This window comes from Actinomadura sp. KC06, from assembly GCF_004348735.1.
Taxonomy (GTDB): domain Bacteria; phylum Actinomycetota; class Actinomycetes; order Streptosporangiales; family Streptosporangiaceae; genus Spirillospora.
The window spans coordinates 55,635-113,305 of record NZ_SMKT01000003.1 but is presented as its reverse complement, the minus strand read 5'-3'; the positions used below and the strand labels follow the sequence as shown (position 1 = coordinate 113,305).

At 69.5% G+C, this 57,671-nt stretch carries 37 protein-coding genes (2 of these 37 cut by a window edge); 23 read left to right on the top strand and 14 right to left on the bottom strand.

Annotation, left to right across the window (positions count from 1 at the left end):
• The 5 genes in view from gcvPA to E1287_RS02115 are tightly spaced (at most 40 nt apart) and all read left to right on the top strand, a layout consistent with a single transcriptional unit that may run on beyond the window.
• Nucleotides 1-1,166, top strand: the 3' portion of a protein-coding gene (gcvPA, locus tag E1287_RS02135) for an aminomethyl-transferring glycine dehydrogenase subunit GcvPA (RefSeq protein WP_131962990.1). Its footprint begins 199 nt before the window's first position; the window shows 1,166 of its 1,365 coding nt (coding positions 200-1,365); its start codon lies beyond the left edge, outside the window; the stop codon is at nucleotides 1,164-1,166.
• Complete coding sequence (gene gcvPB / locus E1287_RS02130) at nucleotides 1,163-2,737, top strand: aminomethyl-transferring glycine dehydrogenase subunit GcvPB (RefSeq protein WP_131962988.1); 1,575 nt, start codon at nucleotides 1,163-1,165, stop codon at nucleotides 2,735-2,737. Before gcvPA ends, gcvPB begins: the two co-directional genes overlap by 4 nt.
• A gap of 19 nt (nucleotides 2,738-2,756) precedes the next feature.
• On the top strand, nucleotides 2,757-3,875 hold the full coding sequence (locus E1287_RS02125; protein WP_131962986.1) for an NAD(+)/NADH kinase: 1,119 nt from the start codon (nucleotides 2,757-2,759) through the stop codon (nucleotides 3,873-3,875).
• Between the two features lie 30 nt (nucleotides 3,876-3,905).
• A complete protein-coding gene (locus E1287_RS02120; RefSeq protein ID WP_131962984.1) occupies nucleotides 3,906-4,664 on the top strand; it encodes an SDR family NAD(P)-dependent oxidoreductase in 759 nt (252 codons plus the stop codon).
• Nucleotides 4,665-4,704: 40 nt separating this feature from the next.
• A complete protein-coding gene (locus tag E1287_RS02115; protein WP_131962982.1) occupies nucleotides 4,705-5,346 on the top strand; it encodes a GntR family transcriptional regulator in 642 nt (213 codons plus the stop codon).
• 70 nt (nucleotides 5,347-5,416) lie between these two features.
• Here E1287_RS02115 and galK read toward each other — a convergent pair whose 3' ends face one another.
• Nucleotides 5,417-6,556: a galactokinase gene (galK, locus tag E1287_RS02110; RefSeq protein WP_243718511.1), complete on the bottom strand. Its 1,140-nt coding sequence runs from the start codon at nucleotides 6,554-6,556 to the stop codon at nucleotides 5,417-5,419.
• A gap of 149 nt (nucleotides 6,557-6,705) precedes the next feature.
• On the opposite strand from galK, the gene E1287_RS02105 reads away from it, so the two are divergent.
• From E1287_RS02105 to E1287_RS02095, 3 genes are all read left to right on the top strand, one after another.
• Nucleotides 6,706-7,473, top strand: coding sequence for a DeoR/GlpR family DNA-binding transcription regulator (locus E1287_RS02105; protein ID WP_131963062.1), 768 nt, complete (start codon nucleotides 6,706-6,708; stop codon nucleotides 7,471-7,473).
• A 177-nt stretch (nucleotides 7,474-7,650) separates the two neighbouring features.
• Nucleotides 7,651-8,679, top strand: coding sequence for a galactose-1-phosphate uridylyltransferase (gene galT, locus E1287_RS02100; RefSeq protein ID WP_131963060.1), 1,029 nt, complete (start codon nucleotides 7,651-7,653; stop codon nucleotides 8,677-8,679).
• 893 nt (nucleotides 8,680-9,572) lie between these two features.
• Nucleotides 9,573-10,952: an acyltransferase gene (locus E1287_RS02095; RefSeq protein ID WP_131962980.1), complete on the top strand. Its 1,380-nt coding sequence runs from the start codon at nucleotides 9,573-9,575 to the stop codon at nucleotides 10,950-10,952.
• Nucleotides 10,953-11,805: 853 nt separating this feature from the next.
• On the opposite strand, the gene E1287_RS02090 is transcribed toward E1287_RS02095, so the two are convergent.
• The 3 genes from E1287_RS02090 to E1287_RS02080 all read right to left on the bottom strand — a co-directional run bounded on the left by E1287_RS02090 (nucleotide 11,806) and on the right by E1287_RS02080 (nucleotide 20,378).
• Entirely contained in the window at nucleotides 11,806-15,798 is a 3,993-nt protein-coding gene (locus tag E1287_RS02090; protein WP_165968853.1) for an endonuclease/exonuclease/phosphatase family protein, read from the bottom strand.
• A 2-nt stretch (nucleotides 15,799-15,800) separates the two neighbouring features.
• Nucleotides 15,801-18,746, bottom strand: a complete 2,946-nt coding sequence (locus E1287_RS02085; protein ID WP_131962976.1) for a hypothetical protein — start codon at nucleotides 18,744-18,746, stop codon at nucleotides 15,801-15,803.
• Between the two features lie 1,335 nt (nucleotides 18,747-20,081).
• Nucleotides 20,082-20,378, bottom strand: coding sequence for a hypothetical protein (locus E1287_RS02080; protein ID WP_207933969.1), 297 nt, complete (start codon nucleotides 20,376-20,378; stop codon nucleotides 20,082-20,084).
• 1,213 nt (nucleotides 20,379-21,591) lie between these two features.
• On the opposite strand from E1287_RS02080, the gene E1287_RS02075 reads away from it, so the two are divergent.
• Complete coding sequence (locus E1287_RS02075; protein WP_131962972.1) at nucleotides 21,592-22,500, top strand: hypothetical protein; 909 nt, start codon at nucleotides 21,592-21,594, stop codon at nucleotides 22,498-22,500.
• A 353-nt stretch (nucleotides 22,501-22,853) separates the two neighbouring features.
• Here the strand turns inward: E1287_RS02075 and E1287_RS02070 are convergent, their stop codons facing one another.
• Both E1287_RS02070 and E1287_RS02065 read right to left on the bottom strand, forming a co-directional pair.
• On the bottom strand, nucleotides 22,854-23,291 hold the full coding sequence (locus tag E1287_RS02070) for a hypothetical protein (RefSeq protein ID WP_131962970.1): 438 nt from the start codon (nucleotides 23,289-23,291) through the stop codon (nucleotides 22,854-22,856).
• Nucleotides 23,288-23,569: a hypothetical protein gene (locus E1287_RS02065; RefSeq protein WP_131962968.1), complete on the bottom strand. Its 282-nt coding sequence runs from the start codon at nucleotides 23,567-23,569 to the stop codon at nucleotides 23,288-23,290. The genes E1287_RS02070 and E1287_RS02065 overlap by 4 nt, the downstream gene beginning before the upstream one ends.
• 431 nt (nucleotides 23,570-24,000) lie before the next feature.
• On the opposite strand from E1287_RS02065, the gene E1287_RS02060 reads away from it, so the two are divergent.
• Nucleotides 24,001-24,741, top strand: coding sequence for a class I SAM-dependent methyltransferase (locus tag E1287_RS02060; protein ID WP_207933968.1), 741 nt, complete (start codon nucleotides 24,001-24,003; stop codon nucleotides 24,739-24,741).
• Between the two features lie 343 nt (nucleotides 24,742-25,084).
• Here E1287_RS02060 and E1287_RS02050 read toward each other — a convergent pair whose 3' ends face one another.
• The gene (locus tag E1287_RS02050; RefSeq protein ID WP_131962966.1) at nucleotides 25,085-25,465 is read right to left on the bottom strand and encodes a phosphotransferase; all 381 of its coding nucleotides are present in this window, start codon (nucleotides 25,463-25,465) and stop codon (nucleotides 25,085-25,087) included.
• Between the two features lie 304 nt (nucleotides 25,466-25,769).
• Between E1287_RS02050 and E1287_RS02045 the strand changes: the two genes are divergently transcribed.
• Entirely contained in the window at nucleotides 25,770-26,114 is a 345-nt protein-coding gene (locus tag E1287_RS02045; RefSeq protein WP_131962964.1) for a hypothetical protein, read from the top strand.
• Here E1287_RS02045 and cutA read toward each other — a convergent pair.
• Nucleotides 26,092-27,471, bottom strand: a complete 1,380-nt coding sequence (gene cutA / locus E1287_RS44565) for a divalent cation tolerance protein CutA (protein ID WP_207933967.1) — start codon at nucleotides 27,469-27,471, stop codon at nucleotides 26,092-26,094. The genes E1287_RS02045 and cutA overlap by 23 nt on opposite strands.
• A 491-nt stretch (nucleotides 27,472-27,962) precedes the next feature.
• Here cutA and E1287_RS02030 point away from each other — a divergent pair, with 491 nt between their 5' ends.
• From E1287_RS02030 to E1287_RS02005, 6 genes are read left to right on the top strand one after another with little or no spacing between them, the layout of a single operon-like run.
• On the top strand, nucleotides 27,963-29,909 hold the full coding sequence (locus tag E1287_RS02030) for a S8 family serine peptidase (protein ID WP_165968851.1): 1,947 nt from the start codon (nucleotides 27,963-27,965) through the stop codon (nucleotides 29,907-29,909).
• Nucleotides 29,906-34,522, top strand: coding sequence for a kelch repeat-containing protein (locus tag E1287_RS02025; protein ID WP_131962960.1), 4,617 nt, complete (start codon nucleotides 29,906-29,908; stop codon nucleotides 34,520-34,522). Before E1287_RS02030 ends, E1287_RS02025 begins: the two co-directional genes overlap by 4 nt.
• Before the next feature lie 27 nt (nucleotides 34,523-34,549).
• Complete coding sequence (locus tag E1287_RS02020; RefSeq protein WP_131962958.1) at nucleotides 34,550-35,698, top strand: kelch repeat-containing protein; 1,149 nt, start codon at nucleotides 34,550-34,552, stop codon at nucleotides 35,696-35,698.
• Nucleotides 35,695-38,937: a hypothetical protein gene (locus E1287_RS02015; RefSeq protein WP_131962956.1), complete on the top strand. Its 3,243-nt coding sequence runs from the start codon at nucleotides 35,695-35,697 to the stop codon at nucleotides 38,935-38,937. Before E1287_RS02020 ends, E1287_RS02015 begins: the two co-directional genes overlap by 4 nt.
• Nucleotides 38,918-44,173, top strand: coding sequence for a hypothetical protein (locus E1287_RS02010; protein WP_131962954.1), 5,256 nt, complete (start codon nucleotides 38,918-38,920; stop codon nucleotides 44,171-44,173). Before E1287_RS02015 ends, E1287_RS02010 begins: the two co-directional genes overlap by 20 nt.
• Nucleotides 44,166-46,043, top strand: coding sequence for a hypothetical protein (locus tag E1287_RS02005; RefSeq protein WP_131962952.1), 1,878 nt, complete (start codon nucleotides 44,166-44,168; stop codon nucleotides 46,041-46,043). Before E1287_RS02010 ends, E1287_RS02005 begins: the two co-directional genes overlap by 8 nt.
• Before the next feature lie 17 nt (nucleotides 46,044-46,060).
• Here E1287_RS02005 and E1287_RS43490 read toward each other — a convergent pair whose 3' ends face one another.
• Together E1287_RS43490 and E1287_RS02000 are read right to left on the bottom strand one after the other, a co-directional pair.
• Nucleotides 46,061-46,219 carry a hypothetical protein gene (locus E1287_RS43490; protein WP_165968850.1) on the bottom strand — a complete coding sequence of 53 codons (159 nt, stop codon included), beginning with the start codon at nucleotides 46,217-46,219 and terminating at the stop codon, nucleotides 46,061-46,063.
• 16 nt (nucleotides 46,220-46,235) lie between these two features.
• Nucleotides 46,236-46,991, bottom strand: coding sequence for an STAS domain-containing protein (locus E1287_RS02000; RefSeq protein WP_131962950.1), 756 nt, complete (start codon nucleotides 46,989-46,991; stop codon nucleotides 46,236-46,238).
• 33 nt (nucleotides 46,992-47,024) lie between these two features.
• Between E1287_RS02000 and E1287_RS01995 the strand changes: the two genes are divergently transcribed.
• From E1287_RS01995 to E1287_RS01970, 6 genes are all read left to right on the top strand, one after another.
• Nucleotides 47,025-47,204 carry a ribbon-helix-helix domain-containing protein gene (locus E1287_RS01995; RefSeq protein WP_131962948.1) on the top strand — a complete coding sequence of 60 codons (180 nt, stop codon included), beginning with the start codon at nucleotides 47,025-47,027 and terminating at the stop codon, nucleotides 47,202-47,204.
• Nucleotide 47,205: 1 nt separating this feature from the next.
• Nucleotides 47,206-47,550 (top strand): VOC family protein, encoded by a 345-nt coding sequence (locus E1287_RS01990; protein ID WP_131962946.1) that lies wholly within the window; start codon nucleotides 47,206-47,208, stop codon nucleotides 47,548-47,550.
• 27 nt (nucleotides 47,551-47,577) lie between these two features.
• On the top strand, nucleotides 47,578-48,873 hold the full coding sequence (locus tag E1287_RS01985) for an FAD-binding oxidoreductase (protein WP_131962944.1): 1,296 nt from the start codon (nucleotides 47,578-47,580) through the stop codon (nucleotides 48,871-48,873).
• A 745-nt stretch (nucleotides 48,874-49,618) separates the two neighbouring features.
• Nucleotides 49,619-49,843 (top strand): hypothetical protein, encoded by a 225-nt coding sequence (locus E1287_RS46565; RefSeq protein ID WP_347813943.1) that lies wholly within the window; start codon nucleotides 49,619-49,621, stop codon nucleotides 49,841-49,843.
• A 153-nt stretch (nucleotides 49,844-49,996) separates the two neighbouring features.
• Nucleotides 49,997-50,767 (top strand): BTAD domain-containing putative transcriptional regulator, encoded by a 771-nt coding sequence (locus tag E1287_RS01975; RefSeq protein ID WP_131962942.1) that lies wholly within the window; start codon nucleotides 49,997-49,999, stop codon nucleotides 50,765-50,767.
• Nucleotides 50,768-50,879: 112 nt separating this feature from the next.
• Entirely contained in the window at nucleotides 50,880-52,631 is a 1,752-nt protein-coding gene (locus tag E1287_RS01970; RefSeq protein WP_165968849.1) for an alpha/beta fold hydrolase, read from the top strand.
• A 174-nt stretch (nucleotides 52,632-52,805) separates the two neighbouring features.
• Here E1287_RS01970 and E1287_RS01965 read toward each other — a convergent pair whose 3' ends face one another.
• The 4 genes in view from E1287_RS01965 to E1287_RS01955 are tightly spaced (each overlapping or abutting the next) and all read right to left on the bottom strand, a layout consistent with a single transcriptional unit that may run on beyond the window.
• Nucleotides 52,806-54,542, bottom strand: coding sequence for an ABC transporter ATP-binding protein (locus E1287_RS01965; RefSeq protein ID WP_243718508.1), 1,737 nt, complete (start codon nucleotides 54,540-54,542; stop codon nucleotides 52,806-52,808).
• Complete coding sequence (locus tag E1287_RS43485) at nucleotides 54,539-55,846, bottom strand: lanthionine synthetase LanC family protein (RefSeq protein ID WP_165968848.1); 1,308 nt, start codon at nucleotides 55,844-55,846, stop codon at nucleotides 54,539-54,541. Before E1287_RS43485 ends, E1287_RS01965 begins: the two co-directional genes overlap by 4 nt.
• Entirely contained in the window at nucleotides 55,843-56,829 is a 987-nt protein-coding gene (locus tag E1287_RS43480; protein WP_165968847.1) for a T3SS effector HopA1 family protein, read from the bottom strand. The genes E1287_RS43485 and E1287_RS43480 overlap by 4 nt, the downstream gene beginning before the upstream one ends.
• On the bottom strand, nucleotides 56,822-57,671 hold the 3' portion of the coding sequence (locus E1287_RS01955; protein ID WP_131962936.1) for a phosphotransferase. The gene runs 296 nt beyond the window's last position; only the last 850 of its 1,146 coding nucleotides appear in the window; its start codon lies off the right edge, out of view; the stop codon is at nucleotides 56,822-56,824. Before E1287_RS01955 ends, E1287_RS43480 begins: the two co-directional genes overlap by 8 nt.

Here is a 57,671-nt window from a genome sequence, read left to right as displayed (position 1 = left end):
ACACCAGCACCCGGGACGCGCTGAGCTTCCTGGGCACCGGCTGCTACCGGCACCATGTTCCGGCCGTGGTCGACGAGGTCGTCAACCGCAGCGAGTTCCTCACCGCGTACGCGGGCGAGCCGTACGAGGACCACGGCCGCTTCCAGGCGCTCTGGGAGTACCAGTCGCTGATGGGCGAGCTGCTGGAGATGGACGTCGTGAACGTCCCCGTCTATGACGGCCACCAGGCGTCCGGCACCGCGCTGCGCATGGCCGGGCGGATCACCGGCGCCCGCCGGCTGCTCCTCGCCACCGCCGTCGATCCGGACAAGCTCTCCAAGATCGAGGACTACGTCCGGCCCGTCCACGACGTGACGGTCGTGCCGGTGGACCCGCGCACCGGGCTGGCGGACGTCGCGGCGGTGCGCGCGGAACTGACGTCCGGCGACGTCGCGGCCGTGTTCGCGGAGGCGCCCTCGGCCTCCGGCATCATCGACCCGGCGCTCCCGGACCTGGCCGGGCTCGCGCACGACGCGGGCGCGCTGTACGTCGTCGGCTGCAACCCGATCTCGCTCGGCGTCGTGGCGCCGCCGTCGGCCTACGGCGCCGACATCGTGTGCGGCGACATCCAGCCGCTCGGCCTGCACATGAGCTACGGCGGGCTCAACGGCGGCTTCATCGCCACCCGCGACGAGGAGCGGTTCGTCGCGGAGTTCCCGTCACGGCTGTTCGGGCTCGCGCCCACCACCGTCGAAGGCGAGTACGGCTTCGGGGACGTGGCCTTCGAGCGCACCTCCTTCGCCGTCCGCGAGGAAGGCCGGGAGTGGGTCGGCACCGCCGCCGCGCTGAACGGCATCACCGCCGGCGTGTATCTCGCCCTGATGGGCCCCCAGGGCATGCGGGAGATCGGCGAGACGATCATGGCGAACACCCGGTACGCGCTGCGCCGGCTCGCCGAGGTGCCCGGCGTCGAGGCCCCGTACGCGGACGCGCCGCACTTCGCCGACTTCACGCTCGCCTTCACCGGCTCCCGCGCCGCCGCCGAGGTCAACGACGCGTTGCTGGAACGCGGCATCTTCGGCGGCAAGGTCCTGTCGCGGACCGAGGCCCTCTACTGCGTCACCGAAGTGCACGCCAAGGACGACATCGACCGGCTGGCCGGCGCCCTGGAGGAGATCGCCAAGTGAAGACCGACCGCGCTCCCGTCACCCCCGCCGACGCGAAGATCGGCCCGAAGCCGCCGCTGCGCCGGTTCCACCAGGCGCGCTGGGACGAGCCGCTGCTGTTCGAGCTGAGCAGCCCCGGTGAACGCGGCGTGCTGGTGCCCGCCCCCGACGTCCCCCTCGACGACACCCTCCCGGACGCGCTGCGCCGCGCCGCCCCGCCCGCGCTGCCGGAGATGTCGCAGCCGCACGTGCTCCGGCACTACCTGCGGCTGTCGCAGGAGAACCTCGGCGTCGACCTCAACATCGACGTCGGCCAGGGCACGTGCACCATGAAGTACAGCCCCAAGGTCAATGACCAGTTCGCCCGCGACCCGAAGGTGGCGGAGCTGCATCCGCTGCAGGACGAGCGGACCGTGCAGGGCGTCCTGGAGATCATGCACCGGCTGGAGGGGCTGCTGCGGGAGATCTCGGGCATGGACCGCTTCTCGCTGCAGCCCGGCGCCGGCTCGGCGGCGATCTACGCCAACGTGTCGATGATCCGCGCCTACTTCGCCGCCCGCGGCGAGGCGGAGCAGCGCGACGAGATCATCACCACGATCTTCTCGCACCCGTCCAACGCGGCCTGCGCCAAGACGGCCGGGTACAAGGTCATCACCCTGTACCCGGACGCCGACGGCTACCCCGACATCGAGGCGCTCAAGCGGGCCGTCGGCCCGCGCACCGCGGCGCTGCTCATCACCAACCCCGAGGACACCGGGCTCTTCAACCCGCGGATCGAGGAGTTCGTCCGGATCGTCCACGACGCGGGCGGGCTATGCGGCTACGACCAGGCCAACGCCAACGGCATCCTCGGCATCACCCGCGCCCGCGACGCCGGGTTCGACCTGTGCCACTTCAACCTGCACAAGACGTTCTCGACCCCGCACGCGTGCGGCGGCCCCGCGGCGGGAGCGTGCGGCGTGACCGACGAGCTCGCCCCGTACCTGCCGACGCCGACCGTCGAGTTCGACGGCGAACGCTACCGCCTGGACGACGACCGGCCCGAGTCCATCGGGAAGATCCGCCCGTTCTACGGCGTGGTGCCGAACCTGGTGCGCGCCTACGCCTGGATCATGTCGCTGGGCGGCGCGGGGCTCCGCGAGGCCGCCGAGGTCGCGGTGCTGAACAACAACTATCTGATGAAGAAGATCCTGGAGATCCGGGGCGCGTCCGCGCCGTACGCGCCGGGCAGGCGGCGGATCGAGCAGGTCCGCTACAGCTGGGAGCGGCTCGCCGAGGAGACCGGCGTGCACAGCGAGGACCTCGGCCTTCGGGCGGCCGACTTCGGCACCCACTATTGGACGAGCCATCATCCGTTCATCGTCCCGGAGCCGATGACGCTGGAGCCGACCGAGTCCTACTCCAAGGCCGACCTGGACGAGTACGCCGCGATCCTCACCGAGGTGGCGCGCGAGGCGTACGAGGATCCGGAGACCGTGCGGACCGCGCCGCACCGCTCGACCGTGCACCGCACCCGCGAGGACGTCCTGGAGGATCCGGCCACCTGGGCGGTCACCTGGCGCGCCTACCGCCGCAAGGTCCTCGGCGAATGAGCGCGGCCTCGGAGCGTCGATGAGGTTCGGGCTGGTGGTGAACCCGGTCGCCGGGCTCGGCGGCCGGGTCGGCCTCAAGGGCAGCGACGGCGCGGACGTCCAGGCCAGGGCGCGCGCCCTCGGCGCGACGCCCCGGGCGGGGGAGCGCGCCGAGCTCGCGCTGGCCGAGCTGCGCTCCCGGCTCGACGGCGGCATCACCGTGCGGACGGCGGCCGGGTCCATGGGCGCGGACGCCGTCGCCTCCGCCGGGCTGACGCCCGAGATCTGCTACGAGCCCGGTTCCCCGACCAGGGCGTCCGACACCGTGCGCGCCGCCGCCGCGCTCGCGCCGCTGGTCGACCTGCTGCTGTTCGCGGGCGGTGACGGGACCGCACGCGACGTCCTGGACGCGGTCGCGCTCTCGGTTCCCGTGCTCGGCGTGCCGACCGGTGTGAAGATGCACTCGGCGGTGTTCGGCGTGGGCCCGCGCGCCGCGGGGGAGGCGGCGGCGCTGATGGCGGCCGGTGGCGTGCTGCTCCGTGAGGCCGAGGTGATGGACCTGGACGAGGACGCCGTCCGCGACGGCCGGGCCTCCGCCCGGCTGTACGGCCACCTTCGGGTGCCGGACATCCCGGTGCGCGTGCAGCAGCGGAAGATGGGCGGCACCGTCACCAGCCCCGCGTCGGTCTCCGGAATCGCCGCCGACCTCGCCAGGCGTCTCGGCGGCGGGGGCCCGGGCCCGTCCGGTCTGCTGGTCCTCGGGCCCGGCGGCACCACCCGCGCGATCGCCGCCGCGCTCGGCGCCGACGTCCCCGTCATGGGCGTCAACGTGCTGGCCGGCGGCCGGGTCCTCGCCGCGGACGTGTCGGCCGCCGAGCTGGAGGCGCTGGTCAAAGCGTCGCCGGCGTGGATCGCCGTGACACCGATCGGCGGGCAGGGCTTCCTGCTCGGCCGGGGCAACCAGCAGATCTCCCCGGACGTGCTGCGCGCGGCGGGCCGCGACCGGCTGGTTGTCGTGGCGACGGAGGCCAAGCTCGCCTCGCTCGGCGGACGCCCGCTGCTGGTCGACACCGGCGACGAGGAACTCGACGACGAACTGCGCGGCCACCTGCCCGTGCTGACCGGCCACGGCCGTACGGCCATGTATCCCGTCCGATGACGCGGATCCGATGCTAGGAAGGACATGATCGTGAACTCACTGGAGGGCAAGACCGCCGTCGTCACCGGGGCGGCGTCCGGCATCGGGCGGGCCACCGCCGAGCTGATGGCCGACCTGGGCGCCGCGGTCGTGCTGGCCGACGTGGACGAGGCGGGCGGGCATGCCGCGAAGGACATCGAGACCGCCGGCGGGCGCGCGGTGTTCGTGCGCGGTGACGTGTCCAGCGCGGCCGACTGCGCGCGGTTCGCCGCCGCCGCGCAGGAGACCTACGGCGGCCTCGACGTCCTGTTCAACAACGCCGGCCTCATCCGCCGCTCCACCGTCTGCGAGATCAGCGAGGAGGACTGGGACCTGGTGATGGCCGTCAACGTCAAATCGATCATGCTGATGAGCCGGGCGGCGATCCCGCTGATGGCGGCCGCCGGGGGCGGCAGCATCATCAACGCGGGCTCGGGCTGGGGCATCCGGGGCGGCGGGCGGGCCGTGTCGTACTGCGCGTCCAAAGGCGCGGTGGTGAACATGACGCGGGCGATGGCGATCGACCACGGGCCGCAGAACATCCGGGTCAACTGCGTGTGCCCGGGCGACACGGCCACCGGCATGCTGGCCGAGGAGGCCCGCCAGCTCGGCGGATCCCTTGAGGCGTTCTACGCGGACGCGGCGGACCGGCCGCTCGGCCGGGTCGGCAAGCCCGCCGAGATCGCGCACATGGTGGCGTTCCTGGCCGGTGACGCGTCCTCCTTCGTGAGCGGAGCGGTCATCCCCGTCGACGGCGCCGGGACGGCGTGATCGGCGGACGTGGCACGAGCCCCCAGGAGAGGATGACAGGATGCCGATCGACCGCCGCCCGCTACGCGAACAGATCAAGGACGAGATCCTCGACCGGCTGAGCAAGGGCGACTTCGCGCCCGATCAGCCGATCAACGAGATGGTGCTGGCCGCCGAGCTGGGCGTGAGCCGCACCCCCCTCCGCGAGGCGCTCATCGGGCTGGAACGCGAGGGGATCATCGTCAGCGAGCGCGGCAAGGGGTTCCGCTTCGCTCCGATGAGCCCTCAGGAATTCGACGACCTGACGACGATCGTCGCGGCGCTGGAGTCGCTGGCGCTGGAGCTGACGGACCCCGGCTACCTGCGTTCGGTCGCGCCGCGGCTGCTGGAGGAGGCCCGCGCCTTCTCGGCGCCCGAGGCCGAGCAGGCGTTAATAGAGCGCTACGACGACGCCTGGCACGACCTGCTGCTGTCCGGCTGCCCGAACGAGCGGCTGATGGACCTGATCACCTCCCTGAAACTCACCATGCACCGGTACGAGCGCGTCGCGGTGGGCGACTCCGAAGTGCTGGAACGTTCGGCTCAGGAGCATGAACGGATCGCCGAGCGCCTGGTCTCCATGGACATCGAGGGCGCCGTGGAGGCGCTCAAGGCCAATTGGCAGAGCGGCAAGGACAGGATCATCGCCCGCCTCACCGGCTGAGCCGCGGCCCCGGAAAGCACGCGTTCGCCCGGCGGAGGCTGCGGAAAAGGGGCCGGCGCGGCCGGCGTGATCATTTCAGTCGGCGCGCACCGGGGCCCGCGATGGCGGTGAAGACCCTGGGGACGGGATGGCCGGTGGACGCCTCGGTGACGGCGCGGGTCACCCGGTCGGCGTCCTGGGTCCGGACCAGGGCGATGACCGAGCCGCCGAAGCCGCCGCCGGTCTGGCGGGCGCCGAGCGCACCGTGCCGTTCGGCCGTCGCCGCCACGAGGTCGGTTTCGGGGCAGGTGATCTGGAAGTCGTCGCGGATCGAGGCGTGGCCGTCGTGGAGGATCACGCCGACCCGTTCCCAGTCGCCGGCGTCGAGGGCCTCGACGGCCGCGAGGACGCGGGCGTTCTCGGTCACGACGTGCCGGACCAGGCGGGTCAGCCGGGGGTCGGGCAGCCGGGCCGGGGCGGTGAGGTCCCGGAGGTGCTCGACGCCGAGGAGGCGGGCCGCTTCCTCGCAGCCGGCGCGCAGCTCGCCGTAGTCCCCGTCGCGCAGGTCGTGCTTCACGTGGGTGTCGATGACGAGCAGGCGCAGCCCGGCGGCTTCGAAGTGCATCGGGACGTGCCTGGACGACAGGTCGCGGGTGTCGAGGAAGAGGCCGTGGCCGGCGCGGCAGGTGACGCTCGCCATCTGGTCGAGGATGCCGCAGGGTATCCCGGCGAACTCGTTCTCGGCGCGGCGCGCGATCCGGGCCAGCTCGGCCGGCGCCAGGCCGAGGTCGTACAGGTCGTTCAACGCGATGGCGACGGCGCATTCCAGGGAGGCCGAGGAGGAGAGGCCGGCGCCGACCGGGACGTCGCCGTCGATGTACAGGTCCGCGCCGCTGACGGGGTGGCCTTCGAGACGCAGTGCCCAGGCGACCCCGGCGGGGTAGGCGCTCCAGCCGTGCGCTGCGGCGGGGACCAGATCCGGGAGGCCGAGGTCGAGCAACCGGTCCTCGCTGTGTGTCGCGGAGAAGACGCGCAGTCGGCCGTCGGTTCGTGCCCGGGCGGCGACGAGGGTGGTGTGGGGAAGCGCGAAGGGGAGAACGTATCCGGCGTTGTAGTCGGTGTGCTCGCCGATCAGGTTCACCCTGCCGGGGGCGGCCCAGATGCCGTGAGGGTTCTGGCGAAAGATATTGTTGAAACCTGTTTGTATATCTAGCAGACGGTCCCCGGTCACGTTCGTTCTCCTCTGGACGAGATCCATCATGTGAGCATTGACGGAGAGTTCCACCTCCTTCGCCGTGCGGTCAAGAGTTCTCGATCACCGAACGTGTCGAGGTATGTTGGACTATGTTCTGTTCGGTGGGGACAGTGCAGGAGGAACGGATGCTCGCGCCGCAGCGCAGGCAAGAGATCGTCAACCTGGTCGACGAGCACGGCTCGGTACGCGTCGCGGACCTGGTCGGCCGGTTCGGGGTGTCCGACATGACGATCCGCCGCGACCTTGAGACGCTGGCCGAACAGTCGCTGGTGGTGAAGGTGCACGGCGGCGCGACCCGGCCCGGCCCGCCCTCGGCGGAGGAACCCGGCTTCGAGGCCAAGCTGACCGTAGGCCAGGCCGAAAAGGAGGCGATCGCCGCCCACGCCGTCTCGCTGGTCCGGCCCGGCGCGACGATCGCGATCTCCGCGGGCACGACCACCTGGACGCTGGCTCATCAGCTCATCGGGGTTCCTCAGCTGACCGTGGTCACCAACTCGATGAGGGTGGCCGACGTGTTCCACGACAAGGGCAGGCCCGACCAGACGGTGGTCCTGACGGGCGGCATTCGCACCCCGTCCGACGCGCTCGTCGGGCCCATCGCGGTGGCCGCCGTCAAGTCCCTCAACGTGGATCTGCTGATGCTGGGCGTGCACGGGATGAGCCTGCACGCCGGATTCACGACTCCGAACCTGATGGAGGCCGAGACCGACCGCGCGCTGGTCGCGGCCGCCCGCCGCCGGATCGTGCTCGCGGACCACACGAAGTGGGAGGTCGTGGGCATCAGCACGATCGCCGATCTGAGTGATGCGGACGTCCTCGTCACCGACAGCGGCTTGAGCGAGGACGCACAGGAAGACCTCGCCGCCCATGTGGGCAGCCTCGTCGTCGTCTGACGGGCTCTGTCCGGACTTGTTGGTTCATGTTGAAAACGGTAGCGTCAAGCAAACGCGAACACTCCAAGGCATCACGACCAGGATCACGGCCACGACCTCGTCCCGCATCCGTGGGCGGACAGGGAACTCATGCTGGACAACCACGATGTCGAAACCCGATCGCTGACACGGGGCCCCCTGTACCGGACCTCTGGGACGCTCGCCGACGGGCGGGCGATCCACTACTACGACGACGGGCCGGGGCATGATCGGCGGGCCGTCGACGGGCGCGACCTCGCAGCCTTCGCACCAGCCGCTGAACTGCGGATCGACCCGCTGACAAGGCAGCCCGTCCTGATCGCGGCACACCGGCAGACCAGAACCATCGACGACTCGTCCGGCGGCCACTGCCCGCTGTGCCCGTCCCGTCCGGGTCACCTGTCGGAGATCCCCACCGGCGACTATCACGTAGCCGTGTTCGACAACCGCTTCCCCTCCCTGGGCGGCGCGGCCGGCGGACGCGCCGAGGTGGTCTGCTTCGCCGCCGGCCACGACCAGTCCGTCGCCGCGCTGCCGCGGCGACGGCTGGAGACCATCGGGCGGGCATGGGCCGACCGCACCGCGAGACTGTCGGAACTGCCCGGCGTGCAGAGCGTCTTCGTCTTCGAGAACCGCGGCAGCGAGGTCGGAGCCACCCTCTCCCACCCGCACGGCCAGATCTACGCCTACCCCTACCTTCCGCCCGTCCAGGCCGCCGTGGTGCAAGCAGCCCGCGCTCACCGCGCAGAGCACGGCGGCTGCCTGCTGTGCACGGTCATCGAACGCGAGGCCGCGGGGCCGCGTGTCGTGACAGGCACCGGCCGCTTCCTCGCCTACGTCCCCCAAGCGGCGCGCTGGCCCTATGAGGTGCACATCACGCCGCGCCGTTGCGCAGCCGACCTGACCGCCCTCACCGACGACGAACGCAACGAACTGATGGCCCTGTACGGCGACCTCCTGCGCCGATTCGACGGTCTCTTCGACGACCCCGCCCCCTATATGGCGTGCTGGCATCAGACGCCCACCCACCACCGCGACGTGCACGCCCACTTCTACGGCCAGCTGTTCACCATCCGCCGGGACGCCGACAAGCTCAAATACCTCGCCTCCAGCGAATCCGGCGCGGGAGCGTTCATCAACGACATCGTCCCCGAGGTGGCCGCGCAGCGGCTCCGCCAGGCCGGTTAGCCTCCCCGCGGACCGCACCGAGACCCCTCATCCCCGATGTCCTCGCGGTGGGCAGGGTGCCGTCCGTCAGGCGCCGTGGACGGGCGCGACGAGCCGGCCCGCCTCCCGGCACCGGTTCCGCCGCGCCGCCAGGGGCCGTCCCGGGCCAGCCGTCCCTCGCCCGCTTCCCGATCATGACGCGACGATGCGGCAGAGGCCGCCGCCCGCGGTTGGCCGACTTCGGTCGTGCCATCTCGGCGGGTATTCACGGGGTTCGCGGACTGGGATACGAGAGGGCGGACACGATCAACACCGACCTCCGGAGGTACGGGATGCCGCGCTCTCCGCTCCGGCCATGGCGTGTGACCCACGTCCTGACACCCACCGTGATTCTGGCTCCGGCGGCCGTGTTCGCCACCGTGCCGACGCGGACACCACGACGCAAGCCGCACCGCCACGGCCGCGGGGACCGATGGCGCCCGGGGAGTTCAAGGCCCTGCACGACACCTCCGGCGGCATCGGGTTGCCGGAGCGCGCGCTGGTCAGAGGCCCCGGTGAACGACGTGGTCATCGGCCCGCACGGGCTGCTGCTGATCGCCAGCGATGCCGGCGTCTATGCCGGCCCCGTCCGGCCGGTTCTGGCTCCGGCTCGGCGACCTCCCGCTCGCCGCGGTCACCGACGTCGAATTTCCAGCCGGCCTCCGGCCGCCTCATCGCCGCCACCTTCGGCCGTCCCAGGCGCCGGACGGTCTGTGCGCGGCTCCCCTGATAAGCGCGGGCGCCGGCAGATCTCGCGCTACCCCTTTAAGCGCCTTTCTCGATGACCCGGGTTTAGGGCGGTCGTGGGATTGACGCCCTCACCATGGGCAGGTTTCGCGATGTCGGGGGAAGAGGGAGAGGGTGACGTCGTCACCATGTCCTACAGCACCGAGGGCGCCTGGCCGGGGTCCCGCAGGTTGCGCCGGTTGGCCGAGGAGACACCGCCGCAGCGAGATCGTTGGGTCGATCTGCTCCGCGCGCTCGCGATCGTGCTGGTGGTGATCGGGCATTGGCTCGCCACGGTGGTCACCTATGACCAGGACGGCTTCGGCGGCCGTCACGTGCTGGAGGTCCTGCCGTGGGCGCAGGCGCTGTCCTGGCTGTTTCAGGTGATGCCGGTGTTCTTTCTTGTCGGCGGCTTCGCCAATGCCGCCTCCCTCAGGTCGTCGATGAGCCAGGGCGTCCGCTGGCAGGAGTGGCTGTTTGGCCGCGCCGACCGGCTGCTTCGCCCGACGACGGCGTTCCTGGTCATGGTCGGGGCATCGGCGATGGTAGCCCGAGCCCTGGGGGCCGGGCCAGAGTTGATCGGGAGGGCGGTCTGGCTGGCGACGATTCCGCTGTGGTTCCTCGCCGCTTACCTCCCCGTGACGGTGCTCACCCCCGCGATGCACGCGCTGCACCGGCGATGGGGCCTTGCGGTTCCTGTCGTCCTGGCCATCCTGGTCGGTGTCGGCGACGTCGCTCGCCTAGGTGTGCAGCTGCCTTACGGCAGCGCGGCCAACTTTCTGCTGATGTGGCTGGCCGTTCATCAAGTCGGGTTCGCCTGGCAGGACGGGCGGCTGCCGACGCGGTGGACGGCGGCTCTGCCGCTGGCCGCGGGAGGAGCGGGCTGCCTGGTGCTGCTCACGGCGGCGGGTCCGTACCCGGTCAGCATGGTCGCCGTTCCCGGAGCACAGGTGAAGAACACCTCTCCGCCGACGATCGCGTTGCTGTCCCTGGCGGCCGCCCAGACGGGCCTGGTGCTGCTGCTGCGCAAGTGGGGCAACCGGTGGCTGCAGCGGACCCGCCCGTGGACGGCCGTGGTCGCGGTCAACGCCGTGATCTTGACCATGTTCCTGTGGCACATGACGGCGGTGGTGGTGGTCGCCATCGCGCTGTACCCGACGCGGATCTTCCCCCAGCCACAGGTCGGGACCGCCCAGTGGCTGTTGCTGCGGCTTCCCTGGCTGGCAATTCTGGCGGCTGTGCTGGCCTTCCTGGTGATGCTGTTCGGTTGGATGGAGTGGCGTGCCAGCCCCCGATCCGGTCGCGTCCGGGCCGAGAAGGACAGGAGCCGCAGGCCGGCTGCCCGGCAGAGAGCGGACACCGCGTTGACCATCGCCGGGTTGGCCGGGGCACAGGCGGGACTTGTTGGTGTCACACTGGCGGGCCCGGAGTTTCACGCTCCCGCCGGTCTCCCCGCAGGGGCCCTGCTGGCCTACCTTGCCGGCGTCGTCGCCATGCGCCTGATCCAGTGGCGAGCGGACCGCACCTGATCGATCGGCCCCCATGCCGACCTGTGCGGCACCGGCCGGCTTGCCGCAGAAATCCCATACTCCGGGGTCAGACGAGTCGAGCGGCGGTGTCCTCGTAGTCATCCAAGGTCAGTAGCGTCATCGCTTGAGCCACCTCCGTTAGAGACGCTTTGAGTTAATTGCTCGTTCCCCGTCCGCGGTATAGGCCTTGCGGGGAGGATTGTTTTCTGGCATGGGCCGATAGTGCAACGTAGCCAGAGTCTGGCAGAGTGCACGGTGACGGCCGGGTTTGGTGCGGGCTCTAGAACCTTTCGGTACGACGCGCATGGCGCGCTCTTGCATCGTCTAAAAGGGTTTCTGGGCCGGGCCATCTGGGTCAATGGCGGGACCGTTCGGGCCCTGCTCCTGCAGAGGAGAATATGTGCGTGGGTGCACGTGACATGGGCGGTGACAATGCGTTCGATAACGTCTGCTAGCACCGTGCCGCTCTCGCGCCAACTGGAGGAACTTCGACCAGTTCACACTGCCTAGAGCTAGACATTCGCGCTGCGCCAAGCAGAGTTCACGATGCCCCTATCGCCGGAATCGATGCATCTTCAATCGTGATGGGTGTTGCCCGCAGAAGGTGCAATGGGCGGCTGCCGATGCGGCATCCGATCAACCCACAGAGAGGCCAATCATGGGGAAGTTTCTGATCATTCCTGCCACCACCGTCGCCCTGACGCTGAGCCTGAGCGCCTGCAATTCACAGCACCGACTCCTATTCTCGAGCGGCTTAGGCTCCCCCCAGGCTCGAGGAGCACGCTGTTCGACGTGCAGGCCAGGCCGTCTACGCGACATTTTCCTGTCATGCTCGTGCGCGCGATATCCCCTATCACTGAACGGTGATCGCCAGGTCTAGGACATACTCGCCCTCACCGGTGAGCAGCGGGAGTGACATAGCGGTTGAGCCCTTGCCCTGCAACGCGAGGAGCACGTCCCGCTCGAGCTCGAGCCGCGTCGCTCCAAGCGAATCGTCGACGAACGTGTCGATCTCCTTGCCGCCGCCGACCACCGCCAGGTCCTCACCGGGATCCCCGAACACAATCGGCTCCGTCTCGAACCCTCGGGCAGTCCCTGCCGCGACTTCCTTGTACCGCGGCAGTACGACGCTTCCGTGTGCGCCCGTGCTAGCGCGCGCGCTCACTCGGAATTGGACCTCGTCATCGCCGATGCCGCCGGTTGGCGTCAGGCATCGGAATCCGGTCGCCCTTACCGAAACCTGATTGATCGGCTGCTGGGCTGGCAGCAGTTGCGTGGTCGTGTCGATTGTGGCCTCGATACCGTAGTGGTCGGACATGTCGCGGCCGGACCGCCACTGTTCGAGCACCACCCGTGCCGACGCTACGTTCTGCGTATACAGTGCGCCGGCGAAGGAGAAGAGATAGTCCAGCCGCTGTGATGTCACGCTGAATCGCGCCGGATCGTCCGGTTGCCGCGCGGGGTGGTTCTTGTGAAACGAGGAGATCACGCCTTCGTCGCTCTCGCTCGTTGCGGTCAGCCGCCGGAAGCCTGAGTCCGTCGGCATTGATGGCTCGGTGTCATGCGGATATCCCAGCGCGCTTACGAGATAGTCATACAGTTCGGGATCGCTGAACCTGTCGACGTTGAAGTCGCCGAGCGCAATCGCTGGTGCCGTTAGGTCGCGGCAGCCGGCTATGAACGCGGCCAGCTGCTGAATCTGCGCCCTGACGGCCTTTCGGGCCTTGGCCCTCGAACCGCCCACCGTGGGGGCTGGCGCCTGTGCGTGGGTAAGGAACACATCGACCGCGCACGGGTGGCCCACTGACTGAACGCGCGCGTGCAGGACCCCTTTGTTGGTCGCACAGTCGTCGCCGGAACAGGCGCGGTAGACGGTCTGGTGGGACGCCACGATGGGATGCCGGCTCAGAAGGAGTAGGCCACCACCGCTCAGCACGTCCTCGTCGAGAATCGGCAGATCGGCTTCGTGAGGCCCTTCCGTCATGTACGGATAGAGGTCGCGCAACTGCTTTTGCAGGCGTTCGCGTTCTTCAGCGACCCACATTTCCGAGAGCCCGACGACATCGGGCTGGCGAGTGCGCAGCACGGAGAGCAGATGCTCGAGCACGCCGTCGCGGTCGATACCTTTGTAGAGAAGGGACGGTAGCAGCGCCATGTTCTGCCCGTAGAACAGCAATGGTGTGTCGTGTTCCAGCGCTGTCCTCGCCTTGCCCACCTTCCTGGTGCCTGCGGTGACGTCGTGTACGACGGATTCGCCGTCGTGCTGGATCGCATACCGCTGCTGCCGCCATGTGATGCGGCCGAACGGACTGCGCAGCCGCGGAAACTCGGTGTCGTTGAAAGCGAGCCCGGCGTACCGCACCTGGTTGTCGTCGTAGTGCAGCTCAAGACGGTCTGCATTCGGGATGTCGTAGTGGCAGGCAAGGTCGCCGAACCGGTTGTGTAGTCCCGAGATGTAGACGCGAGCTCGGCTCACGGCCGTGACGAATCCGTCAAACGTGCCGAACTCCTCAGCGTTGCCGATCTGCATCACGAAGATGTTGCGCGGGCCTTCGGCTCGGATCTCCTTGTCCTTCCACGGGCCGAAATCCGCCCAGTTCGCTTCGCGCGGGCACAGCAGCCCGACGTACCCGTCGCCGGCCTGCCCGAAGAACCACCGCGCCGCCTCATGGTTGCAGTTGGCCGGTGCCGGTCCTCGTACCTCGTCGAACTGGTTCTTCGGAAACCACGCATGGGTCCGTTCACCGAAAAGCAGCTTCTGTATTTTCTTGGCCTGGTACGCGATGATGGCCGCGCCGCGCCGCTGCGCCACCCTGGGCTGTACGGCATTGCCGGTCCACCAATTCGGTCCGTCGTGGTCCGCAGCGAAGATCGGCTCGTCGACGTTGATGACTGGCAGCGCGGGTAGGTCCACGTGGAATTTCAGGCGCGAACCGGCAGAGGGATACGTCGTCCAGACCATCGCGCCGTTGCCGAGCGCGGCAACGCATGGCCAATTCTGGAGGTTCAGCTGTCCGGGGCGGTAGTTCTGCACGCTGGACAGCAGTGCACCGTCGATCCGATGCTGATACACATTTGCTCGCGACAGCACTGATCCCTCGCTGATGACGGAGGCCAGGTCCGCCATGTCGGCCTCGACGATGTCCTCGGAAAACAGGCCGTACAGGCCACCGATCACTCCGCCCGCAAAGCCACCGGCCGGACCCCCGAAGGCCCATCCAATCATCGCGCCTGCGCCACTGGCGCCGAGCTGCTGTGTGGCCGCGCTCGGCGTCAGGTCACTGAACTTCTCAAAGATAGCGTCGAACGGCGGCGTCTTCAGCAGACCCGCTTCGGTCGCGGCCTTCCGGGAACCGACGATCGTCTGCTTCGTCGCGAACGCCGCCCGGCTCCACCAGAACTCCATGTCGTCCGACGTCTCGAAGCCAACGCCGTAGTCTTTGGCCTCGTGGAAGTCGATGGACACCCGGGCATGGTTGGTGAAGCGGCTTGGCGGTACCGACGCGATGCGCAGCAGTACGTCGGGCGGTCGATACACCGGCGACGTGGCGAGGAACACCGCCGGGCCGCTGCTACCCGTGAAATGGCCCTTGGCTCCAAACAGAACCTCGGCCGAGTCACGGACACTCTGCCTCCACACGCAACTCTTCTGCTCGAAGTACGCGCGACCTGCGGACCCGGCGAAAGCGCCGCCGCATGAGCTGACCGCTATGTCGTATGCGAGCAGGTCGAGCACCATCGCGGCTCGTGTCCGGATCTCCTCCTCCCCCGCGAAATCGGCGAGATTCACCAGCGGCAACAGGTCTTCCGCGTAGTAGCCGGGCGCGTTCCACTCGGCGAAGCCGAGCTCCAGCCGCTCGTTAAGCCATCGCAGGACCCGCGTGCGTGCGTGTGCCACATGCTGCTGACCAGTCATGTCGCCGTGCCGCGGCGCGGGATTCGTACGGTGCTGGCGGGCCGAGACGAACATGTCGTCCGGCCAGTACTGCCCTGCGAGATATTCCGCGGCGGCGAAAAGCAGCCGGTGGTTCTCCGACCAGTACGTCATGTCCCGACCGGGGCTCATCGCCTCGTGTGGATTGACGGCTCGAGCCTCCACATTGGCCTGACCACGGACCGCCAGCGCGTGACCAGTGAACTCGTCGCAGCGGAATGGATCGTCCCACCAGTATTTGAAACTGGTGTACTGCGACCGAAGCACCGCCTCCGCTTCCGAGGGAAAGTTCGGATCCCGGCCCATGTGTTCCGCATCCCGCCACAGCCTCGCGACATCGGTGAGGTGTGCCGGAGTCTCGCCGAGGAGGTAGAGGTGCCGGATGAGTTCGTTGGCGCCGAAATCCGCTGTTTCAAGCAGGTACTGCATATGTACGGAGGTGACCTGTTTGGTCCAGTAGTCGACCGGGCTGACGCCGACGCGCTGCCAGCCGAACAGCTCATCTGCACGGTCCGGGCAGGCGCGCACGAGAAGAGCCCGCGCCAGCGCGGTGTGGCGGTCGTCCTTTGTCATCAGCTCGGCGCGTAGCAGCCGATCCCGTTCGGGCGGCGACAGCCGACTGCGCCGTTCGATGGTCACGATCAGGCCTTCGTCCAGATGCTCAATGCCGAGCTCGGCCGCGGCGTCGCAGGCGGTCAGGTACCCGGCCTGCATGCCGCTGACCTTCTCCGGCGGATCACCGTCCGGCTTGTCGACGGGGTTCTCCGCCAGTTCCTTGGCGTCCCACCGGTCCAGCGCCTCGCCGTTGACGTACGCCCGCTTGACGATGCATTCCAGATAGCGCAGACGACGTCGGTCGTACGCCATCTGGTCCCCGGTCAGGCCGAAGGGCCTGCGGTCGAAGGGATCCATGCCTAGAACGCCGGATCCGAGCTCTCGTTCCGGACGCCGTTCGCCAGCCGCCATCGCGGCACCGAGCCGTCCTTGCGCGCCCAGATCAGGCCCGACGTGACAGGGTAGTGCCACGGTTCGCCGACGGGCGTCTCCGGCTCCTCCTGCTCCTGCAACTGGCTCGCCAGGCTCGCCCAGAGCGGGCCGCCGACGTTGAGCATCTCGTCAGTCGACGGCGTAACACCGGTGTTCATGAACTGCTCGAACGCGGGCTCGTACCCGCGCCTGATAGGAAGGACTACCCGGGCGGCACCGGAGGTGAGGAAGCCAGCGAAAGACGGGTCGGGATCATGGACCGCAAGCTTCTCCACCCAGTGCTGCTTGCGCCCCCAGAAGTAGGGGTAGAAGCCATACCCGACGTGGTTCCACTCGACGGCCTGTTCGAAGAACCGAATGTACGGCGAGAGTACGTCCGTTGCGCTCAGGCTCGGATGCGGGAACGCGAACGCGTCAGTCTCGATCGCGTTGAACCCCCCAAAGTCCTGATTCGTGAGAACCGATAGCGCGGAGCGCTTGACCTCCGTCTGTACGATTTGCCTCTTCTGCTCGGGCGTGAGGCTCTGCAACATGACACGGACTGCGGCTTCCCGATTCGCCAACCGTTCCTCGTATTCCTGGAAGCGGCGTCGGTTCGCCTCGAGGATCGCCGTGTGCGCCTTGGCCTGCCACGCTGCCAAGGCGTCCGGCGTACGCTCGCATACGATCTCGACGCCGACGGTGAACGTCCACGCTCCCGGGGCACTCCCGTCGAAGCAGGTCACATTCACGCCTACCGGAATGCTGTCCCGCTCATCGTACAGAGGGCCCGTCATGTAATCGCTCTTAACCGTGGAGGGCTGGCGCATGCCGACGGTGACCGAGATCCACGGCTTGTCGCCACTTAGGCTAGCGCGCACGCGATAGGTCTTCGCCCTGTACCCCTTGGGCAGCCTGGTGCTGCGCATCTCGGCGTGCAGCACAGTGTTGGCAATGCGGGATTCATGGTCTATGTCCTCTGCCCGCCCGAAAAACGTTTCGGTGACGACCATAAGTTTCGGGGGCGGTGGTTCGAATCCGGATACGCCGTGTCCGGCGACGAGGTAGGCCCAGTTGTGATCCTCTATCTGCTCGGGTTCACTCGTGAAGGGGGCTGGCCGCACGGGGACGGGGGCCCCGAGTCGGCCGAGGGCACGGCGGTAGAGAGCCGCTGGTTCCGGTACGACGATGTCGTACAACAGCCGTTGATCGTAACGGAATACGCGAGCTTCGTAGACTTTGTCGAGCCATTGGTAGACCCCGCGATCCACCTGGGCGCTCGTACTGTTGTCGAGCACGTGCTCCAGCGTTTCCTGGCGCTCACGCAACTGCCGCCGGGTGGCCACGCGCCTGGTCCGCGCGGACACCGTCGCCGAAACCTGGTCCGTCACCGACTGAGCGAAGGTTTTGGCAGCTGCATCACCGGCGAGTGGACCGTAGCCCGGCGCAACCGTCTGGATGGATGCGCGTCCGCTCTCGTTCTCCGCCGACGTCTGCGCCACGGCACGCAGATCACTCTGCTCCGACTCGTCGACGATCGTCCGCTCGTCGGCTTCCGTGTCACGGCGGGAGTGGGTGAGCTTGTCGTGGGCCAGCACGTTCTCTACATAGGCGACATCGCCGCGTCGGTAGTGGCTCAGATGCTGGCGCACCAACAGAAGGTCGCTGACGCCGAGCGGCTTGGCGGTGCCGTGCGTGGTCGGCAACTGTGCATCCGGGGCTTGGCTCGGCAGATCCTGCGGGTCTGGGTCGTCGACTGGCGGGAAGTGCCCAGGCGCAAAGACTGGAGCGGCCCCAACGGGCTCGAAGGGGTTGAACTTCCTCATGGCAAGGTGGTGCTCGCGCAGCTTCTGTTCGGTGATCTCAAGTTCCTTGAAGATCCTCTCGTGGATGTGCATCAGTGGCATCTGTAGTGGATCGAGATCAAGGTCCCGCAGCGTCTGCCGTGCTGAATCGGCGAGCAGGTCGACTGCCTCTCCCGAGAAAACGATATTGCGGCCGGCGCCCGCCCGCGTCATCCGCGAGGTGGCCAATGCAGCCGGAGACACGGGGAGGCGGGGAACGTCGTTGGAGGTTTCAGCGGTGACCGCATACAGATTGCTAAGCGCCTCGCGTACACCGTCGTTTCTCACGACCAGCTCGTCGGCGTCGTGGAAAGCCAGCTCGGACAGAGTAAATCGCAACGTGCCGTGCCACTCGGTCAGATCGTTGATCTCTTGTACCAAAACTTTCAATTGTTCTTCTGGTGTCGGCGATGCTGGTGCGTCGTTGGAATCTCGCAGCCCGACGAGTTCCGCGGGGATCGTGATCGGGACGGCGAGCATGCGTGAAATCCCTTCGACCGTAAGGGATCCATGTTGCGCCGCGTCACCGAGTGCGTACATCCTGACCAGAGATTCGAGGCAATCAGGCACGCCCCGGTCGGGCAGAAGGTATGCCGCAAGCAGGCTGTCGCGGGCCCGGTCACGGTCAGCAGCCCACCGCTCGCCAGCGAGTTCGACTAGCTGTCGGATGCGTACGACGTCGCTTTCTGCGGCCTCGCGACGAAGGCGGTCGCACTCGGTGATCATCCGCTCGCCAGCCGCCACGTCGCCCGGGTCACGGACGAAGTCATCGCCCACGACGTACGACGATGCCGCCGCCGCTGTGTCCGTGCGCGGCTGGTCGCCCGCTGCAGCACGTCTCAGATCATTCTGGAAGGCGGTGTCGGCATCGAGCGGCACCGCATCGGCTTTGCTTGACGGCGCATTCAACGACATGAAGGTGAACAGCGGTTCCATGGCCCGCTCGTCCCCGCCGGTCTGAGAGGCTAACACCATACCCACGAAGGTTTTCTTTGAATCACGCTGCTCGGCAGCGGTACCGCGGGATCTTGCGTCGTCGGTTGTGATCATGGCCAAGGGGGTGCCGCCGGAAGCAGGAGCCTTTTCGTCTGGTCGGGCCCTGCTTCCAAACGGCGGTGTTGTGCGGTTGTACCGGGCTCTGTGGTTTCGAGGCGGTGCCGCATGTGGATCCGCCCGGTTCTGCCAGAGCCAGGTGCGAATCGTCCTCGGCTCGACCACTCACAGTGCGGCACCGGCGCAGCACGAACACAGATGGCGGGCCGTGCCGCGAAGCGTCGCAAGCGGCTGGTTCTACGCAGCCGATGGTGGGGCTTGGCGTGGCGTCTGATCATCGGTGCCGCTGCGGTGTGCGCCCTGGGGCCGGTGGGGGCTCGTCGCATGGCGGGTGGGGCGCTGCCCGCGTGAAGATGTGGGGCTGCGTGACGGCCGCGATTCTGCGTGCGTCCTCATGCGCGGACCGCCACTGTGCCCAGACACGTTTCTTCATCTCGGTGGCCTTGCCGATCGTGTCGCCCTCGGCGAGGGTGTCGCCGTTCCAGATCAGCACGTGTGGCCCTTCTCTGGACCGGTGCGCAAGTTCGACCCACTGATGGTGTTCTCGACGTCGCTTTCCAGCGAGGTGCCGTTAGCACGGGCCGAGGATCCGGCGGATACCCCTGCCCTGCACTGACGTCCGGCCGCGCTAGAGGGTGTTGGCCAGCGCCAACCGCCGCAGGTCGAGGGCACCTTCGGGCACTAGCTGAGCTCCGCGTGGTGACCGATGCGGACAGAGGCGGTGAACAGGTCCTTGAACATCCGGACCGGGGGCAGGCTTCGCGCGCGCCGATGCGGCGGGCGCGGACCTCGAGACGGCCCGGGTGGTCGCCGTCGACGACGATGCCGTACCTGATCTGGTGAGTCGTTCCGGTATCAAGGTCGGTAAGTTCGACGGTGTCCACTTTCTCGTCCACGTCCCGATTGAGGACGCGTTGCTCCACACGGACGGCCTCGAACACCGGCCGCACCAAGGTCGGCGCCGGACCACAGAGCGAGGCTGCCCCTGCCGGTCAGGCCAAGCAGATTCGGTGCCGCGGTCTGCCACCACTGCGGGTGGCTGTGACCGCCTTCCAACCGACCACCGCGCCGTCGCCTGTCACCAGCCGGTCCTCGTCGACCGCTCGACGGATTCGATGAAACGGCGGAGCTCGTCGAGTGCCGCAGCACTCTCCGCCGGCGACACGTAGAACGCGCCGTTCTACTCCGGGAGGTTCGCTAGCAGGATCGGGTACTGTTCGGCGCCGTCGGCGTCCTCGAGGGCGTCTCTGAACTAACGAACCGACGCCCAGCCGAGGCTCAGCTTGACGGCTTCCATCCACGGTTGCTCGCCCGCGGAGCGCCGCCAGCCCATCAAAGTGCCAGAGCCGCAAAGGTCGACTGCGCGGATCTCGTCGTGCTCGTCGATGCGCACCGCGCCGGCGGCGGTGCTGCCTTGCCGTCCTTGTAACACCCATAGGTCGCGGCGTGCTCACGCACCAGTTCGGGAGTTCCGGGCCATTCGGTCTGCCCGAGGTCGGCGTGGACGACAACGAGACGGTTCAGAATCCCGGTGGAAGCGGCCAGTTTGGCCGTCACATCCAGACACGCCGGCGATTCACTATCCGACACGACTGTCGTGAACTCTTTGAACTCCCCACCCACCGTCACTACCAGCAACAAACCCCTGACCAACACTGAGGTCTGTTCACGCGTTCCCTGCTACGTAACCAAGAACAGATAAGGCCCGCCTGGTCTTGAGCGACAGAGGCGGGCCTTCTAGGGCGGATCGTCGAGGTAGCCGTACGCGGGAGTGTGAAGATCGGCAGGCAGGCTGATCTCCGTAGGTTTGTTCGGTGGGCGGGGAGGGGTGTGGCTCTCAGCGGGTGCTGCTGAGCTGGATCGTGTTCCCACGGATCCTGCGGTGACGTCGGTGTCGCCGTCCTGCTCCGCTACCTCCAGACCGTACCGCATTGCCTCCAGCGCCTCCTTACCGTCCAGGTGATGCAGCACCAATCCCTTGGAAACCCACCCCTCGGGGTCCAGGCGGCGCGGCTGGGAGGGCACCGGCGCCGGGCGTCCCTGCACCTCGCGGTACACCCCATCCGGCGGCTTCCGCACCGCCGAGAGATCCGCCTGGCCTCGCGGCCAGCAGGCCAGCTAGATCACTGCCCTCGGCGTGGTCGGCGACCACACACACGGAAACCCTTCGATCATTCGATACGACCGGACCTCCCAACCCATAGCTCACTCAATTAGTGCAACCTCGTGTCGCGCACGGCAGGCGCAGGTAGGCACACGGCACGTCGTATACAGGTCTGGCGTAGTTGGCGGGTCGGGCGTCGTCGGCCAGACCGGCCGGGGCGTGCACCCCGCCCAACTGCCCAGCGGGGGAGCCCTCGTCCGACTGACCAACCGCGGCAGTGAATCGGTCGCTGTGCAGTTTGGTGTCCTCGCGCAGCGCGGCGTTCTCCCAGGTGCGCTGCTTACGGTAGGCCACGACTAGGCTCGGGGCGCATTGCCCGAGATCTACACGGGGGCGACAACGGAGATTGCCCTTGACAGAGCATTAAAAAGTTCCCGTGACCACATGGACGGTTTGTTGGCATGTCCGAGTATATCCTGTTACGTAGGAGGTGGCAGGATCTCTGAGCTGCTCAATTCACGGCCGCGACCCAGCGGGGCGAAGAGGCCGACAACAATCTTATATTGACGAAAACATACCCTTCATCTCGTCTGGACGAAATAGGCGAGGTCATTGACTCCATCACTTCGCGTGTAGGGACAACGAACGATTGGTGCCGTGTTCGCCAACATTGGAGGCCGAATGAATCATCCGACCTGACGCTGGAACCGAAGGAAAGAAGAAAAAGGAGGAACAGTCATGCCTCGTGTGAGTGGTAATCCCGCGCTACTGCAGAGTCGATTCGGCACCAAGGGGAACTTTGAATTGGTCGTGCCAGCCGCCGACCGCGGCTTGATCTTCCTGTGGCGTAACAATGATGCAAGGAATCTGCCTTGGAGTCCGATTTTCTGGTTCGCGCAGAATATGGGGCGAGTGGACGCCATCACCATGATTCAGTCCAACTACGACAGGCCAGGAAACCTCGAACTCATTGCCCGGACAGGCGACCGGCTCAACTTCTTCTGGCGCGACTCCGGCCCGGCGTTCCGGTGGAACGGCCCCTTCCCTCTGGCCTCCGCCGCCGCAGGCAACCCGGTCCTGCTGCAAAGCCGATTCGGCCGAAAAGGAAACTTCGAACTTGTCTACCCGTCAACAAACGGCGGACTGACCTTCATGTGGCGCAACAACGACGTATCCAGTATGCCCTGGAGCGCGCCCTTCACATTCGCGCAGAATGTGGGGCGAGTGGACGCCATCACCATGATCCAGTCCAACTTCGGCAGCCCAGGAAACCTCGAGCTCATTGCCCGGACAGGCGACCGGCTCAACTTCTTCTGGCGCGACTCCGGCCCGGCGTTCCGGTGGAACGGCCCCTTCCCGATGGTGTTGGGAAGCGCGCATCTGCGCAATATCCCGACACCGGACGGAAGGTTCGTGCACGTCGAAGGAACCGACTTTTCGCAGAGTTCGACAGTCAAGATCGCCTACGACATCTTTGTTGGCGGCGGACCCACCACACATCAGACGGGGGACCGCCGGGACAACACAGACGGCAATGGAAACTTCAGCGACGACATCAAGATTAACTTGTCGCCCAGTGACAGAATCAAGGCACGGGTCCGCGTGGAGGACGAGCGAACACAAATGACGGCCGAAGCCGCCCTCTAAAGATAGAGTCCCGACCCGTTTCGTCAGCGGCGGATTCGGGCCAAGGCCACCAGACCACCCAGCCCGGCCAGTATATTTCCAACAAGGGAACGCCGCTGCGATTCGCATGATCTCGGCGACACGTTGCGTCACATTTCGTACTGGCTGACCACAGCGGCCCAACCGGCGGCCCTCATCGAGCGCCGGAGTCGTTCGGCCAGCTTGTCGGGGTCAAGGTCGTGTCGGCCACCATGGCGGCGGTCATCCCTGTCCGGGAGCGGATGCCTACCCTAGCCAGCCTCGGCCCCGGCCTACCGTGATCAGCCGTGCCAAGCAGGCGCGTCCTTGACGCCTAAAGACTTATCGCCACACCATCACTCTCTGTGGATCGAGCTCTGCGTAGAGAGCACCTGCGGCTGGCTCCTGCGACGGCTGGGTGTGTTGTGATCGATCATGTCCAGATCCAGCGCGAACTCGGTGAGGATCGTCACCCATTCACTGAGCACGTCGATGCGCCGGATCTCCAGGTATTCCTCGAAGCCGAGTTCGTCGACACGATGGTCGTGCCGGGCGCCCATCGTGATAGTCGCGTCCCGTACGCAGGTCAGGTAGCGCTCGCCGACACGGGGCCACATCTCCTCCAGAAGCCTCGGCAGGGCATCGTGGAAGAGGGCAGCGACGGGGAACTCGGCGGGCGGCGCGACACCGTCGACAGCGGTCAGGTAGGCGTCCCGTAGTTGGCGGGACCTGTCGAGGCTGGCACGCATCTCGGGCCTGCTGAAGTCCTCTTCCATGAGTGTGGTGACGTTCATCTGGCGTGCCAGGGAGAAGAACAACCGCTCCCGCGTGTGCGGATAGCACAAGCCGCCCAGGTCACGACGCTTTGCCGTGCGTAGGCGGCGCGTACGGCGTCCTCGCTGCCCCAATATCGCATCACATACGGCCGGTCGACGACTTCGAGCAAATGGTTTTCGACCGCCCCGGTGTCGGGGTGGCAATCCACCGGGAACATGGTGGCGACCTTCGGCAGGCGCACGGCGGTGCCAATCGCGGGCATGCTTGCCTCGGCGCGGGTCACGTGCGGTGTCATCTGAGCTCCAAGTATGGGGCGGAAGGTGGGCGTCGTCGAAAGCGCGGGCGCCACGTCCGGACGTGATCAGGATGCGGCCGTTACACGCCGCCGCCGCGGCCGTTTCCGGACGTGTGCTGTTTCTGCCTTCATTCGGATCATCCGATGGCGTGTGAGTGGTCTTTCGAGCACTCCTGCGGGATGCATGTGCTTTTCAGGTGTCTGCCCGCTGCGGAACCGGTGTAGGCACCTGGGCGTCCTCGCCTCGTTCGGGCGCGAACGCCGCGCCACAACTATCACTTCTATGTCCACACGACGGCCGGCCAATCGCGTCTATCGAAGATTCCCATGGGCTACAAGGACAGCGCCCCTGTACCAATCAATATGATCGACTCTCCCGGACCGACCCGTACCGAGACAAGATCGTCTACACCTACAGCGACCCCCCGGAGATGTGGCGCAGGGCTCTGGGCAATGACAACCTGCTGTTCCAATTCGGCCTGTTTGACGAGACGGAGCTGGCGGCGGGTCCCACCGCCGGCTCGGTCGGGCAGTCCGAGGTGCGGCACTTCGACCGCCAGCTCGACCTCGCCGGGCTCGCTCGCCCCGTCCGGCCCCGGATCGAGCGGATCCTGGATCTGGGCTGCGGCTGGGGCTTCCTCTCCTGTTGCCTCGCCGAGCGCTTCCCCGAAGCGCGGTACGTCGACGCGATCAACATCAGTCGGCGACAGCTGGAGTACTGTGCCGACGAACTCGCCGACAGTGGCCTGAAGGACCGGGTGCGGCTATATCTGTGCGATGGCCAGGATGTCGACCTGATGCCCGACCCTGATATTCCCTACGACCTGGTCGTAGTGCGCGGGGTATACACCCACTTCCTCAACGACGTTTTCGAAGCCTCCGTCGGTGCCGTGGCCGAACGACTGCGACTCGGCGGGTTGGTCATCATTTCCGACACCCTCTACAAGGGCGAACTGGATACTTATGAGTCCGCCATTCCTGATACGGTCGACCGCCTGGCTTCCCTTTCCTCGGGCTCGTCCATGACGTGGCCCTCCTGTTCCGGCCTAGGGGCGGCCGGTCTGCCCGCGCAGATGACTGCCACCTTGCGCGCAGCCAAAGTAGTAAAACCCGCCGAAGTAGCCGATTTTGCAATAGTAGATATGTCTCCCATAGGGGACATGAGGGAGTAGACTCGGCATCAACCCGCTAGATCGGCGCCAGAACCCCCGTCCACCTGCGTCCCGGCGCGCGGCTGCCTGGCGAGCGGGGGCTGGCCGACGATTACAGCGTTGCGATCGGGATGGCGTGGCGCGCGATCGAGGAGCTGCGGCCGTGGCCTGGTGATGACGCTCGCCTCCACGGGGAGCTTCGTCGTCGGGCCGGACTGACTCAGGGGCAGCGATACTCGGCCCATTGCCGGGTGAGGTCGGTGTGCAGGACGACCCAGTCGGTGCGGCTGCGTTCGGCGTGCTGGCGCCACCGTTCGGCGAACGCCTTCGAGAACAGGTCGATGTGCGCGGGGTCGGCTTGCGCTCAGGAGGGGAACTGCGTGGCCCAGTCGGCGGCCTCGGCCGGCGTGTGGCCGCTCTTGAGGAGCCATGGGATGAGCAGGCCGAGCTCGGCCCAGGCGGCGCCGCGGGCGGCGAAGGCCCAGTCGACCAGGACGGCGCGGCCATCGGGGGTGATCAGCAGGTTCTCGGCATTGACATCGGTGTGCAGCAGGGAGGTTCCCGCCATGGGCGAGACGTCTTCGGTCACGCTCGTCCAGCGTCGCTCGACGCGCATCTGCACCACGTCGGGGCAGGGCGTCGATTGGAGCGCCTGGACCGTCTTGACCAGGATCTCCAGGTCCGGCGACCCGGGCGTGTAGTCGGCGTGCCGCCCCTCGATGTGCTCGAACCCGAGGACGAGCAACCGCCCGGCTTCGGCCTGCCACAGAAGCCGGCGACCCTGGCCTCATCGGCAACGCACTCGCGCTGACCGCCTATCAGCGGGTGCTCACGGGCCGTGCCGGGACCGAGGAGGCGGACGCGGCCTGCCGTGTCGTCGACAGGCGGCCCCTGCGGCCGTCCGCGCGCTTCTGCATGAGCGCGCCGCGTGGGCGCACGCCATCGCCGGACCGGACCATCGGGGCGAGGTCGAGGAGGCGCTCGGGCGCGCGGCCGAGGCGCTCGACGAGGACCGACCGGAAGGCCCGGCGCCCGATTGGGCCCGCTGGGTGGACAAGGTCGAACTCCAGATCATGACCGGCCGGTGCTGGACGGTCCTGCAACGACCCGACCGTGCCATCCCGGCGCTGACACGGGCGCTCGACCGCTATGACGACGCGCACGCCCGCGACAAGTCGCTGTACCTGACCTGGCTGGCCGAGGCCCACATCGACGCCGACGAGATCCCGAGGGCCGCCCGGACGCTGGGCGACGCGATCGGTCTGGGCGGAGACGTGGCCTCGTCCCGCCCGCGCAAGCGAGTGTCGGAGGTAGTCGAGCGGCTGCGTCCGCACGCCTCCGTCCCGGCCGTGACCGAGGTGATCGACCAGGCTAAGACGATGTCTCCCGCTTGAGCCACTCCAGGTACGCCGCCGCGCCGCCGTCGATCCGCGTGTACGTCACCTCGGGGTTGTCCCATGGATGGTGCTCGATGAGGTGCGCCTCCAGCTCGGCGTAGCGGGCGCTCGTCGTGCGCAGGAAGACCTGCCACTCATCGCCGGTCCCCACCTTGCCGAGGTGCCAGAACGCCGACCCGGCCGGTCCCAGCACCTGGCCGGACGCTGCGAGTCTCGCGCCGACCGCGGAGCGGATGAGCGCCATGCCAGCGTCACGGTCGTCGGTGGTGGTGGAGACCTGCAGGTAGTCGGTCATGCGGCCGACCCTACCCACCTGCGTCGACGATGAGGACCTTGGATGACCGACGACCTCAAGCCCGGAAAGTTCCCCGAGATCACCCGGTTCGTCGGGGTCCAGGCACCTCGGCCTGAAGGCCAGCCGAGCGCGCACTTCCTCTTCCGGACCAACCAGCTCCCGCCGGTGGCCATTGCGTCCGCTGGCGCGAAGGTCACGCAGCTCGGGGATGTGGTTGTACAGCGTGCCCGGGGAGACGCCCAGCAGTTTGGCGATGGAGGTGATGGAGTGCTCGGGGTTGGGGAGCATGTCGTCGTTGACGACGGTGGGGCGCGGCCGCCGACGCAGCCTTGCGCGCGGGCGGCGGCCAGGTCCGATGAACTGGGCCGGGACGGCGAAGACGTGGAAGACCAGGCGGCCGGCAGGGGTGGTGGTGTCGAGGTTCTCGCGCAGGCTGGTGAAGCCGATCTGGCGGGCGCGCAGCTCGGCCACCATGGCGATGAGATCCTGCAAGGAGCGGCCGTAGCGAGCCAGTGACGGGACGACGAGGATGTCGCCAGCGTCCAGGAAGGCGCGGCACGCCGTCAGCTCGGGGCGCTGGGCGGTGCGGCCGGACCTCTTGTCGGCGAACCCCTTGCGGCATCCGGCGGCCTTGAGGACGTCGATCTGCGGTTGCAGGTTCTGCCCGGTGGTGGGCACGCGCGCGTAGCCGATGCGGGTCTCGGTGCGGCTGGCGGGAAACGCGGCGAGTGCACCGCGGGGACGGGCGCACCTACACAGCTGGCGAGGGGCGGGAGCCGGGAGGCCCTGCACAGGGTCTCGGCCTTCAGCGTGAAGCGTGACGAGGACGCCGAGGCGGACGCCCTTGTGCGCGGAGCCGGGTCGGGCTCGAGCCGGAGGTGTCGCACCCACGCCTCGAACGCGCGACGAATTTCGGAGGGACGGGTCTGACGGTGTGCCGATGAGGCCGCCCGTCCTCGTCGGCGAACCAGACCAGGAGAGCTGGCCGCCGAGTGGCTGGTGGATGAGCCACTCGAGGTCCGGAGCAGGTTGGCGGCGCGTTCGGGTTACTCCCGACATCCTTTTGGCGGGGGCGGCTGGGAGCCGTCTGGGAGAACATTGGGAGATGATCAAGCGATCGAAGGCGTATCGGACACGGGCGAAACCGTACCCAAAACGGGATGGCTCTGCGTGGGCTAAGAAGCCCCAGGTAGACAGACTGCCCAGCAGGCCAGATGGTGCATGCGACGCCAAGATCATCTTCGAGGGCAGCTGACCGGTACGAGCAGCAGGCACCGGTCGCGCCGCTCTGCGAACGCCGGGCCCAGCACATCGCATTCGCCGACGACACCCTGATCCACGGTCTGTACAGCTGGATGCGGCACCACATCTTCGGAGCCAGCAAAATTGCCCACCGAATGGTTTCTCGAAGCGCGGTTCGCGGCCTGCGGCGGTGGGACTACGGAGAGGCCGAGACTGGCCACGGACTGTTAGGCCATTGGATTTCTGTGACACCTTGCCATCGGGCCACGAGTTGAGGGGTCGTCATGGCGATCGAAGGCAGACCTGGTGTGACCGTTGCTCGCTCGGAGGTCGTCACTTCGACGTCGGCTCCGACGATGTGCCCGAACTGCGACGCTGAGGTGCTGCGCGCCCTCCTCGACTGGGAAGGGCGCGGCGCGGATCCGGACGATCGCATGGACGTGTTCGTCACCTTCGACGGGGATGTCAAGGAGCTGGCCGAAGCGGGCCTCGACCCGGGCCACGTCAACGGCGATCTCGTCACCGGGTCGGTCGCCCTCGCCGATGTCGCCGAGCTCGCCGCGACGGCCGGTGTGCGTTGGATCGCCGCGTCCGCGCGCACGCATCTGCACATCGATCGCAGCATGGGCGAAGTCAAGGCCACCGCGCTCCGCGCGAGCTCGCCGCCGTACGACGCGGGCGGCCTGCCCGGTTTCACCGGCAAGGGCGTCCTCGTCGGAATCATCGACAACCGGCTCACGGTCACCCACCCCACGTTCGTGGTGCCGAACACGGCGCCGCCGAAGTCGCGCATCATCGGTTACTGGGACCAGTTCTCCACCCCCAAGCCGGGACAGAAGCCGCCGAGCCAATTCGGATTCCCCGCCGGGTTCAACTACGGCGTCTGGTGGGACGAGGCCGCCGTCGCCAAAGTCGTCGCCCAGAACCTCATCGACGAGATCTGGACGAATGCCGAGTTCGACCACGGCACGCACGTCGCCGGCATCGCCGCCGGGAACGGGTCGGGAAGGGACGGCCCGTTCGCGCCGTTCACGTTCGTGGGCGTCGCGCCCGAGGCCGACATCGTCTTCGCCAACTCGGCCACGCTCGTCTCCAGCAGGGCCGTCACCGAGGCAGTCGCGCTGTTCCACCAGCTCGCGGCGCAGCGCGGCGCCGGGGGCGTCCCCTGCGTCATCAACATGAGCTTCGGCACCCACGAGGGGGCGCGCGACGGGACGTCCGCGCTCGAGCTGGCGATCGACAAGCTGATGCACGACGCGAGCGGCAACCCCGTCCCCGGGCGGGCGATCGTGGTCTCCGCCGGAAACGAGGGCGACACCCGCCGGCACAGCCGCAAGAACATCAACGCGTTCGGCAACGTGTCGTTCCGGCTCGACGTCGAGGAGATCGTCTTCCCCAACGGGAGCAGGCTGTCCGAGGACCGCGTCGACGACCAGCTCTACTTCTGGTACGACGGCGCGGCGCGAATCGAGTTACGCCTCACGCCGCCGCGGTCGACCCCGAGCGCGTGGACGCAGCCGGGCCAGCAGAGCGTGATCTCCATCGGCGGCACGCCGGTCGCGACCGTCGTGTCACCGCCGCAGCCCGACCCGAACAACGGCAAGCGCAAGATCGACGTGACGCTCAAGGGTCCCGTGCGCAAGGGGACGTGGAAGATCGAGCTGCACGAGATCGGCGGCGCGGCCGGGGTGGTCGACGTGTGGGTCGAGCGGGAGAACATCGACGTGTGGCCCCAGTTCGGGTTCGGCGACATCATCACCGACAACACCGTCGAATCGCCGTCCACGGCCCGCAGCGTCGTCGCGGTCGGCGCCTACGTGTCCGAGCCGGGCGCCAACTTCAGCGCCTACGGGTCGATCGCGGCGAGTTCGAGCCGCGGTCTGGACGGTGTGCACGGGGTGCCGCCCGACCGCGTCCGGCCCCATCTCGTCGCGCCCGGCCGGCGGATCATCTCCGCCGCGGTCTCGCAGGAGATGCACCCGCAGGACATCAGGGCCCGCTTCGGCGGCTGGCTGCTCAAGCGCCACGTCATCTTCTCCGGCACGAGCCAGGCCGCGCCGCACGTGACCGGGGTCATCGCCCTGATGTTCCAGAAGAACCCGAAGCTCACGTATGTCGACGTGCGGCGGATCCTCGCCGCGACGACGAAGAAGGACCAGATCCCGCCCGAGCTCGTCCTGCCCAACGCGGTGTGGGGTGCGGGCAAGCTCGACGCCGCCGCCGCGCTGGCGGCGACCCCCGCGAGCACGCCATGAGCGAAGCCGGAACGTTCGAACGGGTCGCCGCGCTGATCGGCGAGGCGCTGCGGCCGTTGGCCGATGCCCTCGCAGATCCGGGCGAGATGCTCGTCGAGTTCGGCGTCGCGATCGACCACGCCGCGCTCGCCGGGGTCGCGGGCGCCGCGGCGGACACCGCCCGCGCGGTCGCCGACCTCGGCGACTTCGTCACCGCGCTGAACGTGGCGATCGACACCGACGACGGCATCGGGATCACGGCCAACGGGGCCGCGGTCGCGCAGCGGATCGCCGCGGTCCTGACCGGGTTGGCGAACGTGCAGAACGGTGTGGACGCGGCGCTGAACTCGTCCTCGATCACCCCCGAGCAGCGCGCCCGTGCGCAGGCGCTGCTGGACGATCTGCCCGGCCTGATCCTCACGCGCATGGTCGTCGACCGGCTCCGCGTGCGGCTGCCCAAGGTCACGATGTTCCTGGCCGCGTCCGGGCTGCTCGAAGGGCGCGACGCCCCCGGCGATCCGGCCGACCCGATGTTCCCGCCGCACTTCTCCTGGACGATCCGCTGGGACCGCATCGGCCTGTTCCTCGGGAACCCGCTGTCGGTGCTCCGCGACGCCTACGGCCTCGGCACGCCCGGCTTCGACGGGAAAGTGCTGTTCGAACTGCTCGCCCGGCTGATGGACACCGGGGACGACCGCCTCTCCCGCTCCTACATCACCACCGGCGCGGGCGGGGTCGGCGCCGTCCTGATCGGGCCGGCGCTCATCGTCGGCGCGCGCGACGGCGGCATCGCCTTCCCGATGCGGCTCGGCATCGCCGGTGAGGCGACGCAGCAGTTCCCGCTCGGCGACCGCACCGCGCTCACCGTCGGCGTCGACGGGAACCTCACCGCGGGCTCCGAGCTGCGCATCTCACCCGCCCTGGACGTGACGATCGTGTCCCCGGAGGGCGCGCCCTCGGCCGCGTTCTCCGCCACGGCGGCGTTCACCGTCGGCAAGGCCGGTGAACCGATCATGCTGCTCGGCGACACCCGGATCGGCGGCCTGAGCATCGAGACGGCGAGCCTGGGGGTGTCGCTCAACGCCCGGGCGGACCTCGACGGGACCGCGACGGCGGAGCCGTCCGCCCAGATGGAGCTCACCGGGGGTCGCCTGGTCATCGACCTGTCGGGAGCCGACGGCTTCATCGGCAAGCTCGTCGGCGCGAAGTTCGAGACGGACTTCGACCTGCGGCTGCTGTGGACGCCGTCGTCCGGCCTCCAGCTGGAGGGCAGCGAGACGCTCGAACTCGCTCTGCCCCTGCACCTGAGGCTCGGCCCGCTGGAGATCACCACGCTGCATCTGAGTGTCGGCCTGCCCGCCGACGGCTCCCTCCCGATCGAGGTCTCCGCCGACTTCAAGGGCGCGCTCGGGCCGGTCAAGGCGTCGGTCGAGCGCGTCGGCATCGTCGCGACGCCGCGCTTCCCCGACGGGGGCGGCAACCTCGGCCCGGTCGACCTCACGGTCGGGTTCAGGCCGCCGAAGGGCGTCGGCCTGGCGATCGACGCCGGGATCGTGGCGGGCGGCGGGTACCTGTCCTTCGACCCGGAGCGGGGGGAGTACGCCGGGGCGCTGGAGCTGGAGTTCGCCGGGTTCATCGAGGTCAAGGCGATCGGGCTGATCACCACCCGGATGCCGGACGGACGGCCCGGGTTCTCGCTGCTGATCGTGCTGACCGCCGAGTTCGGCGGCGGCGGGATCCAGCTCGGGTTCGGTTTCACGCTGCTCGGCGTCGGCGGCATCCTCGGGCTGAACCGCAGGATGGACCTCGCGGCGCTCGCCGAAGGGGTCGTCACCGGGGCCGTCGAGTCGGTCATGTTCCCGCGCGACGTGATCGCGAACGCGCCGCGGATCGTCAGCGACCTGCGGAGGTTCTTCCCGCCGGAGGAGGGCCGCTTCCTCGTCGGGCCGATGGCGAAGATCGGCTGGGGCACGCCGACCCTGGTCAGCGTCTCGCTCGGGGTGATCGTCGAGATCCCGCCGGGCAACATCGCGATCCTCGGCGTGCTCAAGTGCGCCCTGCCCAGCCAGGACGTGGCGCTGCTCGTCCTCCAGGTCAACTTCATCGGCGCGTTCGAGGTCGACAAGTCGCGGCTGTGGTTCTACGCGCAGCTGTTCGACTCCCGTGTCCTGACCATCACCATCGACGGCGGGATGGGCCTCCTCATCGACCTGGGGGACAATCCCGACTTCGTCCTCTCGGTCGGCGGATTCCACCCGTCGTTCAAACCGCCGCCGCTGCCGTTCCCGATCCCGCCGCGGGTGTCGATGGACATCCTGAACGCCCCCGGACGGCTGATCCGGGTGTCCGGCTACTTCGCGGTCACCAGCAACACGGCCCAGTTCGGCGCGAAGGCGGAGATCCGGCTGGGCTTCGACGACTTCGGCCTGGAGGGGCACCTCGCGTTCGACGCGCTCTTCCGGTTCTCGCCGTTCGCGTTCGTCATCGAGATCTCCGCCGGCGTCTCGCTGAAGGCGTTCGGGGTCGGCCTGTTCGGCATCGACCTGCACTTCAAGCTGGAGGGCCCGTCGGCGTGGCGGGCGCACGGCCGCGGCTCGATCTCCCTGCTGTTCTTCGAGATCTCCGCGGACTTCGACATCTCCTGGGGCGAGGAGCGCGCCACCACGCTGCCGCCGGTCGCGGTGCTCGAACTGCTGGAGCGCGAGGTGCGCAAGCCCGAGGGCTGGCAGACCAGGCTCCCGGCGGGCGGCGCCAACCCGCTGGTCACGCTGCGCCGGCTGCCCGCGGGCGACGAACTGGTGCTGCATCCGCTCGGCACGCTGTTCATCCATCAGCGGGCCGTCCCGCTCGGCGTGCGGATCGACCGGGTCGGCGCGCAGCGGCCGAGCGACGGCAGGCGGTTCACCGTCACGCCGGTACGGGGCAGCGGCCTGGAGCGAGTGTCGGACACCGACGACCAGTTCGCCATGGCCCAGTTCCAGGACATGGACGACGCCGCGAAGCTGTCGCGTCCCGCGTACGAGAAGCAGGACGCCGGTATCGAGCTGACCGCCGAGAAGGGTGCGATCGCGTCGCCGCGGGTGGTACGGCGCAGCGCGCGGTACGAACTGCACATCATCGACAGCAGGCCTCCGGGGCCGACGACGTCCACGCGCACGGCCGTGCGCACGGCCACGCGCACAGCCGCGAACGGGCAGGCGGCACCTCGGCCGCCGAAGCTCTACAGCCCGCCTTCGGCGGTGTTCGAGCAGCTGCTGGACGGCAGCAGCACCGCCCGCTCGCCGATCTCGCAGCGGGAGGCGCGGCTGCGGCAGCCCTTCGCGGCGGACGAGACCGTTCGGGTGACCGGCGACCGCTTCGTCGTCGCGTACCGGCGCAACAACCGTCAGGCGTTCCCGCCCGCGGCGGCGGGCTCCACCACGTCGAGCTTCCGCAGCGCCGCGACCGCCGCCGACGCCATGGCCGACTGGATCCGCGCGGACGCGACCCTGGCCGGGGAGCTGCACGTCCTGCCGCAGGCCGAGGCCGGCGGAGGCGCGGCGGCCCAGCCGGGCACCTGGACGGTCGCGAACCCGCCGCCGGCCGCCGTCGCGGGCGCCGACGCGGTACGGCTGACCGGCGGCAAAGTGCTCATCGCGGGCGGCGCCGACGCCGCCGGGAAGGCCGTGGCCGGCGCCGCGGTGTACGACCCGATCGCCGCGACCTGGGCCGACGCGACCCCGCCGCTGGCGACGGCCCGGCACCGCCACACGACGACGAAGCTGGCCGACGGACGCGTCGTGGCCGCGGGCGGGCTCGGCGCCGGCAACGCCCCGCTGGCCTCGATCGAGGTGTTCGAGCCGGTCGCCGCCGTCTGGAGCACCCCGCAGGCGAAGCTGAACACCGCCAGAGCCGGGCACTCCGCCACGGCGGCAGGCGAGCGGCTGCTGGTCGCGGGCGGCACCGGAGCCCGGGGCGCCGCGCTGGCGTCGGCCGAGCTGCTCGATCCGGGCACGCTGACCTGGACCGAGGTCGCGCCGATGGGCTGCGCCCGCACCGGCCACCAAGCGGTGCCGATCGACGGCAAGGTACTCGTCATCGGCGGCGCGCTGCCGACCGGCGAGGGCGAGCGCGCGCTCGCGTTCTGCGAGATCTACGACCCGGAGACCAGGGCATGGACGCCGACCGGCAGCCTGCTCACCCCGCGGAAGGGCCACCAGGCGACGCTGCTGGGCGACGGCCGGGTACTGGTGACCGGCGGCGACGCGGTACCCGGCGTCCCGTACCGCCCGGACAGCCTGGCCTCGGCCGAGCTGTACGACCCGGACACCGGGACCTGGACCCGCGTCCCCGACATGCCGGGCGGCGGCCGCAGCGGCCACCGCAGCGTCTGGACGCCCGCCGGCGCGGTCGTGACCGGCGGCACCGGACGCCCACGGCCCACCACCGGCTACCGCGCCGCCGTCGTCTTCGACCCGAACTCCAGCACCTGGACGACCACCGCCCCCCTGGGCACCGGCCGATGGGACTTCCCGGCCGTCGACCTCGCGGACGGCCGCGTCCTCGTGACGGGCGGCCTTTCCCTGGCCGGAGGGGCCGCCCCCGGCCCCGATCCCGCCGAGCTGGCCGCCACCGCCGAGATCTACCTCCCCTGAAGATCCCCTGAAGAAGGGTGCAACGCGATGACCACTGCCACACTGGCGGCCGACGCGTGGTCGTCCGCCCCCGCCTACGCCGCGGCGGTGAGCTGGTCCGGCCAGCACGACGCGGCCGTGGTGCTCAAGGACGGCAAGAAGGCGCTGGTCGCGGGCGGCGCCGATGCCGCGTCCGCCGCCGTCCGGCAGAGCGCGGTGTACGACCTGGAGCAGAACACGTGGGCGGCGCCCGTCCTGCTCGGCACGGCCAGGCAGCTGCACGCGCTGACCCTGCTGCCGAGCGGAAAGGTGCTGATCACCGGCGGGAGGGGCGGCCCCGGCGCGCCCGCGCTGGCCACCGCCGAGCTGTACGACCCGGCCGAGGGCACCTGGACGGCAACGAGGCATCCGATGGCCGCCGGACGCTGGGGGCACAGCGCGGTCCTGCTGTCGAACGGCCAGGTCCTGGTCGCGGGCGGCAGTACCGTCAGGCCGGGCGGCACGGTGATGGCGGTGCGCTCGGCGGAGCTGTTCAACCCGGCGGACGAGACCTGGACCGCCGCGAAGGACATGACCGACGCCCGCACCGGGCACACCGCGGTCGTCCTCCAGGCCGGCAAGAAGGTGCTGGTCTGCGGCGGCAGCGTCCCGGTGGGGACGGCCGACGACCCGGCGCTGGCGTTCTGCGAGCTCTACGACACCGACGACAAGACCTGGACGCCGACCGGCGGCCTGCGCCGCCCGCGCAGCGCGCACACCGCGACGGCGCTGTCCGATACGACGGTGCTGGTCACGGGGGGCCGTGCGCCCGGGGCGCCCGGCGACGGCAGCTTCGACCCGTTCGCCCGCGCCACCGCCGAGGTGTACAACCTCACCCCGGGAACCTGGCAGGACACCGCGCCGATGCCCGCGGGCCGGGCGTTGCACCGCGCGGTCTCGCTGGGTTCGGGGAAGGTCCTGGTGGTCGGCGGCACCGACGACGTCCGCAATGAGGCCGGCTACCGCAGCGCCCTTGAGTACTCCGCCGGCGCGTGGACGCAGGTGCCCGGCCTCGCCGAAGGCCGGTGGGGCTTCGCCGCCGCGGCCTCCGGAGCCAAGGTGATCGTCGCGGGCGGCGTGGCCCGTGCCGGGCTGGCCGCCGCCGGGCAGGGCACCGAGCTGACAAAGACGTCCGAGCGGCGCGGGAGCGGTTCGTGAGCGCGAACGCGTACTCCTTCCTGCCCTGGCTGCGGACGGGCCTGACGACACAGATCACCGAGCCGCCGGGGACCGCGCCCCGGGCCACGATCAACGTCCGGCTGAAGCTGACCGGGGACGCCCTCAAGGACGGCGACCTCCCGCCCAGCCGCCCGGTCGAGCAGCCGCTGCAGATCTACGGCCCCGGCGACGTGATCGGCGTCGACCCGCGGGCGATCTCGCGGGTCGAGCCGCTGCCGTACATCGCCACCTTCGAGCCCAACTTCCTGGCGCACATCGAGTTCTACGACGAGGTCTTCCCGTGGCGGTACAGCCCGGCCCCGCCGGACGGCGCCACGAAACGGCTGGCGCCCTGGCTCGCGTTGATCGTCCTGGCCGGGACGGAGTTCGACGACGGCGCCGCGCCTGACCGGCCGCTGCCGTTCATCACCGTCACCGACCCGCGGGCGCTGCAGCCGTCCGGTGAGCTGGGGGCGTGGGCGCACGTCCACGTCAACGGCGAACTCGACGTCCCGCTGGCGGTCGACGATCCCGCTGACATGGGGGCGGCGCTCGCGAACCTCGGCCGCGTGCTGCGTGAGGCGCCCGACAGCGCGTGCTCCCGGGTGATCTGCCCGCGGCACCTGTCGCCGAAGACGAACTACGACGCGTTCCTGGTGCCGGCGTTCGAGACCGGGCGGCGGGCCGGGCTCGGCATCGAGCCCGGCGCGATCGCGGCGATGACGCCGAGCTGGGGTGTGCCGCAGGACGTGGCCACGGGCCAGCTGCCCTACTACCACCGCTGGTCGTTCACGACGGGCTCGGTGGGCGACTTCGAGTACCTCGTCCGGCTGCTGAAGCCGTTCGAGGCCAAGGACCCGGTCGGCCGCCGCGACATCGACGCGCACCGCGAGCCCGGCTTCGGGCTGCCCGGCGTCACCACGCCGACCAAGCCCGACGGCGTGCTGCGGCTCGGCGGCGCCCTGCAGCTGCCCGACTCCGACGAGAACCCCGACGCCTGGGAGAACTGGGACAACTACTACAAGCTGCGGCCGCTGCCGTGGCCGCAGTACCCGACCCAGTGGCAGCAGGCGATGGCCGGGCTGATCAACCTGGCCGAGGCGTACCAGCGGCAGCCGGTGGCGACGGCGAACGCCGAACTCGCGCCACGGGGCTCCGACCTAGAAGGCCAGACCGACCCGGTGATCACGCCGCCGCTGTACGGGCGCTGGCACGCGCTCACGCCGCAGTTGCTGGTCGACGCCGAGGGCGACCCGGTCGGCGACGCCGTGCTGCACAACTGGGTGCACCGGCTCAACCTGGACCCGCGCTTCCGGGTGGCCGCGCAGTTCGGCGCGCAGGTCGTCCAGGAGCGGCAGGACGAGCTCATGGCGGCCGCCTGGAACCAGCTCGGCGAGGCCCGGCGGGCGAACGAGAAGATCCGGGCGGCGCAGCTCGCACGCGAGGTCGGCAACCGCCTGCACGACAAGCACTTCGACCTCCCCACCACGCCCCTGGCCGCCACCGGTTCACGTGACGCCACCGGTTCGCGCACCGCCGCCGAGCCGCTCGCCGCCGCGGAGCCGCCGCCGTTGGCCTCCGCCAGGACGCTGACGCTGACCGCGCCCGCGCACGGCCGGGTGATCGAACGCGTGCCCCAGGCGCTCTCCGCACTCACGGACCCCGGCGAGCAGCTCGCGGTCGGGTTCAAGGTCGCGCGCAGCCGCGTCGCGGCGGCCCCGGTGTCCGCGCCGATGCGCCGGATCACCCGGCCGGGCTCGCGGCTGATGAAAGTGCTGGAGTTCCCTGAGGTCAGGCCCGCCGAGACGCTCGTCTCGCGCATCGACGAGCTGCACATCGCGGCCGCGCCCTCGAAGGGCACCCCACCGGCCGTCGTCACGCCCGCCGAGCTGGACGAACGCCTCCCGCCGAAGCCCCCGGGCCATCCGGTCGACGTCCTGGCCCTCAACCCGCTGTTCGAGCTGCGGCAGTACGGCGAGACCGCCACCACGCCGGTGGGGGACCGCGACAGCGACGAGGCCGCGGCGTTCAAGCGCGCGCTCCGCGAGCTCTACGCGGGCTGGGACGAAGCCGCCGCGGGCGGTCACGTCGCCGACCCGCCGAAGCTGGGCGTGACCGACGCCACCACCGACATGATGACCGGCCTGAGCTCGGACAAGACCGTCCTGGACAACCTCCTCGCCTCGCTGAACCTGCCGGACCGGCTGAGGCCCGCCACCGGCGAACTCTCCGAGCTGACCGAGGTGATGGCCTACCCGGTGTTCGACATGCCGATGTACGAAGACCTGCTGAAGATGTCGGTGGACACGTTCGTGCCCAACCTCGGCCTGATCCCGGCGAACTCGATCACCCTGCTGGAGAACAACCGCCGGTTCATCGAGTCCTATCTGGTCGGGCTCAACCACGAGATGGCGCGGGAGATGCTGTGGCGGGAGTTCCCGTCCGACTCGCGCGGGACCCCGTTCCGGCAGTTCTGGGACCCGCGGACGGCGCTTCCCGAGCCGGACGAGCCGGCCCGCGCGCGGCGCGAGCGGCTGTACGACATCCCGCCGATCCACAAATGGAGCACCGCCACCGTGCTGGGCGGGAACAGCCGCCGGAAGAACGACCTCGTGCTGGTGATCCGCGGCGAGTTGCTGAAGAAGTATCCGAACGCGGCCATCTACGCGCATAAGGCGGCCTGGCCCGTCCTGAAGGACCCGCCCGGGACGCCCGACACCAGCGGCGAGCGCGAGCTCGCGAGGCTTCCGGCGAACCTGCCCCCGCCGCCGCACCTGGTCAAACTGCCGATCTACGAGGCCAGGGCCGAGCCCGACGTCTACCTGCTCGGCTTCGACCTCGACGCGGACGAGGCGCGCGGCGAGGGCGGCGACCTGGGCTGGTTCTTCGTGATCAAGGAGCGTCCGGGCGACCCGCGGTTCGGCGTGGACGAGGACCCGCCGGGCGGGCCGCCTCCGGTCGAGGTGTGGAACGACCTGTCCTGGGGCCGCGTCGACCCGCAGGACCGGCACGGCTTCATCCAGTTCGACGCCGACATCAAGGTCAAGCTCGCCGACGAGTTCAACGGCGACGAGGACGACCAGGAAAAAGCAGAACAGCGCCTGGACGACGAGAAGATCCTCCCGGGCTGGCAGTCCGACATCAGCTCCGCGGACGTCGCCTACATCCTCTTCCAAGCACCGGTTCTGGTGGCCGTACACGCACAGGAGATGCTGCCGGATGCCCGACCTCAGTCTTGACTTCCCGGTGCTGCTCGGCCCGGTCCGGGTGGAGACGCGGTTCACCCGGGACGAGCTGCTCGTCCGGGTCTTCCCCGACGAGTGGTCCATCGACAAGTTCGAGCCCCGGCCCACCCGGGCCGAGCTCGCCGCGCTGGACGCCTACTGGACGGGCCTCTGGGCGTCCGGCGGGTCGGCGGCGGGGGAGCGGGCCGCCTGGCACGAGCTGGTCGGCCGGGTCCCCGCCGGGCGCGCGGGGTGGCTGCTGCAGGGGTACCGCCCGGCCAATCCGGCCGATCGCCCGACCGGGGTGCCGGCGGAGACGACCGTACTGGTGATCGTCAGCGCCGCACCGCTCGCGGCGAACGACCGCCAGCCCGCCGTCACGTACTGGACGGCCGTCTGGCGCGCGCACGGCGACCGCGCCGAGCTGCGGGACGCCGACATCGCGCTGCTCGCGTCCGTCGGGAAGCCCCGGGCCGACGCGATCCGGGCCCGCCGCCCGCACGGCGTGGACAGCGCGGCGGTCACCAGCGGAAACAACGTCGTGGTGGCGTTCCTCGTGCTGTCCCCGCCGCCCGCGGACCAGATCGCGCCGCAGTCCTGGACCGTGGCCGCGAAGGCCACGCTGCTGCCCGACCGGTTCGTCGTCTTCGGGTATGTGAACGGCGCGCAGGTGTTCTCCAAGCCCGGCGGCCCGGTGCGGCCGGAGCTCGCGGTGAGCCCGGACCCGGGCGAGACGAAGGCGAACCAGCTCAAGATCGATGAGACCACGGGCGTGCTGACCGTGCCGCCCGCGCTGCGCTGGCTGACCGATTTCAAGGAGGCGGTCAACGCCGGGATGGGGATCCGGATCCCCCTCGAAGCCGCGTTCCGGAACGGGGTCGACCGGCTCATCGTGCTGGGCCTGCGGGAGCAGGCCACGCCGGAGCAGTCCGCGACGGCGCTCGGCGGCCTGTTCACGCGCCAGCTCCGCAGCCCGTCCGGGTTCAGCCTGCTGCCGCAGGGGACGCCGACGAACAACACCGAGCAGGCCCCGGCCGGCCAGGACGCCGCGGCCGAGGCGGAGGCGGGGCTGGCCACGGCCGCCGGGTTCGCCGCCACCGCCGCGGACTGGACGACCAAGACCGACGGCGAGTGGTTCGCCGAGCTGCTCGGCCTCGACCCGGCGGTGCTGGCCGGGGTGCCGAACGCCGAGGGCGCCGACCGGCGCGACGCGCGGGCGGCGCACACCGCGCTGTGGCCCGCGACCTGGGGCCACTACCTTCAGGCGCTGCTGAACGGCGTGCTCGGCGACGAGCAGATCGCGCAGACCAGGAGTTTCTTCCTTGAGCACGTGTCCGGGCGCGGCCCGCTCTCCGCGGTGAAGATCGGCCGCCAGCCGTACGGCATCCTGCCGACGACCGTGTTCTCCCGGATGGCCTGGCCGGACGCGGCGAAGCACCGCAAGGCGCTGAACGCGGTCCTCAAGGAGGCGGCGAAGGACTGGCAGGCCGCGCTCGAACACGTCCAGCACCTGAACGGCCCAGCCAACGATGTAGCCGACGACCCGCACCAGAAGTTGCTGGACATCCTGGCCCTCCACCCCACATCGGCGGAGTTCCACCAGCGCTACGCGCAGAGCGTCGAGGACATCTTCAACCGGGAGAACCTGCGCGCGCTCGGCCCCCAGGTGAAGGACGCGCTCGACCAGCTGGCCATGCCGCAGCCGATCCGCGCGCTGCTCGCCCGGCTCGGCCGTCCGACGAGCGACCCGGCGGCCGACCCCGACCTGCTGCGCCGGCTGTTCACCGACGTCCACCATCCGCTGCTGGCGCCGCTCGTCGACGACCGGCCGCTGTCGGAGACCGAGCCGATCCGCGCCTACACCGCCGACCGCCGCAACTACCTGCGCTGGCTCGCCGACCACGCCCGCAACGACCTGGACAAGGTGCGCAAGGAGGAGGGCTTCCTCGACAACCGGCCGCCCTCGGCCCTGCTGTACCTGCTGGCGCGGCACGCGGTCCTGCTGGGCTGGGCGGAGGCCGCGCGGCGGCTCGCGCTCGCCACCCCCGGTTCCGCGGTGCCCGATGTGCGGGACGCGCCGTTCGTCCACATCAAAATCCCCAAGCCGGGCCAGACGATCCCGAGCGAGAGCCGGTACCGCGCGCTGTACTCGACGAACCCGGCGATGACCGGCAGCCAGACCATGCTGGTGCACGAACACCTCCGCACGGTGCTGGGCACCAACCCGGCCGCCGCGGAACTCGACGAGCAGACCAAGGCGCTCGGCCTGCTGGCGGGGCTGCCCACCGCGCGGCTGGAGCGGGTGCTCGCCGAGCACATCGACTGCGCCACCTACCGGCTCGACGCGTGGCGGCTAGGGCTGGCGAACGAGCGGCTGGCCGAGCTGCGATACGGCCAGGACGGTGCCGCACCGCCGAAGCGAGGCGTCCATCTCGGCGCGTACGGATGGCTGGAGAACGTCGCCCGGAGGGAGAGCGACGAGGTCGAGCACGTCACACCGCCCGCCGACCTGGCGACCGTGTTCGGTGCCGCCCCGATCCCGCTCGACACGGACAACGGCGGCTACGTCCACGCGCCGTCGCCCGCCCACGCCCGGACGGCCGCCGTGCTGCGGGCCGGATACCTGGCCAACAGGACGCCGGACACGAGCGCGTTCGCGGTGAATCTGACCTCCGAGCGCGTCCGGCTCGCCCTCACCATCCTGGACGGCATGCGCCAAGGCCAGTCCCTGGCCGCCCTGCTCGGCTACCGGTTCGAACGCGGCCTGCACGACCGCAGGATCGGCCTGGACCGGTACATCGCCGGGCTCCGGCTGAAGTTCCCGCTCCGCGCCAACAAGATCGGCGAGACCGCCCCGGCGCCGGACGATCCCGCGCGTCCCAAGCGCATCGAAGAGGTCGAGGCCCGCATCGTGATCGACGGGCTGGCCCTGCTGCGGCACGTGAACGCGCTGCCCGAGGCGGACCAGCGCTACCCGTTCGGCTTCACGGACCTGCAGCCCGCCGGCGAGGGCGTGGTCGCCGACGTCGGCAAGGAGATCGACGCGCTGCGCAACGTGCACGACGCGCTCGCCGATCTCGCCGTGGCCGAAGGCACGCACCAGGCGCTGCAGGGCAATCCCGAACGCGCTTCGGCGACCATGGACGCCTACGCCAAGGAAGGCGTCGCGCCCGAGCCGTCCGTCGTGGAGACCCCGCGCAGCGGCACCACCCTGACGCACCGCTTCGGGCTCCAGCTCATGGCGGATCGTCCCCCCGGCCTCGGCACGCCCCGCGCCAGGGCCGAACCGGCGGTGAACGCCTGGCTGCCCGCCGTGCTCCCGGGCCCCACGGCCGTGGCCGCGCTGGTCACCTGGCGGGATCCGGACGACGGCGCCAAGCGGCACCGCCTGGTGACCCAGCACGAGACCGGCCTGGACGCGATCGACCTGCTCTGGGCCCTGCGCCCGGCGGACGAAGCGGCGATGACCGACCTGGACGACCGGATCCTCGGCGTCGTCATCGAGCAGTCGAAGCCGCGCCCGGACGTCGAGCTGACGATCGAGTACACCACCCGCATCTCCGACCAGGACGGCGTCGGATTCTCCGGCAAGATCGGCTTCTTCGAGCTGTCGCCGCTGGTCGCGGCGCTGCGCACGCTGCTGACGACCGCGCGGCCGCTGCGTCCGAGCGACCTGGCTCCGGCCGCCGGGAGCGCCCCGGTCGCCCGCGCCGCGGACGACGCCGTATCGCTGCCGCGGGAACGCCCGGCCAAGGTCCTGGAGGCCCTGACCGGCCTGCGGGACGACGTCGCCGAATTCATCGCCGACCTCGGGGAGCTGTACCCCGCCGGCGCGCCCCCGGCCCGCGCCGCGTTGATCAGCGGGATCGACACCTTCCTCGGCCGGTACGCGAAGCTGACCGTGGCGGCCGGCGGGTTCGGCCTGGTGCGCAGCAGCTGGGGCGAGGTGGCGCTGTGGCGGCGCGGCGTGTTCACCGCCGTCCTGGCCGCCGCCGCCGAGGCGGCCGCGCGGATGACCCGCGCGCTCCAGGCCGCCGACCTGCTGCTCGCCCAGTACGACGCGCTGCCGCCGTCCACCCCGGTCGAGGAGCGGTTCCGGATCCTGCAGCAGGCCGAGGGCCTGCTCACCACCATGCCGGGCCCGCGCCCCCCGGACGTGGACGACCTCCGGGACCGCGTGGACGACCTCCGAGACGACTTCGACGACCGCCTGAAGAAGCTGAAGCAGATAGCCAAGACCAACAAGACGACGCTGAGCGGCCTGCTCGCCGAGGTCGCGGCACAGCTGCCGCTGACCGACGTCGATCCCGCCGGGCTGGACCTCACGCCCTACGAAGACCAGGTCGTCGCGTTCGGCCGCGAGCTCCTCACCCGCGCCGGGAAGCTGAAGGACGAGCTGTCCGCCCGCGCCGAGGCCGCGAACAAGGCGCTGGAGACCCACGACAAGACCATCCCCGGCCCGGACCGGGTGCAGGCCGCGCTCGACGCCCTCAAGGCCCTGCTCGGCGAGGACGTCCTGGCCGTGCCCAAGTTCACCCCGCCGAGCCAGCTCCTCCAGCAGTTGAGCAGGGCGCGCAACGACAGCGACCGGCTCGTCGCGCACCTCACGCCCGCCCGGGACTTCCCCGTCGACGACTGGCTGCACGGCATGGCCCGCGTCAGGGAGAAGCCGCGGCTGTGGGAGAAGACGGTGACCCTCGCGAGCGGGCTCCTCGGGCCCGGCGGACTGCTCGGCATCCTCGGCTGGAAGGAGCCGGCGCTGTCGCCCGTCCAGCTGCCGCACGTCGCGGGCGACCACTGGCTGGCCATGGAATTCGCCAAGGACCCGAACCTGCCCGACCAGCTCGGCGAGGACCGGCTGCTGTTCACCGCGCACTACACGTCCCCGCTGATCGGCGACCAGTGCGGGCTGGTGTTCGACGAATGGACCGAGGTGATCCCGGCCGAGCGCGAGACCACCGGCATCGCGATGCACTACAACGGCCCGGACGCCGAACCCCCGCAGGCGATGCTCCTCGTCGTCCCGCCCGTCCGCGACCCCGCCGGCCGCTGGACGCCCGGCGACCTGATCGACGCGATCGTCGAGACCTTCGACCTCGCGAAGACCCGCGCCGTCGAGCCGGAGCATCTCGGCGGCACGGCGTACGCGCACCTGCTCCCGGCCACGGTGATGTCGGCGACCCGGCGGCAGATCACCATCGGCACCGACCTCGCGATCGCCAACCTGCGCTGGAGGGCCGCCCATGAGTGAGCCGAACCCCGTCCCGCCTACGTTCGCCGAAGAACTGGCCGGACGCCGCCACCCGACGGTGGGCGTGTGGAACCGGCTGGAGGGCCGCCCCCGCACCGCCGACTTCGAGCGGGCGCTGCGCGTCGAGGTGCGCGACCCGCTGTGGATGCTGACCCGGCAGTGGCAGCTCGGCGAGTTCCGCGGGACGGACGCGGGATCGCCCGTCACCGCCACCTACTCGGTCAGCCCCTCGCGGCCAACCCGGTTCCGCCCGCACGGCGGCCCGCCCGAGGACCTGCCCACCGACCGTCCGCTGGAGACCATGGCGGAGCGGCGGCTGCTGCCGTTCGCGTTCGGCGACGAGGAGATCGCCTTCGACCTGCGCGTGATGATCGGCCACCGGTGGCTGAAGCTGCTCGGCAAGCACAACCTGCTCGGCCTGGACCTCTTCCGCTTCGAGAGGCAGTACATCGCCAAGTACCCCATCCAGCTGCCGGACCCGGAGCACCCCGCGAAAGAGGACACCGCCCGGCTCGCGCATCCCGAGGTCTGGGCGACGATGCAGACGATCGCCGGCCGCCGGATGGACGGCTACCTGCTCTACCGGCACATCAAGGGCGGCGGGAACGCCGCCGACGGCATCAACGGGCTGCTGCACCGCGCCACGCTCAACAGTCTCGGCAAGCGCCTGGTCGCCTGGTTCGACGCGCTGATCGACCAGCCGACCGGCGTCACTCCCGAACGCCCCGACGGCGACGCCACCTGGGACCCGCGCCGCCTCGAACACCGCTTCTCCGTCTCCGCCTCGGTGCCCGGCGGCGAGAAGGTCGTCACCGCCCAGGAATACCCCGGCGGCGAACTGGACTGGCACGCCTTCTCCGTCGACCCCGGACCGCCCCTCGGCGGGACGAGGCCCCCGGAGAAGACGCTCAGCCGCACGGTCTTCCCGGCCCCGGTCCGCTTCTCGGGAATGCCGCTGCCGCGCTGGTGGGCGATCGAGGACGGACGCACCAACTTCGCCGCCGTCCGTCCGGACAGCACCGACCTGGCGCGCCTGATCTTCCTGGAATTCGCGCTGGTGTTCAGCAACGACTGGTACCAGCTGCCCTGCGACCTGCCCGCGGGCACGATGAACAAGATCCGCGGCCTGGTCGTCACCGACGTCTTCGGGGAGAGGCTCTGGATCACCCCCGCCGGCGCCGGCGACGACGAGGACCAGCGGCGCTGGTCGATGTTCACCCTGGACACCATCGGCGCCGACCACGTGCCCGCGGACACCGACCTCCTGCTGCCGCCGAGCGTCCCGAAGGTCGCCGAGGGCCCCGCGCTGGAAGAGGTCCTCCTGATCCGCGACGAGAACGCCAACTTGGTCTGGGGCATCGAGCAGACCGTACGGATGCCGACCGGCGAACCCCGCCGCGGCAGCGAGGCCGCGGCCGAGGCCCTGGCATTCCGTCAACGCCACGCAGAACCGACGCCCGACGAAGAAGACCCACCGCGCGCCCCCCTTTCCTACCAGGCGATGAACGCCATCCCGGAACACTGGATCCCGTTCATCCCAGTGCGCGTGCCAGGCGACAATCGCGAAATCCAGCTCCAGCGCGCGGCGATGCCCAGCGTCGTGGACGGCCGGCCCGTCCCGGCCCGCACCACCCTCCTGCGCCACGGCTTCGACGCGGGAACGCAGTACTTCGTGAACGAGGAGGAGGTGCCACAGGCTGGCACTCGCCTGTCGGTCGCCTTCAACCGGACCCGCTGGCGGGACGGCCGCGTAGTGCTCTGGCTCAGCGCCCACCGCGGCGTAGGCCGCGGCGAAGCCTCAAGCGGCCTCCGCTTCGACACCCTGATCAACACCCCGACGACGCCGACCGAAGCCCTACGGGGGAGCTGACCGGTCCTCGCCCGCAGTCATCTGCCGGTCTCTTTGAGAATGGCCAGGGCGAGCCCGGTCGCGCCCAGGAACGCCATGAACCCGGCGATGGCCTGGGACGCCGAAAGCCCGGCTGCGATCCCTGTCGCCAGACCGGCGACCACGCCGACGGCGACGGCGCTCCCGACACGATTCATCTCGTCGCTCCCGTCGTCACCGAGGCCAGGTGAACCGGCTCGTGGGTCCCCGCATGTATTTGCGGATGGCCGCCAGGGCGTCGTCCATCGACGCGTGCACCCCGAAGATCGTGTCGAGCATTGTGTTGGCCAGAAGCCGACGCGGACGTTGATTGGGGCAGACCACGGAAAACCAGTCGCCGTGCAGACGAAGCCGGAACCGGAACATGACGAGGACACCGAGCGCCGTCGAGTCGATGAAGTCTATTCCGCTCAGATCGATGACGATGTTCACCGAGGTCGCCTTGCCGGGATCGTCCAGCCATTCCAGGAGCGCGTTCCGCACCGGCCAGGCGGTGTGGACGTCGAACTCGTTGTCCGTCGTCCTGATCTTCGCGACGACGATCCCCGGTTCCAGTTCGTAGATGTGGACCAGTGTTCCCTTTGCTTCGACGGCCACTTCGCGAGGCGCTTCACCGGCGGTCTCGCCGGTGCCGGTCAGCCGGGCGAGTTCCCGCCTGATGTCCTCCTCGGCGGCGACCTGGTCCGCGTCGCCCGGCTCACCGCGGCCGGTCGGAGGCTCCTGGCACCGCTCCGGCAGGACGTCGTCATACCCGTCCAGCGAGATCGTGGATTCCGCCGCCGAGAACTTGCGCAGCGCGTCAGTGGCGGCGTTGCGCAGGCACGTCGTCAGGTAGGCGCTCGGGCCGTCCTTGACTTCCGTCCCGGGATTGAGGTACTTGACGCCGACGGTTTGGCGAGAGTCGGGCGGTGGGGAGCGGCCTCGATACACCGTGCTAACTTTCTAGCATGCTAGCCTGCCTGGATGGGTGAGGCGGAGGTCAAGCAGTTCAACGTGTACCTGCCGGTACCGCTGATCAAGCGGGTCAAGCATCACGCGATCGAGACGGGTATGTCCCTGTCGGCGTTGGTCGCCGACGCGTTGCGCACCTACCTCGACGACGCCCACGGGCAGCAGGAGCGCACATCCGAGAAGGAGTCATGACATGGCGACTGAAGGGTTCGAGGCGGTGTTCTTGGAAACCCGCAACTGGGGGAAGACCGCGAGGTTTCTCCAGGCCCTGGGATTCGAACTGGAGATCGCCACCGGCGAGGGCTCCGGCGTGTTCCGCAACGGCGAGGGGCCCTATCTCATAGTCACGGAGTGCCCCGAGGACCGGCAGCCCGGGATGCAGGTCGCGTTGAAGGTGGCCGACGCGGCACGGTTCGACCCCGATCCGGCCGTGGAGGTGGTCACCCCGTTCCAGGACACCCACTACGGGACCCGGGAGATGACCGTCCGCGATCCCGACGGACGGCTGTGGAGCTTGCAAGCCCCACCCGAGAGCTAGCACGTGGACTACAGGGGGAGTTCTCAGATGACGAGCAGTGATCTTCGGGGAGCGGTCAAGGGCCGGGTGCTGGAGCGCGGCGACGACGGCTTCGACGCAACCCGCAAGCCCTGGAACCTGGCCATCGAGCAGCCGGTGGCTGCCGTGGTGGAGGCCGAGGACGCCGATGATGTGGCCGCGCTGGTCCGATACGCGCGTCGGTCGGGCCTGACGGTCACCGCCCAGGCCAATGGTCACGACGCCTCGGGCGACGTGGAGGGGGTGATCCTTCTGCGCACCAATCGTCTGGACGGCGTCCGGCTGCACGAGCGGGAGCGGCTGGCCCAGGTCGGCGCAGGGGCGAACTGGGGGCAGGTACTGGCGAAGACGGGGCCCGCGAACCTGACCGGACTGGCCGGCAGTTCACCGGTGGTCAACGTGGCCGGGTACACGCTGGGCGGCGGCCTGTCCTGGTTCGGCCGCAGATACGGCTGGGCCGCCGACAGCGTGCGCGCCCTCGACATCGTCGACGCCGACGGCGACCGGACCCGGGTGAGCGACACATCGGATCCGGAACTGTTCTGGGGACTGAGAGGCGGCGGCGGCGACTTCGCACTGGTGACGTCACTCGAATTCGATCTGCATCCGGCGCCGTCGGTGTACGGCGGGCGCGTGATCTGGCCGGGTGCGCGCAGCGGCGAGGTGTTCGAGGTCTTCCGGAAGATCACCGACGAGGCGCCACCGGAATTGACCGTCTGGTTCAACCGATTCGGATTCCCCGGAGCCCCGCCCATGGCGGGCCTGGACCTGACCTACCTCGGCGACCCGCGCGAAGGGGCGGCGCTGGTGCGCCGGATCGACACGATCGACGGCGTGATCAGCGACAACCGTGGCGTCGTGGCAGTGGCCGACCTGGGGGCGATCACCGGCGAACCGACCAGCCCGACCCCCGCGGCAACCCGCGCGGAGCTACTGACCGACCTGCACGAGACCCTGGCGACCGAGCCGATCGACCCGCTGATCAGCATCCAGGTCCGGCATCTGGGCGGTGCGCTGGCCGAGCCGGGCTCCGGTGCGGCTGGAGCACTGGCCGAGCCCTACCTTCTCCAGATGATCGGTCTGGGGGCCGATCCGGAAATCGCGCACGCCGCCCGCGGCAGACAGGTCCAGATCGTCGAGCAGCTCGGCGCCGTCGCCTCTGGACGCAAGCCGTACACGCTGCTGGCCCCCGAAGAAACGGCGGCCGACGCATTCCCCGAATCCGCCCTCACCCGGCTGCGCGAACTCAAGCGCTCCCGCGACCCGCACGGCGTCTTCCGCGCCAACCACAGCGTCCTCACCTAACGACCCCTGCCCAGGAGCAATGTGCTCGACCGGACACGCGACCAGGGAAGGTTATGAGTACCGGGCCTGCATCAAGCTTGGCGTTAAGGGCCTGGACGACCCGGCCAAGGCGATCGGCCAGGCCTATCAGCGGGTATGCGTGGACCTGCACACCCTGACCGAGGTCGGCCTGTACGGATACCACCAGGTTTCCCCGCAGCACCGACTGTGGATCTGGGAACCGACCTGGAACAAGCCCGCCAAGACCTCCCGATCGGCCGCTGAGCCAGCTTCGCCCGGCTCGGGCCACTGCCGCCGACGACGCGGCGTCCTGGCTGGGCCGATGGCTGTGTGCGCTGGGCGTACCCGCCCAGGATCTTCGTTTGGCAGGACGCGGCGACAAAAAGGGCAGCAAGTCCGACGTCACCGCCGGCGTGAACTGGGTGACCAGGAACGCGGTCAAGCCGGCCGTGGTCAACATGAGCCTCGGTGGCGGCCGGAGCTTCGTCGAGGACCTGTTCGTCAAGGCCTCGGTCCTATCCGGGCTCACGTACGCGGTCTCCGCGGGCAACGACGACATCGACGCGTGCCGGCGCTCCCCCGCCGCGGTGCCCGAAGCGATCACCGTGGGCGCCACCACGAGCACCGACGCCCGCGCCTCGTTCTCCAACCACGGACTTGCCTGGACATATTCGCGCCGGGCAGCTCCATCAGGTCCGCCGGACACGAGGATGACACCGGCGCGCGCCTCAGCTCCGGGACGTCGATGGCGAGCCCGCACGTGGCCGGTGCCGGCGCCCCGTATCTGGAGAACCACCCGGCCGCCAAGCCCCCGGAGGTCACCCACGTACTGGTGAACAACTCCACCAAGGGGATCGTCGGCGACGCAGGGCCTGATTCCAAGAACCGGCTGCTGTTCACCAACACCTCCGACACGCAGGTGCAGGTCCCGGACCTGGTGGGCGACTCCCTCCAATGCCCCACGATGTGACGCTTGTCACATACCTCGATTGAACGTTCATCGACCCCTGGTCGTGTATCCGGGTAAACGAGCCGAATCCCCGCGGCGGCTCCGACGTTTGGGGGCGCGGTGGAGTTCGGGACTGGTGGCGATGTCGGCGTCGTGATCGATGTGCTCGGTTCTGTGACTGTGTGCAGCGAGGGTCGCCCGATCTCGCTGCCCAGGCGGCGCAGAAGCCTGCTGGGCCTGCTGGCGCTGCGGGCGGGGACGGTGGTCACGGTCGGGCAACTGGTGGACGGCCTGTGGGGCGAGGAGCCGCCGCCGACCGCGGTCCGGACGTTGCACAGCCATCTCGCCAAGCTCGGCGCGACCCTCGCGGCAGGCAGCCGGGACCGGATGATCCTCCGGCGGGACCCCGGCTACCTGCTCGCCGTGAACGCCGTGGACGTCGATCGGAACCGCTTCGAGGAGCTGGTCGCCGACGGGCGGCGCGACAGCGCGCGGGGGGCCTACGGGGAGGCCGACCGCGCGTACCGCGCCGCACTGGAGCTGTGGCGCGGCCGGTCGCTCGCCGACTGCAGCGTGCACGGCTGGGCGGCCGCGGAGGGCGCCTATCTGGCCGAGCTCTGGCTCGACTCGCAGGAGGGGCTGCTCGGCGCCCAGCTGGCGACCGGGACGGCGGAGGGCGCGCCGGCCGGGATTGACCGGTTGCTCGCCGAGCACCCGCTGCGGGAGCGGCTGTGGGAGCTGCGCATGGTCGCCTTTCTGGTCGCCGGCCGGACCGCCGAGGCGCTGGAGACCTACCAGCGGGCGCAGCGGACCCTGGCGGCGGAGCTCGGTGTCGGGCCGGGCGCCGGACTGCGCCACATCAGGGCCGGGGTGCTCGCGGGCCGGTCCGATCCGCGGTCGCTGCTCAGGATGGCTCCCGCACGCCATGACCGGGCTCGCCGCTGACCCGCGCAGATGGTCGGTGAGGCTCGGTGCGTGCGCCCGATCAGCATCGGCTCTGCTACGTACTTTCTTCGGGGGAGTTATGCGGTTTCGGATTCTTGGGCCGCTTGAGGTGTTGGACGGCGAAGCCTGTGTCACGGTTGGCGGACCGCAGCAGCAGGCGTTGCTGGCCGTCCTTTTGTTGCACGCCAACCGGGTAGTTTCTAGCGATCGGTTGATCGATCATCTGTGGGCAGATCAGGCTCCTTCTGCGGCGCGCGAGCTATTGCAGGGATGTGTCGCGCGGCTCCGCCGGGCTCTGCCGGCCGACAGCGGGCGGCAGCCAGTTCTCAGGCGTGCGCCCGGCTACATGTTGGAAACCCGGGCGGGTGAGCTCGACCGGGATCGGTTCGAGGAACTGACCGCTGCCGCACACGCGCTGGCCGATGACGCTTCCGCTTCTATAGGCGCGTTGGAGGAGCGGTCTGCGCTACTGACGCAGGCTCTCGCGCTGTGGCGCGGTCCCGTGCTCGATGGGATCTCGCTGGACGTGTGCCAGGTGGAGGCCGTGCATCTGGAAGAGCGCCGCCTCGCGGCACTTGAGGAACGCGTAGAGGTCGATCTGCGGCTCGGCCGGCACACCGACATCGTTGGTGAGCTGCGGTGCTACGTCCGTATCCATCCTCTGCGCGAGCGTTTCTGGGCATTGTTGATGACCGCGTTGGCGCGTGCCGGACGCCAGGGTGACGCGCTGGCCGCGTTCCGGCAGCTTCGAGAGAACCTCGTGGAACAGGTGGGTGTCGAGCCGTCGGCCTCGCTGCAACAGCTGCACCGGCAGATCCTGTCCGGAGCCGAGGCGTCCACCGTCGCGAGCGCTTTCGCCGCCCAGATCCCCCGCCAGATCACCCGTACGCCTGTGGTCGATGGCGCCGTCGAGTCGCCCGCACATCCAGCGTGCCCGTCGCGCCGGACGGTAGGACACGGCGGTGGTCCGTGCCCTTCCGGCAGTCGGATCCGAGCTGGCCGCCGCCGCGCGCGCCGCCGCGAGCCAGTGCCGCCGGCTGAGCAGCTGGTGCGCTTCACCGCCGTGAACGGTCGTCGGGTCGCATGGTCTGCGGTTGGCTCGGGGCCTGTTCTGGTGACCGGGGGCTGGTTCTGCAGTCACCTGGAGCTGGACTGGCGCAACCCGGCTTTCCGGAAGTTCGTCACCGCGATTGCCGAGCACTTCACCATTGTCCGGTACGACAGCCCTGGCAGGGGCCTGTCTGATCGGGACGCCTTGCCCAGCGCCGACCCGGACGATGAGATTGCCGTGCTGGCGGCCGTGGTGGATGAGGTCGCCGGGACCAACGATCAGGTGGCGCTGCTCGGCGGCTCGTCTGGAGGATGTGTCGCGGCGGCTTATGCGGCGATGTGTCCAGATCGGGTCGAGCGGCTCGTACTGTACGGCAGCTACGCCCACGGCGCACAGATCGCCGAACGACATGCACGGGAATCGATCCTGTCGATCGTTGGCGCACATCCGGGCGTCGGCTCCAGGCTCCTCGCCGACATCTTCGTTCCGGACGGGAGCACCAAGGAACGCGACGAGTTTGCCGCGTTCCTGCGGGCGGCCGCGACACCGGCCATCACTGAATCCTCGCTAAGCATGGTTTACAGCTTGGACGTGCGCGATCGGCTCGGCGCCGTACGCGCGCCCACGCTCGTACTGCATCGTCGTAAAGACCGGGCCATACCGTTCGCGCTCGGACAAGATCTGGCACGCCAGATCCCCGGTGCCTTGCTCATCGCCCTGGAGGGCAAGGACCATCTGCCGTGGCGGGGCGACATGACAACCCTCCTACAGGCCGCGCTCGGCTTCCTAAGCAATAACCCCAGAGTCGGCTGAGCTCTCTGCTGCCTCTGTCGCCCCTGGACCTGGGCCTTCTCCATGGACCTACGCCAGTTCTGGTATCTGAAGCATCCTCGGGATTCCTGCGGAGCGAGGGTGGCGCCGGGGGGCCTGCGACGCGCCGAAGCCGGCCGACGTGACCGCCCTGGTGACCCGAGCGGGCGGCGCCGGTTAGGTGACGAAGGCGGTGTATCGGCCGTTGCAGCGGAGGAGGCTGGCGTGCGTGCCGGTCTCCACGACGCGGCCGTGGTCCAGTACGACGATCTGGTCGGCGTTCCGGACCGTGGACAGCCGGTGTGCGATGGTGATCGTGGTCCGGCCTTGGGTGAGCAGGTCGAACGCCTGCTGTACCGCTCGCTCGGTCGCGGTGTCCAGCGCGCTGGTGGCCTCGTCCAGGACGAGCACGCGCGGGTCGCGCAGCAGCGTGCGGGCGATCGCGATCCGCTGCCGCTCGCCGCCGGAGAAGCGGTGCCCGCGGGACCCGACCACGGTGTCGTAGCCGTCCGGTAGGCCGGTGATCAGATCGTGGATCTGGGCGGCGGTGGCGGCCGCCTCGATCTCGGCGTCGGTCGCCGACGGCCGTGCGGACCGGAGGTTGTCGCGTACGGTGCCGTGCAGCAGGTAGGTCTCCTGGCTGACCATGCCGACGGTCGCGGCGAGGTCGGCGAGCGTGAGGTCGCGCAGGTCGATGCCGTCGAGGGTGACCCGGCCGCCGGTGGGGTCGCGCAGCCGCGGTACGAGCGATGCCAGTGTGCTCTTGCCGGCGCCGGTCTCGCCTACCACGGCCAGCGTCGTCCCAGCGGGTACGTCAAGGGTGACGCCGGCGACCGCGGCCGGGCCGCCACCGGGGTAGGCGACGGTGACGTCCTCGAAGCGTAGCTGGCCGGTGACGGTGGCCGGGTCGATCCGTACGGGGTCGGCTGGGTCGTCGATCTCGACCGGTAGGTCCAGGTACTCGAAGACGCGTCCGAAAAGGGCCAGCGAGCTGCTCACCATGGCGCCGGTGTTCAGCAGGCCCATCATCGGCTGGAGCAGCGCCGACTGCAGGCCGGTGAACGCGACCACCGTGCCGATGGTGGTCGTTTCGGCGTAGCCGGCGCCGACGTAGATCATGGCCGGGATCGCGGAGAACAGGACGTTCAGCGCCACCATCCGCCACCGGCCGGTGAGCTGGGCGCGGAGCTCGAGGTCGACCAGGCGGGTGGAGATCTCGGTGAACCGGGCGACCTGGCCGGGCCCGGTGCCGAGCGTCTTGATCAGCTGGATGCCGTTGACCGAAAGGCTCTCCTCAACCGTGACGGTGAGATCTTCGTACTCGAGCTGCCGCTGGCTGAGTACTCTCCGGCGCAGCGCGGCGACCTGGCGGGTGACCAGCACCGCCGGTGTCGTCACCACGAGCGAGATGAGCATGAGCCGCCAGGACAACGCGGCCATCGCCACGGCAACGGCGAGGACCGTCGTGAGCTGCAACGCGGCCGAGGAGGCGGCCGAGATGATCACGTTCTGCAGGCCTCCGACATCGTTGGCGATCCGCGACTGCACCTCCCCGGCCCGGGTCCGGGTGAAGAACGCGAGCGACTGCCGCTGCAGGTGGGCGAACACCTCAGTCCGCAGCCGGTGCATGATCCGCAAGCCGACCCGGGAACTGATCCAGCCCTGCACCATGCTCAGAACGGCGATCAGCGCCGCCACCGCGACGAGACCGGCACCGAGCTGGTAGAGCAGAGCAAGGTCGCGCCGTGGCAACGCGGTGTCGATGACCGCCCGCACCAGGAACGGTGACACCGTCCCCACCACGGACGTGGCAACGGTGACCGTCAGCATCAGGACCAGCGCCGGCCAGTGCGGCGCGAACAGCCCGCCCAGCCGGTGCAGCGGCACCTGCTCGGGGTCGGCCGGCTCGGTCACCGACCCCACCGCACGGGCAGCAGCAGGGATGGGAGCTGCGGTGCCGCCAGCCGGAGGTAGAAGTAGCCGATCCCGGCCAGGCCGAGCATCAGGTTCGGGCTCTCCTCACTGTGGGTTCCGCACGGCCAGGTGCCGGTACTCGCGTTCCGCTCCAGCCCGTGGTCGGCGACGAGCGATGGGATATCGCGGCCGCCGGCGTCGGCGCCGAGGATCACGCCCGCCTGCTGGAAGGACTCCGCGTTGCCGGGGAGCCCGTGACAGAGCGAGTAGTCGGCGCCGCCACCTTCCAACAGCTGGCGCGTCACCCGCTCGGTGGTGGCGAGCGCCGTGGTCGCGTCCTGCCGCCACTGCGGCTCGCCGAGCTGCTCGTAGGCGTACAGGCGGGACAGCGCGATGCCCGGGGCTCCGGTGCACCACAGCGGGGTGTACACGCGGGCCCGGCCGGCGTCGGTGTGGCGCCGAAAGTCCGGCCAGTCGCCTTCTTCGACGCTCAGCCAGCGGTTCTCATAGCGCATCGCGTTACGGGCGGCCGTCGCGAACAGTTCCTCACCGGTCAGCCGGTACGCCTCGATCAGCGCGACGGCCACTCCCGCCGTGCCGTGCGAGAGTCCGGTGAGATCACGCTGAGCGGATATCCGGAATGAGTGCCAGGACCAGCCGGTGCGGGTCTTGCGGGCGGTTCGTAGCAGCCAGCCGGCGGCCGTTGCCGCCGCCTCGGCCAGCGCGTCCTCGCCGGTGTAGCGATGTCCCAGGACAAGCGCCAAGACGGTGCCGGCCATGCCCGACATGAGGTCGAACTCCGGCCGGCCCGGCGACTCGACGTCCTGCCCGTCGATCGCCTCGACGAGCCGGCAGACCTCACGCAGCAGGCCGGTCCCGGCGTCGACGAACTCCGCGGCGTCCAGCAGCAGCCCGGTGCGAAGCGCGGCCACCCCCATTCCGGACCAGCCGGTGTAGAAGGCCACGCGCATGTGGGGATCGAGCTCCTCGCGCCGGGAGAACGCATGCCGCATCGCCGCCAGCGCCGTCGGCCGGAACTCATCCTGGCCAGTGGTTGTGCGCAGCTGGGCGAGGAACAGTGCGACGCCGCTGCTGCCGGCGTACAGGTTCGGGCCGAGCGCTCGGTAGGTCAACGCGAGCCTCGCGCCGTTCCGGTTCCGCAGATCCAGCGGTTCGGCGCCGACCCAGTTGCAGCGGTCTCCCGACCAGATGGCTTCGGCCACCAGCCGGGCGCCGATTCCCACCGCAGCCGACAGCTGCCGGTCCGCGGTGTCGGCGGCGGGGCTGTAGCCGGGCGCGGTCATGAGACGCCAACCAGGTCGGGACTCAAGTGCGCGGCGTCCAGATCGATGCGGGCTTCGGCAAAGCGTTCTTCCACGGCGGCCAGTACGGTCGCGTCGTCGGCCCATCCCGATTCGTGCGACCGCACCAATGCCTCGGCGAGCAGCCGGCAGCGGTGCTCCCCGAAGCTTCTCCCTGTTCCCGGGTCTTCGGCGAAACCCAGACCAGGGGCCAGTTGGGCGGTGAACACCGGCGTACGCGGGGAGAGGAAGCCGGCGATCTCGGCGTGCAGGGCGAGCATCAGATCGGCCAGCGCGGGATAGTCGTCGCGGGGCAGATAGATGACTCCCGCGTCGCACCGCATGAAGGTGTTCGGGTCGTTCGGCACCTTGAGGTTGAACGCCGCCGCCGCGGAGTTGAGCAGCCGAGTCGCGGCCGCGACGAACGGGGCGGCCCCGTCCGGGCGCAAGTTCCAGTACAGGCGTACGGGCCGTCGGCTGTCCATCGGACGGTCGCCGCAGGCCAGGTAGAAACCGGGGGAGGCCCAGAAGAGTTCCTTGGGCAGCCGTAGTGCAGCCCACTCGCCGGAGGCCGGCACGTCGGCCGGTGTCGTCCGGGTCAGCTCGTCCGCCATGACGGTCAGTTCCAGCCCGTTCTTGACGACCATCACTCCGTACTCGTCGGTTCCCCGCACCTGCCAGCCGCCGTCCAGATGTCCCTGCCCGCAGTTCGCCGCCGACAACGCGGCCTCGAAATCGTGCCGGCTCGCTGACAGCCTGTTGACATGCCATCGCGTCCGCTCGGCTCGACCGTGTCGGTAGAAGTCGGTGTACAACCGGCTGGACAACTGGTCCACGAGATAGTCCCGGGTCGCGCGCGAGCTGAGCGTACGGGCGGCGCGGGCCGCCGGCCGCGCAGACATCACGCCGAACCACGAGTAGCACGCCGGCGGGTAGATGCGGGTGGCGGCAATGGCCTCGGCCACCAGCGCGCGGGTGTCACTCATCACTTCCCTCTCGCGGAGACAGGCCAAGCAGATGCTCGGCCGCTTCTCCGGGCCGGGCCAGCACGTTCTCGGCCAGTTGGGTGAGGCAGACCACCACCGTGGATACTCGGGACAGGGGCTTGGTCCGCTCGCACGCGGTCTGCAACAGCCGTGCGCCCGCGTAACGGACGCTGCGGATCAGTGCCGCATCCGCCGTCGCGGCGTCCCACCCGCGGGCGCGCACGTAGGTCGCCCAGAACGCCCGCATCGCATTGTGCATGCGCCCCAGCGGGAAGCGAGCCTGGTCGAGGTAGTGGTCGGGTTGCTCGCTGCCGGTCAGCGGGAACGAGATCAGCCAGTGGTGCAGGTAGGAGGAGAAGATCGAACCGGTGTCCCAGCAGGCATCGCCGAGGTTGCCGAGCTCCCAGTCGACGAGCGCCAGCCGGGTATGCCGGCCGGAGGTACCGGCCGCGAGGACCATACAGTTGTCCAGCTTGAGGTCGTGGTGGATGAAGGCATCGGTCCGCCAGCCGGCGCGTAGCTCCGCGAGCGCCGCCCGCAGCTCCGGAGACGACTGCACGATCCGCACCAGCCCGATGCCCGCGTTACTCATCTGGCGATAGAACGCCGTTCCCGGCCGGTCCAGCCGCAGCGCCCAGGGCAGGTAGCCGGGAAACTCCGACGGTCGTTCCCGCGCCGGGCCGGTGGCATGTTCGTGCAGATCGGCGAGTGCGGCCCCGAGCCGGGTTCCGAGGGTGACAGGAAAACGCCGCGTACGGGCATGGTGGGTGAGCAGGTCCGATGCGTCCGGGAACAGTTCCAGGACGAGCACGCCGTGGTCTGCGTCGAACCCCAGGCAGCGT

What these genes read in the sequence shown, in the direction of transcription:
- E1287_RS02125 (WP_131962986.1), top strand. Translation starts at nt 2,757, where the DNA reads ATGAGGTTCGGGCTGGTGGTGAACCCGGTCGCCGGGCTCGGCGGCCGG.
- E1287_RS02115 (WP_131962982.1), top strand. Translation starts at nt 4,705, where the DNA reads ATGCCGATCGACCGCCGCCCGCTACGCGAACAGATCAAGGACGAGATC.
- E1287_RS02105 (WP_131963062.1), top strand. Translation starts at nt 6,706, where the DNA reads ATGCTCGCGCCGCAGCGCAGGCAAGAGATCGTCAACCTGGTCGACGAG.
- E1287_RS02095 (WP_131962980.1), top strand. Translation starts at nt 9,573, where the DNA reads ATGTCCTACAGCACCGAGGGCGCCTGGCCGGGGTCCCGCAGGTTGCGC.
- E1287_RS02090 (WP_165968853.1), bottom strand. Translation starts at nt 15,798, where the DNA reads ATGGATCCCTTCGACCGCAGGCCCTTCGGCCTGACCGGGGACCAGATG.
- E1287_RS02085 (WP_131962976.1), bottom strand. Translation starts at nt 18,746, where the DNA reads ATGATCACAACCGACGACGCAAGATCCCGCGGTACCGCTGCCGAGCAG.
- E1287_RS02075 (WP_131962972.1), top strand. Translation starts at nt 21,592, where the DNA reads ATGCCTCGTGTGAGTGGTAATCCCGCGCTACTGCAGAGTCGATTCGGC.
- E1287_RS02070 (WP_131962970.1), bottom strand. Translation starts at nt 23,291, where the DNA reads ATGAACGTCACCACACTCATGGAAGAGGACTTCAGCAGGCCCGAGATG.
- E1287_RS02065 (WP_131962968.1), bottom strand. Translation starts at nt 23,569, where the DNA reads ATGACACCGCACGTGACCCGCGCCGAGGCAAGCATGCCCGCGATTGGC.
- E1287_RS02060 (WP_207933968.1), top strand. Translation starts at nt 24,001, where the DNA reads ATGTGGCGCAGGGCTCTGGGCAATGACAACCTGCTGTTCCAATTCGGC.
- cutA (WP_207933967.1), bottom strand. Translation starts at nt 27,471, where the DNA reads ATGTCGGGAGTAACCCGAACGCGCCGCCAACCTGCTCCGGACCTCGAG.
- E1287_RS02025 (WP_131962960.1), top strand. Translation starts at nt 29,906, where the DNA reads ATGAGCGAAGCCGGAACGTTCGAACGGGTCGCCGCGCTGATCGGCGAG.
- E1287_RS02020 (WP_131962958.1), top strand. Translation starts at nt 34,550, where the DNA reads ATGACCACTGCCACACTGGCGGCCGACGCGTGGTCGTCCGCCCCCGCC.
- E1287_RS02010 (WP_131962954.1), top strand. Translation starts at nt 38,918, where the DNA reads ATGCCCGACCTCAGTCTTGACTTCCCGGTGCTGCTCGGCCCGGTCCGG.
- E1287_RS02005 (WP_131962952.1), top strand. Translation starts at nt 44,166, where the DNA reads ATGAGTGAGCCGAACCCCGTCCCGCCTACGTTCGCCGAAGAACTGGCC.
- E1287_RS43490 (WP_165968850.1), bottom strand. Translation starts at nt 46,219, where the DNA reads ATGAATCGTGTCGGGAGCGCCGTCGCCGTCGGCGTGGTCGCCGGTCTG.
- E1287_RS01995 (WP_131962948.1), top strand. Translation starts at nt 47,025, where the DNA reads ATGGGTGAGGCGGAGGTCAAGCAGTTCAACGTGTACCTGCCGGTACCG.
- E1287_RS01990 (WP_131962946.1), top strand. Translation starts at nt 47,206, where the DNA reads ATGGCGACTGAAGGGTTCGAGGCGGTGTTCTTGGAAACCCGCAACTGG.
- E1287_RS01985 (WP_131962944.1), top strand. Translation starts at nt 47,578, where the DNA reads ATGACGAGCAGTGATCTTCGGGGAGCGGTCAAGGGCCGGGTGCTGGAG.
- E1287_RS46565 (WP_347813943.1), top strand. Translation starts at nt 49,619, where the DNA reads ATGGCGAGCCCGCACGTGGCCGGTGCCGGCGCCCCGTATCTGGAGAAC.
- E1287_RS43485 (WP_165968848.1), bottom strand. Translation starts at nt 55,846, where the DNA reads ATGACCGCGCCCGGCTACAGCCCCGCCGCCGACACCGCGGACCGGCAG.
- E1287_RS43480 (WP_165968847.1), bottom strand. Translation starts at nt 56,829, where the DNA reads ATGAGTGACACCCGCGCGCTGGTGGCCGAGGCCATTGCCGCCACCCGC.